Raw genomic sequence first — 57,671 nt, 5'->3', positions numbered from 1 at the left:
CTGTAGCGGCGTAAATTGTCTGACCGTTAACAACCGGCAGGTAGTCCCAAACGATAACGGTCAATGCGCCTGTCGCCATACCCGCAATAGCTCCTGCGAGGTTTGAACGCTTCCAGAACAGCGCGAGCAGTACAACCGGACCGAATGCCGAGCCAAAGCCTGCCCATGCGTCGGAAACAAGTCCCATAATGCTCGAGTTCGGATCAAGCGCGATAAGGAAAGCGATAACCGCTACAACAACAACCGCGATTTTACCAACCCAAAGCGAGGTTTTTTCCGACGCGTTCTTCTTGATAACGCCCTTGAACATATCCTCGGAAACCGCCGACGCGGTAACAAGGAGCTGGCTGTCCGCGGTGGACATAATTGCCGCCAAAATACCGCAGAGGAAGATACCGCCTACAAAAATCAATACGCCGTTTCCTGAGAATACCTGCTGAATCAGGCGGATAAACGCTGTCTCGCTGTTTGAAGCGTCAAGCTGGTGAGTGAGGAACGCTCTCGCGATAAGTCCGATAAGGCAAGCCGCCGCAAGCGAGATAATAACCCAAACAATGGCGATTTTTCTTGACTTTTTAACCTCAGCCTCATTCTTGATAGCCATAAAGCGGATAATGATGTGGGGCATACCGAAGTAACCAAGTCCCCAAGCGAGGTTTGAAATAATCGAAACAGCAGAAACGTTAGAGCCGTCGTCGTTCTTCATAAAGTTCAGGAAGTTTTCCGGATTGCTTACGCCCTTTGCGCTGAGTGCTGTGGCAAAGCCCTGATCCCAAGTGAGTATTGTATATGCTACAATCGGAACCGCGAGAATCGCCACGAGCATCAAAAGTCCCTGGATAAGGTCAGTGGTGCATACCGCGCCGAAGCCGCCGAGGAAGGTGTAAATAAGAATTACAACCGATGCGATAATCAAGCCGATAAAGTACGCTGTCTGGTCGAGCTGACCGTTTTCTCCGTGACCGAAGAGAGTAGCAAACAGCTTTGCGCCCGAGCTGAACGCCGAAGCGGTGTAAACCGCAAAGAAAATCGCGATGATAATAGCGGACACAATCTTGATTACGCCGCGGTTATCACGGTAGCGGTTCTGGAAAAAGCTCGGGATCGTCAGCGAGTTGCCCGATACAATGGTGTACTTTCTAAGTCTTGACGATACGATAAACCAGTTGAGGATTGTACCGATAAGCAAACCAATCGCAATCCACACCTCACCCGTACCGGCAAGGTAAATTGAACCGGGAAGTCCCATCAGCAGCCAGCCGCTCATATCGGAAGCCTGAGCAGACATCGCCGCGGTCCATCCGCCGAGGTTACGGCCGCCGAGGAAGTAGTCCTCGTTGTTCTTCGTTTTTCTGGAGTACACTACGCCGATGGCAATCATAATTACCATATACACGGCAAATGCACTCAGAATTATTATGTTTTCTGATGTCAAAATTTTCCCTCCTGTTTTATAAACCGCAAAATGTGCGGTATTCTTCAAAATTTCGCACAAAGATATTTTAGCACATTAAAGCAGGAAAATCAAGGTATAATGCAATATTATTGATATTTTTAGCTCAAATTCAGCATATTATTTATTTAATGGGAATTAAACACGCCCTAACGGTTGATTTAATCGCGGAAAAGTAATATAATATCTATATATGATTAGTTTTAATATTCTAATACAGAATTATCATTCCATCGCCAAAGGGGTTTAATTATGGAGTTTGTAAAAAGAACATGGGCGGAGATTTCTCTCGACGCCGTTATTCATAATTTTAAGGAGATAAAGAGCAAAACCGGCAACGCCAAAATCTGCTGTGTAGTCAAGGCTGACGGCTACGGCCACGGCGCGGTTATGCTATCTCAGGTTTACGAAAAGCTCGGCGCGGATTTCTTCGCGGTTTCAAATATCGACGAGGGAATTGAGCTCAGAGACGCAGGCTGTACGCTGCCTATTCTCATTTTGGGCTACACCCCCGTGACCGACGCTTCGCGCCTTGCGCAGTACAATATCTCGCAGGCGGTTTTTTCGCTCGGCTATGCTCAGGCGCTGTCGGACGAATGTACCAAGGCAGGAGTAAGCGTAAAAATCCACATCAAGGCTGACACGGGTATGAGCCGAATCGGCTTTATGTGTCAGCAATTTCCGCGTGATGATAATTCTATTAAAGAAATTTGCGAAGCCTGCGCACTGCCAAACCTTATTCCCGAAGGCTTGTTCACTCATTTCTGCGTTTCAGATGAAGGGGACGAGGGCAGGGGATTTACCCAAAAACAGTACGATAACTTTACATATGTCCGAAAAGCTCTTGAAAGCGAAGGGCTGAATATTGAAATCTGCCACTGCTCAAACAGCGGAGCAATCGAGGATTACGGCGATACATACTGCGATATGGTCAGGGCGGGTATTATCCTTTACGGTCTCGCTCCGTCGCCAAAGCTTTTCGGCAAGCTCAACCTAAGGCCTGCCATGACGCTCAAAACCTCGGTCGCGTATGTTAAGGAGCTTAAAAAAGGCGCTGATATTTCCTACGGAAGAACCTTTACCGCGCCTAAGGATATGAAAATCGCGACGGTTCCAATCGGCTACGCCGACGGTTTTGTCCGCTCAAACGCCGAAAACGGCTATATGCTCGTTAACGGTCAAAAGGCGAAGATTGTCGGCAGAATTTGTATGGATCAGACCATGCTCGACGTCACCGATATCGACTACGTTGAGCAGGGCGACGAGGTTGTTGTGTTCGGCACGGGCGAGCACGGCGAGCCTACCGCGGATTTAATCGCGAAAAATACCGATACAATAAACTACGAGGTCGTTTGCCTTGTCGGCAAGCGCGTACCGCGAATTTACTACAAAGACGGTGTAATTACGGAAGTGATGTATAAGCTATGAGGATTTTGGTTGTTGACGGAAACAGCATTGTAAACCGTGCGTTTTACGGAATAAGACCGCTCACAAACAAGGACGGTCAGTTTACCCACGCAATTTACGGCTTTTTGACAATGCTCAATAAAATTCAAAATGAAGAAAATCCCGACGCGGTGGCAATCGCGTTCGACCTGAAAGCTCCGACCTTCAGGCACAAGGCGTATTCGCTCTACAAGGCGAACCGCAAGGGTATGCCGCCCGAGCTCGCCTCGCAAATGCCTCCGCTAAAGGAGCTTTTGGGATTATTAGGTTATAAAATCGTCACCTGCGAGGGTTACGAGGCTGACGATATCCTCGGCACCTTCGCTTCCGCTTGCGATAAAAGCGGCGACGAGTGTGTAATCGCTACAGGAGACCGCGACAGCTTACAGCTCGCGTCCGATAAAACCACAATCCACCTCTGCACCAACAAGCAGGATATCCGCTACACTCCCGAAAAAATTATGGAGGATTACGGCGTTACGCCCTTGGAGCTTATCGAAATCAAGGCGATTCAGGGCGATACCTCCGACAATATCCCCGGAGTTGCAGGAATCGGCCCTAAGGGCGCAGGCGATTTAATTCAAAAATACCACAGCGTTCAGTATATTTACGACCACCTCGACGAGCTCGACATAAAGGACGGCGTGCGCAAAAAGCTGACTGCTTCAAAGGAAAACGCGATTATGAGCCGTATGCTCGGTGAAATCTGCCGCACCGCGCCGATTGATACCGACATTACCGCCTATACCGTTGAGATTAAGGACAAGCAGGCTTGCGCCGATTATATGGCTAAGCTCGAACTTTTTTCTTTAATGGAAAAATACGGCTTGACCGATATTCCGCAGACCGAAGTCAAAGCGGAAGAAGCGCAGAAGCTTGAAGTTGTGGAAAATGAAGCTAATATTCCGATAAAGAATAATGATAAATTATATCTTAGCTTTGAAATTTCCGATAAAGAATTAAAAGCCTTTGCGGTTTTAATCAACGGCAAGGTTTACACAAGCCGTGATGCGGATTTGTTTGACGATATTCTCAAAAACCCCGAGCTGAAAAAATACACGCGCGGCAGTAAGGCGCTCTTTGCCTATGCCGACAAAAAGGGCTTTGAAGCCGCGGCAATCGAGTTCGACACCGAGCTTGCCGCGTATCTCCTCAATCCGTCCGAAAAGGACTATTCCGACGAGCATTTGTGTATGATTTACGACGTTGCTCTGCCCGTAACTGATGACGAGGACAAAAAGCAGTACAGAGCTCTTGCGGTTTACGACAAGCTTTGCGAAAAGCTCGAAAACGAGATTAAGGCGAACGAACAGCAAAAGCTCCTTGAAGAAATCGAAATTCCTCTCGCAAAGGTTCTCGCAAAGATGGAGAACGTCGGTTTTGCCGTGGACAGGCAGGGTATAGCCGACTACGGCTCTATGCTGTCACAGCAGATTGACGAGCTTGAAAAAACAATTTACGGGCAGGCTGGCGGTCAGTTCAACATAAATTCCCCAAAACAGCTCGGCAAGGTGCTGTTTGAGGACTTGGGACTGCCGGTTAAGAAAAAGACAAAAAGCGGCTACAGCACAAACGCCGAGGTGCTCGAAAGCCTGCGATACGATAACCCGATTGTTGACAACGTGCTCCGATACCGCGCACTCGCAAAGCTCAACTCGACCTACTGCGAGGGCTTGTTAAAGGTAATCGCGGACGATGGCAGAATTCACTCCAGCTTTAACCAGACCGAGACAAGGACAGGCAGAATAAGCTCAACCGAGCCGAATTTGCAGAATATCCCTGTCCGCACCGAGCTCGGCAGAGAAATGCGCAAGTTCTTCTGCGCCAAGGACGGCTGGATTTTGGTTGACGCCGACTATTCGCAGATTGAGCTCAGAGTTCTGGCGCATATCTCGGGCGATGAAAATATGATTGAGGCGTTCAAAAATAACGACGATATCCACGCCATCACCGCCTCGCAGGTGTTTAATATGCCGCTCGAAATGGTAACTCCGCTTATGAGGAGCCGCGCAAAGGCGGTAAACTTCGGTATCGTCTACGGAATCGGCGCGTTCTCGCTCGGCAAGGACATCGGCGTTTCAATGCGCGAGGCTTCGCAGTATATCAAAAATTATCTCGCCCACTACAGCGGCGTTGACGAATATATGAAGCGCGTTGTCGAGCGCGCAAAGCTCGACGGCTATGTTGAGACGATGTTCGGCAGAAGGCGTTACCTGCCCGAGCTGAGCACAGGCAAGGCGATGATGAGAGCATTCGGAGAGCGCGTGGCGCGTAATATGCCGATTCAGGGCACTGCCGCCGACATTATCAAAGTCGCGATGGTCAGGGTTGACGAAAGGCTAAAGCGCGAAAATATGCAGGCAAGGCTTATTTTGCAGGTTCACGATGAGCTGATTGTCGAAGCTCCCGAGGCCGAAAGCGAAAAAGCCGCAAAAATCCTGCAGGAAGAAATGGAAAATGCCGTTGCGCTCAGCGTTCCGCTGACAGCCGACGCGGCGATAGGAAAGACGTGGTACGATGCAAAAGGATAGATATGTGGCGTTTGTCTGCACAGGCAACACCTGCCGCAGCCCGATGGCAGAGGCGATTTTTAATAAATTATCGGACGAAAAGGGCTTGAACATCGGCGCGGTCAGCTTCGGCATGGCGGCGGCAAACGGCGTTCCTGCTTCGTTCAACGCTCAAAAGGCGTGCGAGGAAATCGGAATTGACCTCAGCCAAAAGAAGGCGAATTTTGTTTTTAACTACAACATCGCCCAGTTTGAGCGCTTTTACTGTATGACCGACGAGCACGCGATGATGCTCAGGGATTTTTGCAGTATTCCCGAGGAAAAAATTACGGTTATGAATATCTCAGACCCGTTCGGCGGAAATCTCGACGTGTACAGAGCGTGCAGGGATGAAATTTATAATTCTGTAAAAGAAATAATAAAAGAATATGAATCTGAAAAGAATGACTGAGGAGCACCTTGAAACTGTGCTCAAAATAGAAAACGAGTGTTTTTCGCACCCTTGGTCGCGCGAAAGCCTGCTCTCGGAGCTGAATAACCCGAATTCCGTGTTTATCGCGGCGCTCGAAAATGATGAAGTAATCGGCTACATCGGTATGAGCGCGGTTATCGACGAGGGATATATCTTCAACGTCGCCGTGACCGAGAGCGAAAGGGGAAGGGGAGTGGGCTCCGCGCTTATCCGCGAGCTTGTCACCCACTGCAAAAAGAACAGCTTTGCGTTTGTAACCTTGGAGGTTCGCGAAAGCAACGCAACCGCAATCTCGCTTTACTCAAACTTCGGCTTTATCAAGGTGGGCGAGAGGAAGAATTATTACCGCGACCCGGAGGAAAACGCTGTTTTGATGACAAAATACTTCTAATAAAGAAAAAAGGAAGAATATCAATGCGAATTTTAGCAATAGAATCATCCTGCGACGAGACTGCCGCGGCTGTGGTTGAGGACGGCAGAAACGTCTTGTCCTCGGTAGTCGCCTCACAGGTAGAGGAGCACAGGCTGTACGGCGGTGTTGTGCCCGAGATAGCATCGCGCCGTCATGCCGAGGCGATAACTCCTGTCGTAACTCAGGCGCTCGAGCAGGCAAAGCTTACCCTTGAAGAAATCGACGCTCTCGCGGTTACATACGCGCCGGGACTAATCGGCGCACTGCTCGTCGGCGTAAACTTCGCCAAGGGCTTGTCGCTTTCCACAGGACTGCCTTTAATCCCAACCCACCACCTTCGTTCGCACATAGCGTCGAATTATATTTCTAATTTGGAACTAAAGCCGCCGTTTCTCTGCCTTGTTGTGTCGGGCGGACACAGCCACATAGTTATGGTAGAGGATTATACCAAGATGAAAATTATCGGCAGAACGCGCGACGACGCCGCAGGCGAAGCCTTTGACAAGGCGGCAAGGACAATGGGAATGCCCTACCCCGGCGGAATCGAGCTTGACAAGGTCGCAGAGGACGGCAATCCGCTCGCGTTCAAGCTTCCTCGCCCTGTTGTAAATGACGCGCCGTACGATTTCAGCTTTTCGGGACTGAAAACTGCGGTTATCAATCTGCTCCATAACTCAGCCCAGAAGGGAATTGAGCTCAATAAAGCCGACGTCTGCGCCTCGTTCAGATACGCCGTTGTAGACTGTCTTGTTACAAACTTCTTAAAAGCGGCTGAGGATTTGGGCGTAAAACGGCTTGTAATCGCAGGCGGAGTATCGGCAAACCGCCTTTTGCGCAAAACTCTTGAAGAAGAATGCAAAAACCGCGGCTATGAATTCTATATGCCCGACAAAAGCCTTTGCGGAGACAACGCCGCAATGGTCGGCTCTCAGGCTTATTACGAGTACCTGAGCGGCAACACCGCAGGAACGGATTTAAATGCTTATGCCACAATGAGCATAGAATAACAAAATATTAATAATACGCCAAATTTATTGACAAAATAAACGCCATGGCGTATAATTAACGTGTAAAAAAACAAGGAGGTTACCTGATATGGATAACAACAATAATAATGTGAACCCCAACCCTAACGGCTATCCCCAGCAGCCTGAGCAGCCCGATTATGCCGCACAGTATAATCAGCAGCAGCCTGAGCAGCCTGACTACGCAGCACAGTATAATCAGCAGCAGCCTGTTCAGCCTGACTACAATCAGCAGTACAACCAGCAGCCTGTTCAGCCTGACTACAATCAACAGTACAACCAGCAGCCTGTTCAGCCTGATTACACTCAGCAGTACAATCAGCAGCCTATTCAGCCCGATTACACTCAGCAGTATAATCAGCAGAATGACTATGCACAGCAGTTTAACCAGTACAATCAGGCAAACGGCACCGATTATTCACAGCAGCCTTATCAGCCCCAGCCTATGGGCGGCGGCTATGCTCCCGATAACGGCGAGGTTCTCGCAGGTCCTGCAAAGGTATTCAGCATTATCTCGTTTGTATGCGGTATCGTTTCAATGATTTCATGTTGTTGGGGCGGTTTCCTCACAGGTATCGCCGCAATTGTTTTCTCTATTCTGGCTAAGAAAAAGTTCACAGGCAAAAACACCTTTGCAACACTCGGCCTGGTTTTTGGTATTATCGGCTTAGTTTTGGCAACAATTTTCGCGATTATCTTTGGATGCTCTGCTGCTATGAGCAGTGGTCGCTCAGGTCGTATATACTATTAAAAATTTGCAAATAGTCAATAGGTCGGGCAGGGGCGTTCCCTGCCCGATTTAATTAAAGGGGTGAGGGGTTGCACTATAAAACATATCACAAGGTATTGGTGTTTGTTATTCCTGCCGTATCGTTGGCAGTATTAGGCGCGGCTGCCGTGTTTATTTTATCAAATTTTGAATTATGGCAGTGCCCGTTCCTTTCAATTTTCCATGTTTACTGCGCAGGCTGCGGAGCAACAAGAGCCGCAACTGCCCTTTTGCACGGCGATATTCTCTTATCCCTGCGCCAAAACGCTGTCATAATAGCGGCGATTATACTCGCGCTTATGTGGTACATAGAGCTCGTGCTCAGAGTTTTCGGAAAAAACGTCAGGTTTCCGCTCATCCACAACGCTAAATTTTACTATATTTTATTGGCAGTTTGGCTTGCATATGCCGTACTCCGCAACTTTATACCCGAAATCGCGCCGGTCGGCACACGTGCAGGACTCGGAATAAACTATAATTAAAAGGATGATTAAAATGTCAAATCCAATCGTAACATTCACACTTCAAAACGGAAAGCAAATCAAAGCCGAGCTTTATCCCGAAATCGCCCCGAACACCGTCAATAACTTTTTAAGCCTTGTCAAGAGCGGCTTTTACGACGGACTTACCTTTCACCGTGTAATTTACGGCTTTATGATTCAGGGCGGATGTCCCGAAGGCACCGGAATGGGCGGTCCGGGATATCAGATTAAGGGCGAATTTTCTGCCAACGGCTTCAAAAACGACCTCAAGCACACCGAAGGCGTGCTCTCAATGGCTCGTTCGATGATGCCCGACAGCGCAGGCTCGCAGTTCTTCATTATGCACAAAACCTCTCCTCACCTCGACGGCCAGTATGCCGCCTTCGGCAAGGTAATCGAGGGAATGGACGCGGTAAATGAGATTGCCGAGTGCGATACCGACTTTTCGGACAGACCGCTTGACGATCAGGTGATTGTAAAGGCAGAGGCTGAAACCTTCGGAGTTGACTATCCCGACCCCGAAAAAGCGTAAAATTCCGTATACTATTTAAAAAGGGATTTTTCAGACAGTTTAAAATGACAGGAAAGGACAAAAAATGAACGTATTACTTGCAGGCGGCGCAGGCTATATCGGAAGCCATACTTGCGTCGAGCTTATCAATACAGGACACAGCGTAATAATTGCCGATAACTTCTCAAACTCCTGCCCCGAGGCTGTTAAGAGGGTTGAGAAGCTCACAAATACTCAAATTCCGCTTTACGAGGCGGATGTTTGCGACAAAGAAGCGGTAGAAAAAATCTTTTCTGAAAACAAAATCGACGCCGTAATTCACTTTGCAGGACTTAAGGCGGTCGGTGAGAGCGTCGAAAAGCCCATGCTCTACTACCGCAACAACATCGATTCAACCCTTACCCTGCTCGAAACCATGAGTAAGTACAAGGTCAATAACTTCATTTTCAGCTCGTCGGCTACGGTTTACGGAACTCCCAAGACCGTTCCGCTCGTAGAGACAATGCCCACCGGCAGTCCGACCAACCCATACGGCTGGACAAAGCTGATGATGGAGCAAATTCTCAGCGACACCGCACACGCAAATCCCGACTTTTCGGTTGTTCTTCTCCGCTACTTCAATCCGATCGGCGCTCACGAGAGCGGAACAATCGGAGAGAATCCAAACGGAATTCCCAACAACCTTATGCCGTACATCACACAGGTAGCCGCAGGCAGACTTGAGCAGCTCGGCGTATTCGGTGACGATTACCCGACTCACGACGGCACAGGAGTGCGCGACTATATCCACGTTGTCGATTTGGCAAAGGGACATGTTAAGGCTATTGAGTACGCCGCCGTAAATACCGGCTGCGAGGTGTTCAACCTCGGAACGGGAACAGGCTACAGCGTGCTCGACATCGTAAAGGCGTTTGAAAAGGTTAACGGCGTTAAAATTCCTTATGTAATTAAACCCAGACGCGCAGGCGACGTTGCCGAATGCTTTGCCAATGCTGACAAGGCTGAGAAGATTTTGGGCTGGAAGGCAGAAAAAAATCTTGACGATATGTGTTACGACTCGTGGAACTGGCAATCTCATAATATAAACGGTTACAAGTAACACGATTTTATCATTTTTTGGTGAATTATTTGTAAATGTTATTACGTTAAACCGCGGCTTATTTAAAAATAAGCCGCTTTTTTCTGTGCATTCCTACAAATTTCAGCTTGATAATTCAGCAAATCAAACAAAATATACGAAATCATGAAAAAAACCGTTTCCAATTTCTAAAATTTATTGACTTTTGGACGGCGTTTGTATTATAATATTATTGCTTATAGAAGCATTACTACATAAGGAGGAGAAGAAATGTTCAAAAAAGCATTAAGCATTCTGCTTGCTATTATGCTCGTTGTTTCGTCCGCTTCTATCACAGCAATCAGCGTTGCTGCCGCAGATGGCGAAGAAACAGTGACATACACCGTTGCAGGATCAGACGCTGCTGTTTTTAACGGCTCCGCTTGGGACGCCACAAATGTAGCAAACGATATGACCCTCGACGAAGCATCAGGTAATTATGTTATTACATATACCGATGTACAGCCGGCAGATGCAATCCAACTCAAGGTCGTTAAAGACCACTCATGGGATGAATCCTATCCCCAGCAGAACGTTGCATTCAACGTTAAAACTGCTTGCGACGTTACCGTAACATTCAATCCTGATACTAAGGATGTAACAGTTACCGGCGACGGTGTTGCAGTGGATGAAGACCTCGTGGTTAAAAGCGTAATTGCAGTTGGTAACGGTGAGGATACTTACCTCAATGGCGCAAACTGGGATCCCTGCGACCCCGCAAACGCATTGACTGAGGATCCTGAGAACCCCGGTGTTTGGAAGATGACAATGGAGGGCATCTATGCCTTCGAGAACTACCAGATTAAGTTTGCCATCAACTCGGTAGACGAGGAAGGCAACCCCACATCCAACCCCTGGGCTCACAACTTCGGTTCAGAAGAAGAGAAGATGTATGACGTTAACACAGATCTCGACGCTTTCTATAACGGCCAAAACTGCATCTTCGAGGTAGAGGAAGACGGCTCAACTGTAGAGCTTACTCTTGACCTCAGAAACTTTGACTTTGCAACCAAGTCAGGCGCTAAGATGAGAGTTGACGTTACTGCACCCGAAGAGGCTACAACAGAAGCTCCTGCAGAGGAGACAACAGCTGCTCCCGTAGAGGAGACAACAGCTGCTCCTGCTACTCAGCCTGCTCCCTCAGGTGACGGTCTTACTGTAAACACTACATCAAACCTGTTCGGAGATAGTTCACAGCATTATGCTGAAACTCCCGATACAGTAACAGTAACCTACTACATGAACGTAGACAAGGCACTCCAGCTCCAGGCTATCCAGTTTGGTATTTTCTACGATCCCGAATACCTCACATTCGATCCCGACAAGAACGGCTTCTATGATGAGGACATCGAGGAATACAACTACAATCAGATGTTCCCCGTAGCAGGTGAGCTTGGTGACGTTAACCCGATCACCAGTGAGAACAGAATCATGTTCGCTATCGCTAAGTGGGATGGTCTTAAGCTCAGAAAGAACGGCGAGTTGGTACCTATTGCAACAGCAACATTCGACGTTGTTGACGGCGCTAAGGGTGAGACAACTGTTAACTGCAAGGTTGCAGCTGCTTCACTTACTAACCCCAAGACTGAGGAAGACTACATCATCTACAATGTAAACGGTCTCCAGCAGGAAGCTTATGACTTTGTAACAGGCGGAGATCCTACAGCACTCAACACTGCTCTCGCTGCCGAAGGAGCAGAGCCCGTTGTTGAGACAACAGTTGTTGATACAACAGCAGCTCCCGAGACAGAGCCTGCTACAACAGTTGCTCCCGAGACAGAGCCCGCTACAACAGTTGCTCCCGAGACAGAGCCCGAGCCTACAACAGAGCCTACTCCTATTACAGACGCTGTTTACACAGTAGCAGGTTCATCAGCCGCTATCTTCAACGGCACAGCTTGGGACGCTTCAAACGAAGCTAACGACATGACCTTTAACGAGGCAACAGGTCTTTACGAGATCACATATCCTAATGTACAACCCGCAAAGGCAGTTCAGCTCAAGGTTGTTAAGGATCACGGCTGGGATGAGTCTTATCCCGAGCAGAACGTTTCGTTCAACGTAGACACAGCTTGCGATGTTAAAGTTACCTACAACCCTGTAACCAACGAAGTTAAGGTTGAGGGCGACGGCGTAGTATTTGACGAAGACCTTATTGTTAAGAGCGTAATCGCAGTTGGTAACGGTGAGGATACATACCTCAACGGCGCAAACTGGGATCCCTGCGACCCTGCAAACGCAATGACAGAAGTTGCAGACGGCGTTTGGGAAATGACAATGGAAGACATCTATGCCTTCGAGAACTACAACATCAAGTTTGCTGTTAACTCAGTAGACGAAGAGGGTAACCCCACTTCTAACCCCTGGGCGCACAACTTTGGTTCAGAGGAAGAGACACAGTATCCCGTTAACACAGAGCTCGACGCTTTCTATAACGGCGAGAACTGCATCTTCGAGGTAGAGGAAGACGGCTCAACAGTTAAGCTTCAGCTCGACCTCAGAAACTTCGACTTCAAGACCAAGACAGGCGCTAAGATGACTGTTACAGTTACAGCTCCCGAGCCCGGGCCCACAGAAGAGCCCACAACTGAGCCCGTAGTAACAGAAGAGCCCACAACTGAGCCCGTAGTAACAGAAGAGCCCACAACTGAGCCCGTAGTTACTGAAGAGCCTACAACAGAGCCCGTAGTTACTGAAGAGCCCACAACTGAGCCCGCGCCTACTTCTATTAACCCGAACCTCAATGTTGAGGCAGTTTCCAACATGTTCGCTACTCAGACTAAGGACGCTAAGTTTAGCGACACTGTTGAAATCGCATTCAACCTTGATAAGGCTTACACAGTAGACAGCTTCCAGTGGAAGATGACTTACGACGATACAAAGCTCAAGCTCAATGAGGTTACCACACCCGGCGTTGACATCACTGTATTCAACATTGAGGATGGTAAGGTAAGAGCTGCAGCTTCGAACGCTGTTGATCCGTTCGAGTATGCTGAAGGCGATACATTCGTACTTGTTAAGTTCGAGGTAATCGGCGTCGGCGACACAACAGTTGACCTCAATGTTCAGGTATTTGAGGATCATGAGCCCGAAGAGCCCACAACTGAGCCCATCGTTACTGAAGAGCCCACAACTGAGCCTGTAGTTACTGAGGAGCCCACAACTGAGCCCGTAGTAACAGAAGAGCCCACAACTGAGCCTGTAGTTACTGAAGAGCCCACAACTGTTCCCGAGCCTACAGAAGCTCCTACAACTGAGCCCGTAGTAACAGAAGAGACCACAGCTGCTCCCGAAGAGACCACAGTTGCTCCTGAGGAAACAACAGTTGCTCCCGAAGAGACCACAGCTGCTACCGACGCTCCCTCTGCTACAGGTGATACAACACCTTCAGGTGCAAACGGCAATGGCAGCAGCTCGTCAACATCAGACAGCGCAAGCGGTTCATCTTCAAGCGGTGCAGTACAGACCGGTAGTGCATCTATGGCAATTATCATCCTCCTCGTACTCGTATCCGCGACAGCTGGTATCTACTTTACCCGCAAGAGAAGAGAAGATAAATAATTTGCACTGATGTTCGCAAATAAATAAAAAATAGTTTTTCACCCTCCGGTTTTCCGGAGGGTGTTTTTTTGCATAATTCAAAATTCTGTATTTTTCCGCATATTTAGACGAAATTCCATTAATTTTTATCTAAAAATCACACAAATTACATTGAAATTATTTTCTAAATGATATATAATGTTATTATCAATGTAAAAGGACTGTAGATATGAAACATTACATCGCAAAAATTAGTTCAATCCTTATAGCCGCAATTATTATCCTCACCACGGCTACCACCGCTTTTGCAGAGGATAGTCTAAAAATCAACGGCGCTGATAAAACCGTTAATAAGGGCGATACTATTAAATTCACCTTAAATCTCGCAGATACCCGCGAGGACGTTATCGGTTTTGAGGTTCGCGTATTTTACGATTCCGAAAAGCTTGAGCTTGTTAAGGGCTCTGTAACTTCCGAAACCTTTGACAACCTTTTCTATAACGAAGAAATCAAGGGTAAAATTCCGCTTAACTGGACTGATTTTAACAATCCTGTAAACTGTGCAAATAAAACACCGTTCTTTTCCTGCAATTTCAAGGTTCTTGACGGCGGCGAGGCAAAGTTTACTTACTTTGTAACCGAGCTTTACGGCAACGATATGACATATCTTAAGTCTTACACTTGGTCATACGACGTTACAGACGGTAATGACGCAATAATCACAGACGGCGTTCTTCCCATCACTGACGACGAGGAAACGCTGAACAACCGCCAGTCGCATTTTATTAACTATGTTGACGGCAAGGGAGAGGAAAACTCACCCAATAAGGATAACCACGAATCCGTTGTGGGCAAGCAGCGCTCAACCCAAATCCAGCAGGATGTAGTAGAGGTTACCCGTTACGAGGACGTTCAAAACGGCGGTTCGGGAAGCAAAAACTCCGGCGTTTCTCCGATGTTATTTATCTTCATCGGTATTCCCGTACTGGTTGTCCTGATTATCGTCGCGATTGTTCTTGCGAACAAGAAGAATAAGAAAGCTGCCGACGGTTCCGACTATGACGGCGGAGAGCCGAAATTCGACATTTCTGCCGAGCAGCAGGCGATGGAAGAAGCCGGAGAAACCGACGACGAGTAATAAAATCTCTAATATTTGACCTTTTTACTAAAAAACAGCTAAATATTTGTAAGAAGTTCCAAAAATATATTTGTAATATAATATTGCAATTTAAAATATTATGTTATATAATTAGTATAACCGAATATAATCGGAAATGAATTGGAGGAATAAACTAATGAAAAAGAGAATTTTAGGCGTTGCTCTTGCAGGCGCACTTGCTTTTTCGGCAATCGCAGGCAGCATTGCTACTGTATCTGCAGCAGACGTCCCACCGGATACTAATCGTCTTCCTGAGTATACACCCTCTGCAGGTGTAGAGACTCGTACAGTTATGTTTGCTATGCCTGGTTCATGGATAGGTGAAGAGAAATCTACTACCCGTGAGACATGGGAAAAATACGGCAGTGCTGCCGGTTTGTACTGGTGGGGCGGCGATGATGATCCCAATGATTACCCTGCTGCAAACGGTCATGGTTGGCCCGGCTGGAAGATGAAGAAGGTTTCTGAGGGAGATATCGCTAACCTTTACAGCACTCTTGCTTCTAAGACAGCTCCCAACATGATTTTCAGCAACTTCATCGATGGCGGTATGGATACTTCATATCCAGAGTATACTGCAGCTCAGCAGACAAAGGATCTCCAGGTTGAATACTTTGGTCAGGGTGACTCTGACTACTTCCCGAAGGAGTTCTGGGATTATATGTATGATACTTACTATGATAGATTCGTAGAAGAAGCTGAAAAGCAAAAAGAAGCCGAAGAGAAAAAAGATGAACCAGATTATAAACCTTATACACCTGACTACTCAATTCCCGAGTTCGGCGATTATGCTAATAACTTCTTCTTCGTATTGGACGATGACAGCATTTATCATTATCCGGATAATATGATTTTCGTTACAGATTATCATGAAGAAAGAGCTCAGAAATCTGATTTGTCAGGAAAGCTTGGCTTGGATGGCGCGTTCTACTTCTACTATGGCAACGGCGAGTTCGGTATCTGGCCCACAAGAGAGATGTGCATCGAGAAGGAAGGCCTTACTGTAGACGCAGACAATAAAATTGTTTACGAGGGCACCAAGAAGAACGCTGAAACAGGCGAAGACGAAGCTTTCAAAGAGACTGTTGACGAAAAGACAGGCTTTGTTCTCAGAGAGCACACCGACGCTTATGATAAAACAACAAAGAGAAACTTTGTTGTATTCGGTAACATTTCCGGCAAGTACTGGAGCGATACAACTCCTCCGCCGGCTCCTGCTCCCGAGACAACTGTTGCTCCCGAGACAACTGTTCCCGCAGCTGACAACAACGACGCTACATCCGCACAGGGTGAGAAGTCAAGCTCAGGCACAGGCAGCAACGACTCCAACGGTTCAATCGCTACAGGCGACTACTCTGCAGCAGCAATCTTCGGAGTATTTGCAATTGCAGGTCTTGGCGTATTCTACTTTGTACGCAAGAGACGCAGCAGCAAATAATTTTACTTAACTAATAAAACACTTTCGGCAGAAATGCCGGAAGTGTTTTTTTATTCAAAGCGATTGCTATATGACAGTATTGTTAAATTCTTGATTTTTTGTGTGTATTGTAGTATAATTAGTTAAATATACAAAACTTTGGAGGTGAGAATAATGAATAAAGCTGTTTTGCACAGAGCTTTTGCAATTGTTCTCACTGTTTTTTTACTCACAGTTTCCGTAATTTCGGCTTACGCGGACGAGTCTGATAATACTCAGCCGTCAGCTGTTTCCTCGGAGCCCTCAGAAGCTTTAGGAGCGACAGAGGCTTCAACGGAAATCCCCACAACCGAGCCGATAATCCCTGCAAAGTTCCCTGCGCTGACATTAAACGCAATCTCAAACTTTTTCCCAAAGTCAAGCGCGGAATACAACGCCAATACCAAGGAAATTACTGTTACCTACTGGCTTCGCTCTACAAAGAACATTTTGAGCGTCAACTGGTGTCTTGAGTACGATACCGAGTCGCTCAGCTTTAACCTTGCGAAAAATCCCTCGCAGAATATCTGTCCGTCTATCGGAGAGAATTCCGTAATGTCGTTCCCTGCAAAGGATAAAATCAGCTACTGTGCTTCAAATATGAGCCTGTTTGACTTTTCAAGTCAGGACAAGCCCTTTGTGCAGATTGTCTTTGATGTTATCAATATCAACCCCGACGAGCCGATTTTGTCCAAGGTCGATTTGACCGTGGACAACCTGATTGTCTCCGAAATCGACGCGGCAACGGGCTATTCGGACTCCAAAAATGAGATAACCGTGGTTGAAAATTCAATTGAAAATCCTGCAATCGATCCGATTTTTGAGAGAATAACCAAGATGACAACGCTCACGCCCTCAAACTTTATTCAGGCGACTGAGCCTGTCTCGCAGTCCGAGACCGTGCTTGTCACCGACCAAAACGGTGCTGTAGTCGCGGTGGAAACCGTTGTGCCTCAAACCACCTCGGCTACTCAGCCTACAACATTGTCCACTCAGCCGACAGGCCCGACAAGTCCTACGGTCAACACTGAGGAAACAAAGCCTAAACCGGTTGAGTACGGAAGCGTTGATACCGGACAACCGCTGTTCGCGTGGATTTGCCTCGGAGTAATTACCGTCTCGGCGCTTATCCTTTTCATAATGCGTAAAAAGGAAATAATGTTTTAACTACAAAAAACAAAACACTGCCGGTCTAAAAGCTTTAGATTGACAGTGTTTTTTATTTGCAAAAATAAAGGGAACAGCGTTTGCCGTTCCCTTAGATGTAAAATTTAGTTAGCTCTTGTTACCTTACCTGAACGCAAGCAACGGGTGCAAGCATATACACGCTTGGGCGAACCGTCAACGATAGCTTTAACACGCTGAACGTTGGGCTTCCATGTTCTGTTTGAACGTCTATGTGAGTGAGAAACCTTGATGCCGAACTTTACATCCTTACCGCAGAATTCACATTTTGCCATGCGTCTGCACCTCCTTAATCAAATCAAATTCTATTCCTAACTTTGTTATAATACCAGAAAATTTAAGAAAATGCAAGTGTTTTTTCAAAATTTATTAACTTGTTTTAAAGACTTGTAATTTTTGTTAAAGTATTGTATAATTTAATATGTATATTTTTGACTAATAATTCTTTTGATTAAGATGCTTTAACGCAATAGATTTTAAAGAGTTTTATTTGATAGTATAAATAGGAGGGCGCAATGCTTTCGCAGCTTTTAAGCGGAAATTTCACACTTCAAAACATAATCGCGCAAATTCTCGCGGTTTTGGTTATTATATTTTTGATTTTGCCGTTCCACGAGTGGGCGCACGCATTTACCGCGTCACTGCTCGGGGATAAGGGAATAAAGCAGAGGGGCAGACTCTCGCTAAATCCCCTCAGCCACATCGACCCCATGGGCGCGCTGTGTATGATTTTGTTCGGCTTCGGCTGGGCAAGACCTGTACCCGTGGATTCGCGGTACTTCAAAAATCCCAAGGTAGGCATGGCGATTACCGCGCTGATGGGCCCCGTCGCGAACTTAGTCGCAGGCTTTGTCGGACTTATAATCTATAACGTGCTTTACACCGCTTTTCCTCAGTTTATGTACACAAACGGTTTCGGCCAATTTTTAACGATGTTTATGTCGTTCTACATCAGAGTAAACGTAAACCTCGCGGTGTTCAACCTGCTGCCGATTCCGCCCCTGGACGGCTCAAAAATTCTGTTTACTTTCCTGCCTGACAAGGCGGTTGAGTTTTGCTACAGATACCAGATGATTTTCTTTTTCGCTCTTTTCGCGTTAATTTCATTCGGCCCGTTAAGCGGCTTGCTGAGCTATCTGTCAAACGGATTGATGCAGGGAATGGTTTGGCTTGCGGCGCTGCCGTTCAATATGTTCCGCTGAGGTTGGCACTATGGAAACGACCTTACAGTACAAGCTGCCTGTTTTTGAAGGGCCGCTTGACCTGCTTTTAACATTAATCTCAAAAAATAAAATAGATATTTACGATATTCAAATCTCCGACCTGCTCGACCAGTATATGGAGCAAATCAACCTTATGCAGGAAAATCAAATGGATATCGCCTCTGAGTTTTTGACAATGGCGTCAAGGCTTGTGTATATCAAGTCGGTTATGCTGCTGCCGAAGTACGAGGAAGAGGCTGAGGAGCTCAAAAAGGAGCTCTCTGGACAGCTGCTTGAATACGCTGTATGCCGCGAAATCGCTGCAAAGCTCGGCGTAAGCTACGACTTCGACACGTTTTTCAGAGCGCCGTCACCTGTAGAATTCGATTTGACGTATAACCGTGTTCACCCGAGCGAGGATATCGCAAAGGCTTATGTCAGCGCGGTCGGCAGGGGAAAGCGGAAGCTGCCGCCGTCCGAGCAGGCGTTCTCGGGAATTGTCGCGCATAAGATTGTGTCGGTAAACGGAAAAATCATCCACCTTATGCGCAGGCTCAGACACGGCAAAAAGCTTGAATATCACGAAATTTTTGAAATCTGCGAGGGTAAAAGCGACCTTGTCGCGACGTTTTTGGCTACGCTTGAGCTTGTAAAGGGCAAGCGAATCCGCATTGAAGGCAGCGGAGAAAACGCCGTTGTAAGAATGATTGAGTAAGCGCAGATTGTTGAGGATAAATAATGGAAGAAATTAACATAACCGCCGCTATAGAAGCAATTTTGTTTTCTAACGGCGACTCTGTAGAAAAATCAAGAATTGCCCAGGCGCTTGAAATCCCCGAAAAGCTCGTGGACGAGAGCGTGGACAAGCTCATTGATGATTACAAAGCCCGGGATAGGGGCATAACTATAATAAAGCTCGACTCGGCGTACCAGATGACAGCTGTTAAGCAGTACGCTGAACAAATCCGCACGGTGATGGACTTGCGCAGAAATACTCCGCTGTCGCAGGCGGCACTTGAGGTGCTGGCGGTCGTCGCGTACAACCAGCCGGTTACAAAGGCGTTTGTCGAGCAGGTCAGAGGCGTTGACTGCTCAGGCGTAATCGGAAGCCTTACAACCAAAGGCTTGATTGAGGAAAAGGGAAGGCTTGAGCTTCCCGGCAGGCCGTTGCTTTACGGCACAACAGAGCATTTTTTGCGGTGCTTTAATATTTCTAATCTTGAAGAGCTTCCGCCCTTGCCCGAGGATGATAAAAAGGAAGAGAACGAGGGACAGGAGGAAACCCCTCAGCCCGAAGCTCCTCAGGATGAACAGATGTCGGTGTTCGACGAATAAACGCTTGATTAAGGCGGTAGGAGGGATTGTTCATGATTGGCTGGTACATTTTAATCGGAATAATCCTGTTTATCACGCTGATTTTGATAATTCCTGTCGGCGTTGACGTGTCGTTTGACAAGGAGCTGAAGGTAAATCTCAGAATAGCCTTCCTGTCAATTCAAATCTTACCGGCAAAGCCCGAAAAAGAGAAAAAGCCTAAAAAAGAGAAGAAAAAGAAAAAAGAAGAAGAGCCCAAGGAAGAAGAGCCGAAGGAGAAAAAGCCCAATATAATTAAAGAAAAGGGCATTTCATGGCTTATGGACGTAATCCGCCAGGTTGCGGCAATCGCAGGCGGAATGTTAAAGAGCTTCTTTAAGCACCTTGTGCTGAAAAAGTTTTTCATCAGCATTACCTACGCAGGCGAAAACGCCGAGGACACCGCCGTAAAATACGGATACTTTTGTTCGTCGATATATCCCGCCTTCAGCGTTTTGGTAAGAGTTGCCAAGTGCAAAAAATACGCGATAGATATTTCACCGAACTTTACAAACGGTGAGCAATCCGTTTTTGATATTGATATCTCGCTGAGAATCAGAATTTTTTGGATAGTAGCTCTCGTGTTCAAACACGGCTTCAAGGCGATAAAGCTTTTGCTGAGCTTGCGCAGAGGCAAAAAATCAGAAGTAGAAAAAATTATGTCCGAGATTAATCCGGACTTTAAAGAAGGAGATTATAGTATGGACCATCCTATCGGTAACTTAATGAACGTAACAATGGACAAAATCAAAGAGATGGTTGACGTCAACACTATTGTAGGCGAGCCCATCACTTCATCCGACGGAACGCTGATTATTCCCGTGTCAAAGGTAAGCTACGGCTTTGCTTCCGGCGGCTCCGACCTTCCCACAAAGAAGGAGAGCAAGGACTGCTTCGGCGGCGGTAGCGGTGCAGGCGTTACAATTCAGCCTGTCGCCTTCCTCACTGTTTATCAGGGCGACGTGCGCCTGATTAACGTTGACGGCAACAACACCGGTATCGACCAGATTATCAGCATGGTTCCCGACGTAGTCGGCAAGGTTAAGGGCATAATTGAAAACCGCAAGACCAAAAAGGCTCAGAAATCCGGCAACGACTTTGCCGAGATTACCTCAGACGACGTAGACGTTTGATTAGTTGAATACCATAACCACCCCTGACATATAATTAATGGGGTGTGTTTATGAAAAAATTAATATGCGTTTTAATCTGCGCCGCATTTATCCTGTGCGTGTCAATACCGGTGTATGCCGAGACCGATAACAGCAAAACGGTCGAAACCTCAGCGGTGGCTTTTGTGCTGTACTGTCCGCAGAACGGCAGTATAATTCTTTCAAAGAATGAAAACGAACATAAAAAGCCTGCCAGCACAACAAAGCTTTTGACCTCGCTCATCACGCTTGAACAGGCGGCAAGGGGCAACAGCACCGTGACCTTTACCGATAAAATGACTGCCGAGGGCAGTTCGATGTACCTCGAGTACGGCGACACGGTAAAGCTGAGCGACCTCGCGGCAGGTATGATGATGTGCTCGGGCAACGACGCCGCCAACGCAGCGGCAATCGCAATTTCGGGAAGTTATGAGAAGTTTTCCGGGGTTATGAATTCACGCGCCCAAAGCATAGGGATGAAGAGCTCTCACTTTGTCACCCCGAGCGGACTTGACGACGACAACCACTACACCACCGCGCACGATATGGCTCTGCTTATGGCGGAGGTTCTCAGAAACAAACAGCTTGCGGAGCTAATCTCGCAAAAAAGCGCCACGGTCGATTTTATCAAGCCCGAAAAGCATATGACCTACACCAACCATAACAGGCTGTTGTCGATGTACAGTTACTGCATAGGCGGCAAGACCGGCTATACCGACGCGGCAGGCAGGTGCCTTGTCACGGCTTCAAGGCGCGATAACCTCACGCTGATTTGCGTTACGCTCGACGATAAAAACGACTGGAAAGACCATACGGCGCTTTACGAGTACGGCTTTTCCAAGCTCGGCTGTTACATGGATAATGAGTTTACAGCGGAAATCCCCGTCGCAGGCGGCGAGGATGACTTTGTAACCGTCAGCGCGGACAGCTCCTGCGAGCTTGTCGTAAACAAGGGCGTGGAGAGCAAAATAAAACGCATGGTTAAGCTCGACAGCTTCCTGTTCGCTCCTGTTATGCAGGGCGAAGCGGTGGGCGAAATCGAATACAGCCTGAACGGTAAAACGCTGAAAAAGGCCAGGCTTAAGGCGCAAAACGGCGCGGAAATCAAGAGCGGCAAAAAGGGACTGCTCGAAAAAATAAAGGAACTATTTTTTAATGGATAAAAAAGAACCGATAAGACTTCAAAAATTCATATCCCAGTGCGGAGTTGCTTCTCGCAGAAAAGCCGAGGAGCTGATTTTGCAGGGAAAGGTAAAAATAAACGGAAAAACCGCGATCCTCGGTGACAAGGTAACCGATAAGGACAAGGTTTTTGTCAACGGAAAAAGGATTGTCATTCCGCGCAAGAGCTTCAGGTACATAATGCTCAACAAGCCGCGCGGATTTATCACCACAATGAACGACGAACGCGGCAGAAAATGCGTTGCAGAGCTCGTCAGCGGAGTGGGCGAGAGGGTGTATCCTATCGGCAGGCTCGATAAGGACTCCGAGGGTATGCTCGTTTTTACCAACGACGGCGAGTTTGCAAACAAGCTTATGCATCCGCGCAACAGCGTGTATAAGTTTTACCGCGTGACCGTCCGCCCCGATATCAACGAGGAACAGCTCATTAAGCTTGAAACAGGCGTTGAGCTCGACGGAAAAAAGACCGCGCCTGCAATCGTCCATGTCGTGCACAAAGAGCCCGGCAGAGTTGTGCTCGAGATGATACTTCACGAGGGCAAAAACCGCGAAATCCGCAGAATGTGCGACGCTGTCGGCTTAGAGGTCGCAAGGCTCAAGCGCACTCAAATAGGCGGTGTAAAGATGGGAATGTTAAAGCAGGGCGACTGGCGCGACCTGACTGAAAAGGAGATTAAGAACCTTACGGCAAACCCCATTGTCAACGGCAGAACAATATAAAAGCAATTTATTAACAACAATTCGCAAGGCGCGGCTTTTACCGCGCTTTTTTTGTTTGAACTTAGCGATAAATTTCAAAATAAGACCTTGTACTTTGACATATTTTGAGTTATAATATACATTAGATTAAAATGTATTATGAGAAGTTTGGCTTTTAAGCGAATCTTTGAAGCACATAAGAATCGGAGGAATCAAAATGAGTATTGAAAAAATCAATGCCGCAAAGGAGCAAATCGCCTCAACTTCCGCTTACAAAACTCTCACCGAGTTTTTTGACGAGGGAAGCTTTTGCGAGCTCGACGCTTTTGTAAAATCGGGCGACGGTCTTGCGGAGGTAACCGCAGGCAGCGGAACAGTAGAGGGTATGCCCGTTTACGCTTTCGCGCAGAACAGCGACATTTCGGGCGGAGCGCTCAGCTCTGCACAGAGCAAAAAGCTCAAAAAGCTCTATTCGCTCGCGCTCAAAACAGGCGCGCCGGTGTTCGGCTTTTACAGCAGTATCGGCGGCAGACTTAAGGAAGGCACAGACCTTCTCGGCGGCTGCGGCGAGGTGCTTAAGCTCGCTTCAAAGGCTTCGGGCGTAGTTTCGCAGGTGTCGGTTGTAATCGGTGACTGCCTCGGCACAAACGCTCTCAGCGCAGTCAGCGCGGATTTTGTAATTATGAGCGAAAAGGCACAGCTCAGCCTTGACGTTACCGGTAAGAACGCCGGTTTGGACTTTAACTTTTCACACGGCAACGTTGCAATAAAGGCAGAGGACAGCGCAGACGCTGTCGCTCAGGCGCGTATCCTTGTACCTTACCTGCCTTCAAATAACCTTGTTCCCGCCGCTGAGGCAGAGGCAAACGAGCCCGACGGACTTTCGGGCAAGTGCATTGTCAGCAAGCTCGTTGACGGCGGCACAAAGCTCAGACTTTTCGAGGGCTTTGGCGACAACGCGCGCGTAAGGCTTGCAAGGCTCAACGGTCAGGTTGTAGGCGTTGTCCGCACAACAGGCGGCATGCTCGACTGCAAGTCGGCTCAGAAGGCGGCAAAGTTTGTACGCTTCTGCGACGCATTCTCAATCCCCGTAATCACCTTTGCGGACTGCGAGGGCTTCGAGTGTCTTAAGGGCGCTTCAAAGCTTACAGCGGCATACGCCGAGGCTACTACGATTAAAATTTCGGTGATCGTAGGCAAGGCTATCGGTTCGGCTTACATAGCGCTTGCAGGAACAGGCGCAAACGCAGACGTTGTTTACGCTCTGCCCGACGCGGTTGTTTCTCCCGTAAATACCGAGGCGGCGGCGTTCATTATGTCGCCCGAGACCATGAACGTTCCCTTTTCCGAGCAAAAGGCGGCTGCCGATAAGTTCGCAGGGGAAAACCTTTCAGCTTTCAACGCCGCTCAGAACGGCTATATTGACGGTATTTTTGCCGAGGAGGAGCTCAGAGACGCGCTTGTTTCAGCGCTCGATATGCTTGCAGGCAAGAGGGTTCCCACCGTCGCTAAAAAACACAGTACAATTTGAGATTAAATAAAGGGGTAATTAGCTATGAAGAATTTAAGAATTACAGTAAACGGCACAGCCTATGACGTACAGGTTGAGGAGCTCGGAGAATCCGCTGCTCCGGCGGCTGCAGCTGCTCCCGCGGCAAAGCCCGCGCCTGCCGCAAAGCCTGCCGCTCCCGCAGGCGCAAAGGGCAGTGTTGAGATTAAAGCTCCTATGCCCGGCACGGTTGTAAACGTTGTTGTAAGCGCCGGCCAGGCTGTTAAGTCAGGCGACGACCTCGTGTTTATCGAGGCTATGAAGATGGAAACTCCCGTTAAAGCTCCGCAGGACGGCACCGTTGCTACCGTAGAGGTTGCCAAGGGCGAGGCTGTTGATTCGGGCAAGGTGCTCGTAACACTTAATTAAGGGGATACTGCAATGGCAAAAAAGATAAAAATTACAGAGACCGCTCTGCGCGATGCACATCAGTCGCTTATCGCAACAAGAATGACGACGGAGGATATGCTTCCGATTCTCGACAAGCTCGATAAAATCGGCTACTATTCGCTGGAGTGCTGGGGCGGAGCGACATATGACGCCTGCCTGCGCTTCCTTAACGAGGACCCGTGGCAGAGATTAAGAACTATCAAGGAGCACTGCCCCAACACAAAGCTTCAAATGCTTTTCAGGGGACAGAATATGCTCGGCTACCGTCACTACGCAGACGACTGCGTTGAGTATCTGGTACAGCGTTCAATCGCAAACGGCATTGACATTATAAGAATTTTCGACGCGCTTAACGATATTAAAAACCTTAAAACCGCAATAAACGCCGCCAATAAAGAGGGCGGCCACGCTCAGGTTGCAATCAGCTACACCACAGGTCCTGTTTTCACCGACGAGTACTATGTGGAGTACGCAAAGAGAATTGCCGACGCAGGCGCGGATTCAATCTGCATTAAGGATATGGCTGCGCTGCTCACCCCGAGCAGAACCGAAAGCCTTGTAAAGGCGATCAAAACCGCTCTGCCCGAAATGCCCCTGCAGCTTCACACCCACTACACCTCTGGACTTGCCTCTATGTGCCTGTTAAAGGCGGTCGAGGCAGGCGCAGACGCAATCGACACCGCAATCAGTCCGCTCGCTCTCGGCACATCGCACGCACCTACCGAGTCAATGGTAGCGGCTCTTGAGGGTACCGAGTATGACACTGGGCTGAGCATCCGCGAGCTTGCGGAAATCCGCGCATACTTTATGACTCTGCGCGAAAAATATATCAAGAGCGGTCTGCTCGACCCCAAAATGCTCGCGACCGACGCAAAGGCGCTTATCTACCAGGTTCCCGGCGGAATGCTCTCAAACCTGCTTTCTCAGCTTAAACAGGCAGGCAAGGAGGATAAGCTCAACGAGGTGCTCGAGGAAGTACCGCGCGTCCGCGAGGACTCAGGTTATCCGCCGCTCGTAACTCCCACATCGCAGATTGTCGGCACTCAGGCTGTATTCAACGTAATCACAGGCGAGCGTTACAGTATGTGCACACGCGAGTTCAAGGGTATGGTAGCAGGCGAGTACGGCACAACTCCTATGCCGATTGACCCCGAATTTCAGAAGAAAATCTGCGGCGATATGGAGATTATCCACGGCAGACCTGCCGACAGGCTCGAGCCCGAGCTCGATAAGCTCAGAGGCGAAATTTCAGAGTGGATTGAGCAGGAGGAGGACGTATTGTCCTACGCTCAGTTCCCCAAGGTTGCGCTCGACTTTTTTGAAAAAAGGCGAAATTCAAGGGTAGGAATCAACGGCGAAAAGCTTGATAAAGAGAAAATGATTCACCCGATGTAATTGTTCTGTAAAAAACGGGCTGACTCTAACTCGAAAGGAGCGCGGAGTCAGCCCTTGTTATTTGCTTTTTAGGAGAGGTTATTTATGGAGAGGGAAGGTTTCAAATCCCGTCTCGGATTCATACTGGTAAGCGCAGGCTGCGCTATCGGTATCGGAAACGTGTGGAAGTTTCCGTATGTCGCCGGACAAAACGGCGGCGGACTGTTCGTGCTTGTGTACCTGCTGTTTTTGGCAATTATGGGAATTCCGATCCTTACAATGGAGCTGTCGCTCGGCCGCGCAAGCCGAAAAAGTATAGTTCAGGCTTACAAAAAGCTCGAGCCCAAGGGCAGCAGATGGCACATTCACGGCTGGTTTTCCCTTGCCGGAAACTACCTTTTGATGATGTTCTACACCTCGGTTTCGGGCTGGATGGTCGACTACGGCTGGAAGTTCGCGACAGGCGGCTTTTCGGGAGTCAGCGCAGAGGGCGCGGATAAGGTATTATCCGATATGCTCTCAAATCCCATAGAGCTGACAATTTTTATGGCTATCACCGTTATTCTCGGCTTTGCGGTCTGCGCCGGAGGAGTTAAAAACGGCTTGGAGCGCGTGTCAAAGTGGATGATGATTGCACTGCTCCTGCTCATCGTGGTGCTCGCGGTCAACAGCGTGTTCCTCGAAAATTCGGTTGAGGGCTTGAGGTTCTACCTAATGCCCGACTTTAGCTCGATAGAAAAGGTCGGACTGTTCAACATTGTCAGCGCCGCTATGAGCCAGGCGTTCTTTACGCTGAGCTTAGGTATAGGAAGTATGCAGGTTTTCGGCAGCTATATGTCAAAGGACAACACGCTTGCGGGCGAGGCGATCCGCATTACCGTGCTCGACACCTTCGTTGCGATAATGAGCGGACTGATTATCTTCCCGGCATGCTTCAGCTTCGGCGTTGAGCCCACACAGGGGCCGTCGCTGATTTTTGTAACGCTCCCGAAAATCTTTATAAATATGCCTGCAGGCAGATTGTGGGGAACGCTGTTCTTCCTGTTTATGAGCTTTGCAAGCTTTTCAACGCTGACCGCGGTGTTTGAAAACATTATTTCGAGCTGTATGGATAACTTCGGCTGGAGCAGAAAAAAGTCCACGCTGATTAACTGCGTATTTATGCTCGTAATGAGTATGCCCTGTCTGCTCGGCTTTAACGTTCTGTCCGGCGTTCAACTGTTCGGATTGGATATCCTCGGAATGGAGGACTTCATAGTGAGCAAGCTTCTCCTGCCTCTCGGCTCGCTGATAATCCTGCTGTTCTGCTCATTCCGCTTTGGATGGGGCTTTGACAATTATCTAAAAGAGGCAAACACGGGCAGCGGAATGAAACTCCCCAAGGCGTTGGCTCCGTATTTCAAATACGTCCTGCCGCTGCTCTTGCTTTTCGTCTTTGTAACAGGCTTTATTCAACAGTAATATAAGAACTATATAATCAGAAAACCGCTGTACAAAAATGTACGGCGGATTTATTTTTTATATTGAATAATTAATTATTATATGATACAATAAAGTTGCCAAATAACTCAAATTCAATATATCATTTCAGTTTATGTTTTTTCATGTAAAAAGCATAAGCTCTTTTCTGCATAACTGAAATGGTATGTTGAGTTGTTTGGCGACAATACGGAGCTGTATGTTTTTTGTGCGTACAACTTCGCGTTGTGCGCATTTTTTAGTTTAGGAGGAAAGATTAAATGAAATGTAAAAAATGTGGAGCAGAAATAAACGATAGTGTTAAATTCTGCACAAACTGCGGCGCAGAAGTTTCAAATAAAACTCAAACTGTTAAACAACAAGCGCAGAACGTTACACGTGCATTTGAAACGCCTGTTAATCAAGCAGTTGGCAATCAGACTGCAAACGGAAATCAAGCTCCGATAAGCGAAAAACCAAGGAAACCATGGTATAAAAGATGGTGGGTATGGCTGTTGATGGGACTTGGTACAATTATTCTAATGTTTAATATGACCTGTACGTGCGCTATGTTTATGCCGAGTTCTTCAACTAACTCAAATACATCTATTTCAAAAGCGACGGAATCAGATAAAGCTGTAACACCAACAGAAAAAACAAATGAAAAGCCTACTGAGAAAGTTACAGAAAAACCAACGGAGATTTCAAAAACAAATGAAAATATAGAAAGAGATTTTAAGTCAAGCTGTAAAAGTATTGATTTTGAAACTCTTTCAAGGAATCCCGACAAATATAAAGGTAATAATTTTGTATTAACCGGCGAGGTTATTCAGGTTACAGAATCATCGTGGCTTAATAAAACTGTTTCTTTAAGGATAAATATTACAAAGAACGAATATGAGTATATAGAATCTGATCCGTATTATACGGATACTATATACGCTGAAGTCGAAATACCAGATGGAGCGGATAGAATACTTGAGGATGATATTATTACATTTTGGGGTACTTGTGATGGTATGTATTCATATACAAGTGTTATGGGTTCAAAAGTATCATTACCCAAAATAGATATTAAATATTTTCAGATTGAAAAAAAATAAAAACAACCGGCTCAAATTAACGAGCCGGTTTTTACGTGCGTAAATATTTAATTAGCAGTTCTTATACAAATATTCCATAGCGTAGTCTGCCGCCTCGTCAAGCTCCTTGCTGCCGAAGCCGTGACCTGCGCCGTTAATCAGCTTCATCTCGCAGTTGGGGATAAGCTTTGCCGCCTGCTCGGTTACGGAAGGGAGCACAATGTTGTCCTCAGTGCCCTGAATAATAATCACGGGCTTTGTAAATTCGGAAAGGTGCTCGCGGACGTCATAATTCCACAAATCCTTGCCGAACGCTTCACCGATTACCATATCGTTTACAATCTCCATCGTTCCCGAAATGCTCTCGTAGGACGGATAGGCGCGGTGTACAAAGTCATACATTCCAAACGCCGGATAAAGCAAAATCATACCCGCGATTTTGTCCTTAAGACGAACGCCCGTAATCGCGCTGACAAGTCCGCCCTGACTTCCGCCTTGGAAGAAAATTCTGCTTGTATCGACAAAATCCCAAGTTTGAGCGGTGTTGAATACCGCTTCAAGGTCGGCGGATTCCGTCATAACCGACATATCCGTACTCTTGCCGTCGCTTTTGTTGGTGTCGCTGCTTTTCGTACCTCCGCAAAAGTCAAAGGTGTATGCCGCAACGCCGATTTTCGCGTAATGCTCGGCGTAGCCGATACCTGCCTCGTGATTGGTTCCGAGACCGTGGCAGGTGATGACGAGCGGACATTTTTTGTTTGTGTCGGGGATATAGGCGATACCGTAGATTTTATTGCCGTTGTTCTCGCACCAAATCTCCTTTGTCTTAAAGGTGTAGGTCGTGCCCTTTTCAAGCGCGAGGGCTTCTTTTTCTTTAACTGTTGAAGAAGCTTCCGCCGGGCCGCTTTGCGGCTTGCTTTCTTCGGATGAACATCCGCACAAAAGCGACGTACAAATAAACAGCGCGGATAAAATAATTGCTGTTGTTTTTTTCATTTTTCACCTCAAAAAATCATACCGGCTCGCGCCCCAAATCGGAGCGAGCCGGCTTGTTGTTGCTTTACGGAATATTACCGCGATGCTTAGTTTGTCGATTGAATTTTCAGGAACTGCTCCTGCATATAAGCGTAAACCTCGGGGTCAACGTCGCTGAAGGTGTAGCACTTGTTGACGTACTCGTCGCTCGGGAAGGTGAGCTCGCTGTTTTTAATATCATCGTCAAGATATTCAAGCGCACCGTCGTTGGGAGTACCGTAGAGCAGATACTTGCAGTTTTCAGCGGCGATCTCGGGCTTGTGCATAAAGTTGATGAACGCCTCGGCGTTTTCCTTGTTCTTGCAGGTTTTCGGAATGCAGAACGAGTCGTAGAAAAGGTTAGAGCCGCTCTCGGGGAAGGCGTAGTCGAGGTTTTTGTTATTCTCCATAATTACGGAGATGTCTCCTGCATAGTAGGGAGCGATAGCAGCCTGGCTGCCCTCCATCTCGGTGAACACCTGATCCATAACGTACTTTTTAACAAGCGGCTTTTGCTCTCTGAGCTTTGCTGCAGCCTTGTCAACATCTTCTTTTGTAAAGTTCGAGGGGTTGATTCCGCAAAGCTGCATCGCGATACCCATAGCGTCGCGGCTGTTGTTGATCATAAGGATCTGTCCCTTAAGCTTAGGATTCCAAAGAGCTTCCCATGAAGTGGGCTTCTTATCAACCTTGGTTTTGTCGTAAATCATCGCGGTTACACCCCAGTCGTAGCAAACAGTGTATTTGCCCTCGGGGTCGCAGGGGAGTTTTTTGAAGCGTTCGTTGATGTATTTGTAGTTCGGAATGTTATCGAAGTTAAGCTCCATAAGCATATCCTCGCTCTTGAGCTTTGTCACCATATACTCCGACGGAACAATAACGTCATACTCGGCGTTGCTGTTCTTGAGCATATTGTAAAGCTCCTCGTTGGTATCGTAGGTAGTGTAGTTTACCTTGATGCCTGTTTCTTTTTCAAACTCAGCCACAACATCTTTAAGTCCGTCCATACCGTTGGCAACATAGTCGCCCCAGTTGTAAACGTTTACTTCTCCCTTGTTCTCGGAAGAACCCGAACCTGAACCGGAACCGCAGCCGGCAAACAGCGCGGCAGAGGTGCAGACCATTACGGCACAAAGAACAAAGCTGATAATTTTTTTCATTTCCCAATCCTCCAGTTAATATAATTTATAATAAAGGGTATTTGCAGATTATTTCATTTTGCCCTTGACCTTTTCCTCGCGGCGGTCGCGCAGGTTAATGATAACCATAATGATGATAATCGCCAAGAAAAGCAGGGCGGACAGCGCGTTTACCTTAGGCGGAATCTCGCGCTTAAGCATAGCGTAAATCTCGGTGGACAAATTCTGGAACTTCGTACCCTGAGTAAAGTGGGTGATGATAAAATCGTCCAGCGAGTATGTAAAGCTGATTAAAAATCCCGAGGCAATTCCGGGCATCAGCTCGTGAATAACAACCTTAAAGAATGCCTGCCGTTGGTTGCAGCCGAGGTCAAGAGCCGCGTCGTAAATGTTCGGATCCATCCGTTTAATCCTCGGCATTACGTTTAGCACCACAAACGGCACGCAAAAGCTGATGTGCGACAGCAGAACCGTGACAAAGCCCATCTGAAAATTAAAGATAACTCCCAAAAACGTAAAGAGTAGCATAAGCGACATACCCATTACGATATCGGGGCTGATGATGGAGATGTTCGAGATGTTCTGAATAATCGCGCGTTTTTTGCCCTTGAAGTTGCTTATTCCAATCGCCGCGGCTGTTCCCAAAATCGTCGCGAACAGCGACGCGAGCACCGCAATCAAAAGCGTGTTGACAAGCGCGCCCATCAGGCGGTTGTCGTTGAACAGCGCCTCGTACCATTTGAGCGAAAATCCCTTCCATACAATGGTTCTTCCGTTGTTAAAGGAAAAGAAAATCATAACGCCGATCGGCGCGTAAAGGAAAAACATTATAAGCGCAAGATAGATTTTTGAGAGGAAGCCGTTTTTTCTGCCGTTCATTACGCAATCGCCTCCTCATCGCCAAACAGGTTCATTATGACTAAGAACACAAATATAAATACCATCAGCACAAGCGACAGCGCCGACGCCATATTCTGGTCGGTCATAAAGTAGCTTTCGATGACGTCGCCTATCATTTTGTCATCGTTACCGCCGAGGTACTGAGCCACAAGGAAGGTACTCGCGCTCGGCACAAATACCATCGTAATTCCCGAGATAATTCCCGGAATACTCAGCGGAAATACAATCCTGCGAAAAACGTCAAAGCCGTTTGAGCCCAAATCCTGAGCGGCTTCAATCAGTCCGCCGTCAATTTTGCTCATAACCGTGTAAATCGGGAGCACCATAAACGGCAGGTACTCGTAAACCATTCCGACAATTACCGCGCCGGTGTTGTTGATGTACTTTCCGTGAATTCCGAAAAACGACATCACCTGGTCGACCGGACCGTTGTCCTGAAGCAGAATAATCCATGCGTAAATTCTGAGCAAGAAGTTCATCCACATCGGAATCATCAGCAGCATAATCACCGTCCGCTGGGATGAGGGCTTCATTTTGGTAATCATATACGCCAAGGGGTATGAGAGCACAAGGCAAATCAAAGTGGAGATAAACGCAATCCAAAGCGATTTGGTAAATACTCCGGTGTGCTCAAACGCCTTTTGGAACGGCTCGAGCGAAAAACTGCCGTATTTGTTCGTGAAAGCGCTGATACAAATCATCACCAGCGGTATCATCGTGAATACGAGCATCCAAATGATGTAGGGGATAGAGAGCTTTTTTGATTTCATACTCAGCCCTCCGCGTCCTGTAAAACTTCAAACTTCGCCTTGTCAAAGTCAAAGTTCAGCGGAACATAGGTTGCAACCTGCTCGTCAACGTCGCTGAGCATAAGCCACTTGCGCTCATCGGATTCAAGAATAATCTCGTTGTGCTCGCCCTTGTAAACGACGGATTCAATATAAACGTCGGTCAAATCGCCGTCGCCGTCACCTGCAAGCGAAAGCGCGTCGGGCGGCAGGGTGATTTTAAGCTTCGTGCCCTGCGGATAGTAACGGTTTTCAACCGTTACGGTCTCGCCCTCAAGCTCAAATTCAAATGTATTCGAGCTTTCGTCGGCGTAGCTGACTTCGGTTTCTATTATATTATCGTAAAACGGCAGCAACTTATTCATAATCTGAATATTAAACGGAACAACGCACATTCCCACCTCGCTGCCGATTTCGGCGCTTCTGGTGGACTGAACGATAATTTCGCATTTGCCGCAGCGTATGCTCATCTCGTAGTGGACGCCCTTAAAGGTCGTGCTCTCGACAATTCCCGTAAGCTGTCCCTTTTCGGGCGGAGTGATGATGATGTCCTCGGGGCGGATAACAACGTCAACGGGGGTGTTCCTGCCGAAGCCCTTGTCAACGCACTCAAGCTCCTTGCCGAGAATTCTGATACGGCAGTCGTCAATCATCGTGCCGTTTAGTATGTTCGCCTCACCGATAAAGTCAGCGACAAAGGCATTGACAGGCTCGTTATAGATATCCTCCGGAGTGCCGACCTGCTCGATAACGCCGTTGTTCATTACAACAACCGTGTCGCTCATCGTCAGCGCTTCTTCCTGGTCGTGAGTTACATATATAAAGGTTTTCTCGGTCTGGCGCTGAATTTCCTTGAGCTCAATCTGCATGCTTTTTCTAAGCTTCAGGTCAAGCGCTCCTAAGGGCTCGTCAAGCAAGATTACATCGGGATCGCACACAAGCGCTCTCGCAATTGCTACTCTCTGCTGCTGACCGCCCGAAAGCTTGGTGACAGGGCGTTTTTCGTAGCCCTTAAGGTCAACCGTCGCGAGCATTTTTGTAACCTTTTTCTTAATCTCAGCCTTCGGAAGCTTTTTAAGCTTCAAGCCGAACGCCACGTTGTCAAAGACATTGAGGTGCGGAAAGAGCGAATACTTCTGAAAAACCGTATTAACATTCCTTTTGTTAGGCGGAGTGCCGTTGATTTTGCTGCCGTCAAAGATTACGTCGCCGCTCTCGGGCTCAACAAAACCGCCGATAATCCTGAGCGTGGTGGTTTTTCCGCAGCCGCTCGGACCTAAAATAGTTACAAACTCTTTTTCGTGAATATCAAGGTTTATGTGGTTGAGTATAACCTCGCCGTCAAACCTTACGAAAATATCCTTTAAGGATACAATTACCTTTTTCTGATTGTTTTCCATCTATGCACCCCTGTTCAAATGGTGTGCTTTGAGACTATTTTATATTTAGTCTACAAAACCATTATAGATTATATTCTAATAAAACGCAAAAGTCAATCACTTTATAATTACATTTAAATTGTATACCGTTTTTTCGGGCGTAAAATTGACAAAATTTTATCAATGTTTCGGGATATTAAAATTCTCAAATGCAATAAATTTTTAAAAACAAACTGTCTATTTAGTACAAATTGCAAAAATGCACAAAAATTCTGTTATTAATTTGTAATATAAAATATGTACATTTGCAAATCAATTTGTTATAATAATAATGAATTAAAATGAAAGGATGGTTTTTTGATGAAAATGTTCAGAAAACTTGTAAGTGTAGTTGCTGCTGCAACAGTACTTACATCTTCTCTCGCGTTCACATTTTCTTCAGGAGCGGCTAACATCGCTCCCGAGGAGGACGCTGCTGTCGCAAGCTCTCCAAACCTGCAGACGAACCCTCAGAACGGTGTAATTCTGCACGCCTTCAACTGGTCTTATAACTCAATCAAAGACAACCTGCCTGCTATCAAAGCGGCGGGCTACAGTACCGTTCAGACATCTCCGGTACAGCAGCCTAAGGACTATGGTGCAGCAGCATCGGTCGGCAGCGAGTGGTGGAAGCCCTACCAGCCCGTAAGCCACCAGATTGCTCAGAAATCATGGTACGGCACAAAGGCAGACCTTACGGCTCTTTGCGCGGAGGCAGAAAACTACGGAATCAAGATTATCTGCGATATCGTATCAAACCACGTTGGTAACAACGACTCGGATACCGTTAAGGATCCCTTCGCTGTAAGCCCGCAGGTTAAGACTTATCAGCCTAACATCTACGCGGCAAGCGCTAAAAGCAGCCAGTTCTACCACAATGTTTCGGGCGATGTTTCCGACGGCGACGTAAAACAGTGCGTTCAGGGACATCTTACAGCTTGTCCTGACCTTAACACTGCAAACTCAACCGTACAGAACAACATCGTTAATCTTCTTAAAGAATGTATTGACTGCGGTGTTGACGGATTCCGTTTCGACGGCGCTAAGCACATCGAGACTCCTTCCGACGGCTCTTACGCTTCTAATTACTGGCCTACAGTAACAAGTGCGGCTAAGACCTACTACAAGAATAAGACCGGCGGCGATCTCTACATCTACGGCGAGATTCTTAACAACTGCGGTCCTTCTTCAAGAAAGTACACACACTACACTCCTTACATCAACGTAACAGATAACCGCACAGGTGACGCTATCACAGCGGCTGTTAACAGCAAGAATGCAGGCAACGCTACAAAGTCCAACTACACTGCTATCAGCGGTCAGAACGGTGACACAAACCTTAAGGCTTCAAACATCGTTCTCTGGTCAGAGTCTCACGATACATACGAGGGCAGCGCAGGTTCGGCAGGTATCTCAAATACCTCTAACCTCACTGACGACGTTATCACAAAGTCATGGGCTCTTGTAGCTGCAAGAAAAGACTCAACAGCTCTGTTCTTTGCACGTCCTGCTGCTAAGATGGGCCAGGCTTCTTCAAACACCACCTATAAGAGCGCTGCTGTTTCCGAGGTTAACAAGTTCAAGAACGCCTTTGTAGGCCAGAGCGAGTATCTCGGTTCTTCGGGTTCTGTTTCTTACGTAAGAAGAGGTACAACAGGTATCGTTCTTTCTAACGTAGGCGGTACTGCAGGCGCTACCGCTAACGTTAACATCAGCGGAACAGGTATGGCTAACGGCAGCTATGTTGATACCGTAACAGGCAACACCTTTACTGTATCAAACGGCACACTTTCCGGTACAATCGGCAAGTCAGGCGTTGCTGTTGTTTACAAGTCAACCTCTACTCCCAAGGCTACAAGCTCAAAAGAGTCCGGCGCTTTCGAGGGCGAGACTCTCACAGTTAAGCTCGGCCTTGAGAACGCTGTATCGGGTACATATGCTCTTGAGGACAGCGCTCCTGTAACATTCACAGGCACTCCCACAATCCGCATTGGCTCCGACTATAGCTACGGCGACACAATCACTCTCAACCTCACAGCTACAGACGCTGCAGGTCAGACAGAGAGCTATGTTTATAAGTATAAAAAGACCGAGCACTCAGGCTCAGGCGTTTATGTATTCTTCAACGCGGCTCAGAAGACAACTTGGAAGGGCCCGTTCAGCGCGTACATCTACGATGAGGTAACACACGCTACTCAAAATGCAACCTACTCCAACGCAGCAGGCTGGCCCGGCGAGGAAATGCAGTATGACGAGGCTTCAGGTTACTATTATGTAGAAGTTCCGTCAAAGGCATATAAGACCACAAAGAAATCCGACGGTACATCAACCGTATCTTCAGAGCTTGTTGATTTCAACCTTGGTACTTCTTCAAACACATACGTAATCATCTGCGGCTACTTGAAGAGCACCGGCGCAGAGACTCAGAGTTCTTCACAGAAGGGCCGGAAGCTCAACATGACAAGCCAGGTTTACGGCACAAAATGGGCAACAACAACTCTTGTTCCCGGCGGAAACGTTGAGGCTACAAACGTAACAAAGGGTGCCCCCGCTCCCACAACAGTTGCTCCCCAGCCCACAACAGCAGCTCCCCAGCCTACAACTGAAGTTCCCGAGCCCACAACCAATCCCATCAAGCCTACAGATCCCCAGCCCACAACTCCCGATCCCGGTAAGAAGTATTACTACGGCGACGTAAACGGCGACGGTATCTGCGACATTATGGACGCTACTATCATTCAGAAGTACGCTGCAGCAAAGACAACTCTCGACGCTCTCCAGCTCATCCTCGGTGATGTAAACAGCGACGGCATAGTTGATATTATGGACGCTACACTTATCCAGAAGTACGCTGCTGAGAGACCCAGCACAAAGAAGTGCGGTCAGGAGTACATTTCTCCCGACGTTCCCACTCAGCCGACAGAGGTACAGCCCACCGCTTCCGGCGAGGGTCTCACCGTAACAGCTAAGTCAACCTGCCTCTTCGACACAAGAGTAGAGTCATTCCCTGCTGATACAAAGCAGATTACAGTTTCATTCTATGTAAAGAGCTCAGAGCTCATGGTTAACGACCAGTGGAAGATCACTTGGGATCCCTCAGTTCTTAAGTACAACGAGGACGAAGGCGTTAACAAGAAGGATCTCGTATTTGACGGCGAGGTTCTCGGCACAACCTACTACAACACACCTATCACAGACCAGTCCATTATCAACGGCGCTAAGGTTGCTCAGGGACAGCTTATCGGTAACGTTTCCAACGCCGGTACATACTATCCCATGCGCGACACCGACGGCGACAAGATTGGCCTGCTCACAGTTACATTTGACGTTATCGGTTCAGGCTCAACCGAGGTTAACCTCGATATGGTAGAGCTCCAGACCAAGAACGGCCAGGTAATTATGTACAGCAAGTTCGTTGACGGTCAGACCTTCAACGGCACAACCCAGACATCAATTTACGCTGGCAAGTACAATCCCGATTTTGTAAATCCGGATACTCCCCAGCCTATCACTGATCCGCAGCCTGTAACAGACCCCGAGCCCACCGAGACCGATCCCGTTCCTACCGAATATGAGGAGAAGACCTTCCTTCTCACCGATAACTTCGGATGGGGCAGCGCATATGTATACGCTTGGGATGCTGACGGCAACGCAATCAACGGCGAGTGGCCCGGCGCAGCTCAGGCAGAAACAACAACAAACGACTACGGCGAGACACAGTTCATCTGCTGCGTTCCCGACGGAGCAGTCGGCGTTATCCTTAACAACGGCAGCGGCGCTCAGACAGAAGATATTACAGATTTTAGCCACGCAGGTTACTGGATGGACGGTTCTAAGAACGACCTCGGTCACTACCTCGTAACAGCTTGGGACTAATTGCTTAATATCAGCTGAATAATCAAATAATACTTCCCCCGTCTTTATGGCGGGGGATACTTTTTGCCAAAAATTCGAAAAACCGAGATTTACAGCGATTTTTCCTCTTTTTTTCTAAAAACCACTTTACTTTGTTAACGTGGTAATGTATAATAATGCTTGGTTCGTACAGAACGTATATATTATTTATAAACGGAGGACAACACTATGAAAAAAATAATCGCGCTTTTATTGGCAGTTTTAATGACTGTCGCGGTATTTGCAGGTTGCGGCGGCAACGGCAATGCTGGCAGTTCAAGTAATTCCGACAAGACAGATAACTCAAGCTCAGAGCAGAAGGCAGACGCTAACAGTGACTGGGGCTTTATCCAGAACAAGGGCAGCCTTAAAATCGGTATCACTTACTTTGAACCCATGAACTATATGAAGGACGGCAAGCTCACAGGCTTCGAGACTGAATTTGCCGAGGCAGTTTGCGCAGAGCTCGGCGTAAAGGCAGAGTTCCAGGAGATTGAGTGGGATTCAAAAGAGGTAGAGCTTAACTCCAAAACCATCGACTGCATTTGGAACGGTCTTACAATCACAGACGAGAGAAAAAATAATATGGACATCTCAACTCCTTACATGGCTAACAAGCAGGTTATGATTGTTAAGGCTGAGAACGCCGAGAAGTACGCTACAGCAGAAGGCGTTAAGGGCGCTAAGGTAATTGCCGAGGCAGGCTCCGCAGGCGAGGAAGTTGCAAAGGGCGATGAGTTCTTTAAGGAAGCAAAGTATACTCCTGCCGATTCTCAGGCAAAGGCGCTTCTCGAGGTTAAGTCAGGCACATCAGACATCGCAATCATCGACTATGTAATGTCAATCGGCACACTCAAGGCAGGCTCAGACTACGCTGACCTCAAGATTATCGAGTCAAAGAGCTTCTCACCCGAGGAGTACGGCATTGCGTTCAGAAAGAACAGCCCCCAGACTCTTGAAAAGGTAAACGCAGCAATCGCAACCCTCGCACAGAACGGCAAGCTTGCAGAAATCGCTGACAAGTACAGCCTCAAAGAGCAGATTATCGCAAAATAATTTATAATGGAACAATTCTTAAACGTAACCCACGAGCTCCTTTTGGGCTTTGCCCAAAACTGTGAGATTTTCGGACTGACCTTGCTTTTGGCAATTCCGCTCGGTCTGATAATCTCGATGGGCTCAATGTCAAAATTTTTACCCTTAAAGGGACTTGTAAGAGTAATAGTATGGATAATCCGCGGAACACCGCTCATGCTGCAGCTTTTTGTGGTGTTCTACATTCCCTCGCTCGTTTGGGGAATCTCGTTTGACCGTATGACTGCGGCGATTATCGCGTTTGTTATCAACTACGCGGCGTATTTTTCCGAGATTTTCCGCGGCGGAATCGAGTCAATTCCAAAGGGACAGTACGAAGCCGGTCAGGTGCTCGGCATGAGCAAGTCACAAATCTTCTTCAAGATTGTGCTTATGCAGGTTGTCAAGCGCATTACCGCGCCTATGAGCAACGAGATTATCACCCTCGTAAAGGACACCTCGCTTGCGCGTGTAATTATGGTGCCCGAAATGCTCAAGGCGGCTGAGCGCTTCACAATGACCGGACTTATCTGGCCGCTGTTCTACACCGGAGTTTTCTTCCTTATTTTCAGCGGACTTCTCACCCTTCTATTCGGATTTATCGAGAAAAAGCTCGATTATTATAAGATTTAGGGGGGATAGGTATGCCGTTTTTAAATGTAGAAAATATTCAAAAAAGCTTTGGCAGAACCGAGGTATTAAAGGATATCAGCTTTTCGCTTGAAAAGGGCGAGGTGCTGGCGATTATCGGTTCATCGGGCTCGGGCAAAACAACTCTTTTGCGCTGCCTGAACTTCCTTGAAACCCCTCAGCAGGGCAAGATTACCGTTGACGGCAACTTGCTTTTTGACGGAGATGACGATTCAAAGAAAAGCGAGTCGGCTATTCGCAAAAACAGACTGCACTTTGGAATGGTGTTCCAAAACTTCAACCTGTTTCCGCAGTATAAGGTTATCGAAAACCTAACCCTCGCACCCAAGCTTAAGGCAAAGGAGCAAATCCACCAGAGCGGAGAGTATATGGGCGTTACAAACATCAAGCAGGCAAATAAGCTTATTGACGAAGAGGCGGAAATGCTGCTCAAAAAGGTCGGACTATACGAAAAGCGCGGCTATTACCCCTGCAATCTCAGCGGCGGACAGCAGCAGCGAGTTGCAATCGCACGGGCGCTTGCGCTCCATCCCGACATTCTTTGCTTTGACGAGCCGACATCCGCGCTCGATCCCGAGCTCACCGGAGAGGTTCTCAACGTAATCAGGGGACTGAAAAGCTCCGACAGCACAATGATTGTTGTAACTCACGAAATCGGCTTTGCCCACGACGTTGCCGACAAAATTATCTTTATGGATAACGGCTTCATCGAGGAGGAGGGTACGCCCGGTCAGGTTATTGACAATCCGTCAAGCGAGCGCACAAAAGAATTTTTGGCTCGATTTAATCAATTTGGAGACTGATAAAACAGGAGATAACGGAAATTGCTTCCGTTATCTCTTTTTTATTTGATAGTAAATTACAACAAATTGTATAAATATAAAAGCAATTTAATTTCTACAAGCAGAAATATAAATAAAACTCTATCAAATAAAAAATTTGTATTGCCCGCTCAGTTGCGCACTGCGTGCGCACGAGCGATGGCTAAAAAAAGCATACGCACATCTGCGTACGCTTTTTTTGATTATCTATTGAAAAAAGCGTTGAAAAATGATATAATAAATCTAATTATGTAGTATAATTACTATAAATGCGTAAATTTGCAATTTTTGAGCAATATTAATTAATTCAGGAGGTAATTTTATGGCGGTAAAAGTAACCTTGCTCGCGCACACTCCCAACCCCGAGCAAACCGTGGCAATGGCGGCAAAGCTGTGCTATTCTCCGTCGGATATCGAAAATATCCGCGACGGCTTGACAGAGGAAAAGACAACCTCATTTTTGGATATGCTCACTGATTTAGGCCACGCCAGTCCTACCGAGCACGCTTCGTTCACCTTTGGAATTGAGGGAATTTCACGCGCCTGCTCGCATCAGCTCGTTCGCCACAGAATCGCCTCATACTCGCAGCAGAGCCAGAGGTATGTTGACGGCACGAAGTTCGACTTTGTAACTCCGCCCGAAATTCAAAACAATCCAAAGGCTCTCGCGGCTTACGAAAAGGCGCTTGAAGTTGAAGCGAAGGCTTATAAAGAAATCCGCGACAGCCTTGTTGCGGGATATATCGCAGGTTTTCTCGGAGAGGCTCAGCAGGGCAGTGATGAGGAAATTATGGAGAGCTTCAAGCAGAGCAACAAAAAGCAGTACTCCGCGTTCATCAAAAAAGCGAACGAGGACGCGAGGTTTATTCTCCCGAACGCCTCGACTACAAAAATTGTCTGCACCTTTAACGCGCGCAGTCTGCACAACTTCTTTGCGCACCGCTGCTGTAACCGCGCACAGTGGGAAATCCGCGAGGTAGCCGAGAAAATGCTCCTCGAATGTCTAAAGGTCGCGCCCACGCTGTTCAAAAACTGCGGGCCGGGATGTCTGTTCGGACCTTGTCCCGAGGGCAATTTGTGCTGCGGCAGACAGAAGGAAATGAGAGAAAAATACGGCAGACAGCCCTAAGAGGTAGTTATGAAAAGCAAGATTATTGTTATTGAAGGGCTTGACGGAAGCGGAAAGGCTACCCAGACCGCGCTCCTTGCAGAAAAGCTCGGCAAAAAAGGCTTAAAGGTTCGCAGGCTTGAATATCCCGATTACGACAGCCCTGCGTCAGCGCTTGTAAAGATGTACCTCGGCGGAGAATTCGGCAGCAAGCCCGAGGACGTTAACGCCTATTGCGCGTCGGCTTTTTATGCCGTTGACCGCGCCGCAAGCTTCTTAAAGGACTGGAAGGACGACTATAAAGACGGCACGCTCTTTTTGTGCGACCGCTACAGCACCTCAAATATAATCTACCAAATGGCAAAGGTTGACGACAGCGACCGCGACGTGTTCATCGACTGGCAGGATGATTTTGAGTACGTAAAGCTTGGACTGCCAAAGCCCGACAGGGTAATTTACCTCGACGTATCTCCCGACGTTTCGCAAAGGCTGATGGAAAAGCGCTACGGCGGAGATTTAAGCAAGAAGGATTTGCACGAAAGCAACCTCAGTTTTCTGCTAACCTGCCGCAAAAGTGCGCTTTATGCCGCGGAAAAATGCGGTTGGACGGTAATTGACTGCTGCGAAAACGGCGAAATCAAGCCGATAGAAAAAATATCTGAGGAAATAGTAAAGGCTGTCAGCGATATTTTATGTTAAATTTTAAGCAAATCGAAAAATCCGATATAAAAAAATACAGAGCGTTTTACTCGGACGATGAAATCGGCTGCGAGGCAAATATGGTCAGCGCCTACCTGTGGAAACACGAGTATCCTATTAAGTTCGCCGTGTTCGACGATACTTTAATCAAGGCGTATTTCCGTTCCGACGGCAGGCTGTGGGGCTACTGTCTTCCGCACGGCAAAAATGTTAAAGGCGCGTTAAAGGCGATTGCGGACGACGCAAAGGAAAATGACCGCCAGCCTTATATGGGCTATATGTCGCGCAAAGAACGCGAGGAGTTCGAAAGGCTCTGCACGGGTAAGTGCATTTTTGAGCCGAGCACAACAACTCAGGACTATATTTACCTGACCGAAATGCTCGCTGAGCTTCCCGGCAAAAAGTACCATGCCAAGCGCAACCACATCTCAAAATTCAACCGCACCTTTCCCGACAGCAAAACCGAGCCTGTAACGGCGGAAAACGCCGCCGACGCGCTGAAGGTCGCGGAGCTTTGGTGCTTGGAAAATGGGCTTACCCCAAACGAGCACGCCGAATACGCGGTTATAAAAGAGGCGCTGGAGAACTTAAACGAGTTCGAAATGCGCGGATTGATTTTGTATGTTAATCAAACGCCCGTCGCTATGACTTTGGGCTCGGAGATTTCACCGCTCTGCTTCGACGTTAACTTTGAAAAAGCGCTCAGGGACTACGAGGGCAGCTATGCGGTTATCAATAACGAGTTTGCGAAAACCCTTACAAATTACAAATACCTCAACCGCGAGGAGGATATGGGGCTCGAGGGACTGAAAAAATCCAAGCTGTCCTATCATCCCGAGATTATTTACGAAAGATTTGACGGTATTCCAAAATGAATACAGAGCTGAAAATAGCCGGAAAAGAAGATATAAACGAGCTTAAAGCCCTGTGGCTGAATTGCTTTGACGATTCGCCCGAGGCGGCAGATTTATTCTTTGAAAGAAATAAAAACACATACCACGCTTACGCCGCGACTGAAAACGGCAAAATTGTCTCTGCACTGTACCTGATTGACTGCACACTCGGCGGAGCGCAGGCTCACTACCTCTGCGGAGCGGCAACCCTGCCGGATTTTAGAAACCGCGGAATAATGGGCAAGCTGATAGAATATTCATTAAATGACGCGAAAAACAGGGGAGACCTCTTTTCGGTACTCCTGCCTGCAAGCGGAAAGCTCTACCGCTTTTACGGCAAGCACGGCTACCGCGCCTGCTGTTCGGTAAGGGGAGCGATGGTTCACCGAAACGAGCTCGAACGCGGCTGTGCCGACAGCATACTCGTTGGCGACACCGCGGACTTTGAGTATATTCAATACGGATTTAAAAGAGGAAATTTTCTTTTATGGAATAATGATTATGTCCGCTTCGCTATTGAATATTACGCCTGCTACGGAATAAAAACCGCTTTCAGCAAAAACGCCATGGCGATTTTTGAGGAAGAAAACGGCGTTTGCAAGGTTTTTTACTGTGCATATAATGACTTAAAAGAATTAAAAACGCTTTTGCTTAACAGCTCCGACTCAGTCAGGTTTGTTGTTTACGGCAAATGCGGCGAGGAATTCTTTGATATTTCTAAAAAAGAAAAATACGGAATGGCAAAGGCGCTGTCAACAACGCCTCTGCCGAAGGACATATACATCGGAATCACACTATCCTAAAATCAGGAGGAAATTATGTTTTATTTGTTTTTAGCCGAAGGCTTTGAAGAGACCGAAGCGCTCGCGTGTCTTGACGTAATGCGCAGAGCAAAGCTCAGGGTTCAGACCGCAGGAGTTACCGGCGAGTTCGTAATCAGCTCGCACGGCGTATGCGTTAAGTCGGACGTCTCCGCGGACGATATCGACTACGGCGAAATCGAGGGAGTGATCCTTCCCGGCGGAATGCCCGGAACGGTTAACCTTGAAAACGACGAAAGAGTTATTAATTGTGTTAAGCGCTGCTATGATGAGGGCAAAATTGTTGCCGCAATCTGCGCCGCACCTTCAATTTTAGGCCATCTCGGATTTTTAGACGGCAAAAAAGCCACCTGCTTCCCCGGCTTTGAAAAGGAGCTCAAGGGCGCAGAGTACACCGCCGCCCACACCGAGACCGACGGCAACGTAATCACCGCAAAGGGCGCAGGCTGCGCGGTAGAATTCGGCCACGCGATTGTCACAAAGGCGCTTTCGAAGGACGTTGCGGATAAGGTTACCGAGGATATGCAATGCCTCTGATAAACGTCAGACAGCGCAAGCGCGAGCTCAGGGCAAAGTACCGCCGCATAAGGCAGTCAATGCCGCCGCAGCTCAAATCATCGCTTGACAGCAGGCTGACAGAGCAAATCTTACAGCTTGATGAATATAAGTCCTGCCAAACGCTGTTTGCGTTTGTGTCGGGAGAAATCGAGTGCGACACCTCGGCGGTAATCGACGACGCGCTTAAAAACGGCAAGCGCGTAGCCGTACCTAAGTGCGGAGAAGTCAGCGGAGAGATGGATTTTTACTACATAAATTCACGCTCCGACTTATCGCGCGGAAAGTTCGGCATATTAGAGCCGGTGCCCGAAAAATGCGAAAGGGCAGAGGACTATTCCTCAGGGCTTTGCCTTGTCCCGGGGCTGTGCTTTGACTACCAGGGCTACAGAATCGGCTTCGGAAAAGGCTACTACGATAGGTTTTTGCAGAGCTTCGGCGGAACAACCGCCGGAATCTGTTACTATAAATGCACACAAAATACCCTCCCAAAGGGAGTATACGACAGACCGGTTGATATCCTCGTAACCGAGAGGTTTGTCAACCGCAATCCGGTAAAGGAATGAGTATATGAGTACAGACAATAATAACCACGGACTTGAAGAACAGCGCCGCAGAAAGGCGGAGAGCTTTAAGCTCAATATCCGCGACAATTACGACGACGACGGCACGTCTTACGGCTCGTCGGAGCCCGAGGAAATCAGCTCCTACAGCGGAGAAGAGGTTAAAGACCAAATTGCGCGCGAGTCTAAAAGGTCGCTCAAAAAGCGTCAAAGGCAAGAAAAGCGCGAGCTCAAGGCGCGTAACAAGCGTAACCGCAGAATTTTCAGAATTGCATGGATAGTTTCGGTGCTGATTATCGCGGCGGCTCTCGGAGCGTTTTTAATCACGGGAATGAACGACCTGCTTGCAATTAACCGCAAGGACGATTCCACCGTAACCGTTCAGGTTCCCAAGGACGCGGACATCGGCACGGTTACCGACGCTCTCAAAAACAGCGGAGTAATCGGTGAGCCCACATATTTTAAGCTCTACGCTATGGTGACTAAGAACAACACCTTCTCGCAGGGCACATATGAGCTCAAAAAGAATATGGACTATCAGGCGATTATTACCAACCTGCAGGGAACTTCAAACCGTACCGATACCATTGAGGTAACAATCATCGAGGGACAAAGCGTCCTCGAGATTGCGGACAAGCTTGAAGAGGGCGGAGCGCTCGGCAACAAGGCGGAGTTTTTACAGCTCTGCAATTCTTCAAAGTTCGACAACGATTTCGACTTCTTAAAGAACATCAAAAACCCCGGCGAGCGTTATTACAAGCTCGAAGGCTACCTCTATCCTGATAAATACGAGTTCTATGTAAACGAGGATCCCGCAAGCATTATTTATAAAATTCTCAATAACTACGAGAAGCGTATGGCTGAAAAGCAGGCGTTCGACGGTTATGAAAAGCTCACATCAGTCAATAAAATGCTCGAAAAATCCGACGACGGCTACACGCTCGACGAGATTATGACAATAGCCTCAATCATCCAGGCAGAGGCGGCGGATTCGGACGATATGTACTATATCTCCTCAATCCTTCACAACCGCCTTAACGCCGACAGCAGCGAGGGCGTATCGTCCCTCGGACTTGACTCGACAAAGTACTACCCCTACCGCAGTAAGGACAAGCTTCCTGCCGAGATTGCGGCGAATTATAAGAGCCGTTACGATACCTACGACAACACCGGACTTCCGCCCGGACCGATTTGTAACCCCGGTATGGAGGCAATCAAGGCGGCGCTCAATCCGTATGATTCAAGCTATTACTACTTCTGCCACGACAGCAACGGCAAGGCGTACTACGCTTCCACTATCGGTGAGCACGAGGCTAATTTGGAGTATATTAAGTGATGAATAAGCCTGAAATTTTATCTCCCGCAGGCGATTTTGAATGTCTGCAAGCCGCGCTTGATTTCGGCGCGGACGCGGTGTTCCTTGCGGGTAAGATGTTCGGAATGAGGTCGTCGTCAAAGAATTTTGACAGGGACGACCTGAAAAAAGCGTGTGATTTAGCCCACTCAATGGGCAAAAAAATCCACGTGACCTGCAATATTCTCCCGAAGAACAGCGAGCTCGAAGCTCTGCCGTCCTTCCTCGAATTTGCTCAGGATATCGGCGTTGACGCGCTGATTATAGCCGACCCCGGCGTGCTCGAAATGGCAAAGCGCTACGCGCCGAAGGTTGCAATCCATATTTCAACACAGGCAGGTGTAACAAACTACGCAACGGCCAACGCACTCTATAATTTGGGCGCGTCAAGGGTGGTAATGGCAAGGGAGGTTCCGCTTTCCGATATCGCGGAAATCCGAGCAAAAACCCCCAAGGAGCTCGAGATCGAGTGCTTTGTTCACGGCGCGATGTGCGTGTCATTCTCCGGCAGATGCCTGATATCGAGCTACCTTACGGGCAGGGACGCCAACCACGGCGACTGCGCCCAGCCGTGCCGCTGGAAGTATCATCTTTATGAAGAAAAGCGCGAGGGGCAGTTCTTTCCGGTAGAGGAATTCGACGGCGGAACTTACCTCTATAACTCGCGCGATATGTGTATGATAGAGCATATCCCCGAGCTTGTCGCGGCAGGCGTGTCGAGCTTCAAAATCGAGGGCAGGGCAAAGTCGTCCTACTACACGGCGGTTACGACCAACGCCTACCGCCACGCGGTCGATGATTTTTACGCCGAGGGCGAGAACTTTAAGCTAAAGCCGTGGATTAAAGAGGAGCTTGAAAAAATCAGCCACCGCGAGTACAGCACAGGCTTTTACTTCGGCTACGAGCCCGGGCAGACCACCGATAACGGCGGCTATATCCGACACTATGACGCCGCGGCGTTCTGCGAGAAGAGCATTGACGACACAACCTCGGTAATCTCCCAGCGCAACAAATTCTGCGTAGGCGACACGCTCGACATTCTTCCGCCGGGCGGAGTACCGTACAACGTAAAATGTATTTCGCTGACAAACGAGGACGGCGAGCAGGTTGAAAGCGCGCCTCATCCCAAGCAGATACTCACAATGAAATCCGACCTTCCCGTTCCGGCAGGCTCGGTTTTAAGACGCAAACGCGAACAATAAACCCTTTTCGTACGGAAAAATAATATACAAAACATTATAATCATATACTAAGGAGTAATCAAAATGCAATGGACAGGACTAAACGAGCTTAGAGAAAAATTCCTCGAGTTCTTCGAGTCAAAGGGCTGTCTCAGACTGCCCAGCTTTTCGCTCGTTCCAAAGGACGACAACAGCCTTCTGCTTATCAACAGCGGTATGGCTCCCATGAAAAAGTACTTCACAGGCGAGGTAACTCCTCCGCGCAAGCGCGTTACCACCTGCCAAAAGTGTATCAGAACGCCCGATATCGAGCGCGTAGGCATCACCGCGCGTCACGGCACATTCTTTGAAATGCTCGGCAACTTCTCGTTCGGAGATTATTTTAAGCGCGAGGCTACCGCATGGGCGTGGGAATTCTTCACCAAGGTTCTCGAAATGCCCGAGGACAAGCTCTACGTTTCAATCTATCAGGACGACGACGAAGCCTTTGATATTTGGACAAAGGAAGTCGGCGTCGATCCGTCGCATATGGTTCGCCTCGGCAAAGAGGACAACTTCTGGGAACACGGCTCAGGTCCGTGCGGTCCATGCTCCGAAATTTACTTTGACCGCGGTCCCGAAAAAGGCTGCGGCAAGCCCGACTGCCACGTTGGCTGCGAGTGCGACCGCTTCGTTGAGGTCTGGAACCTCGTATTTACCCAGTTCGACAACGACGGCAAGGGCAACTACACTCCGCTTGAACATCCCAATATCGACACAGGTATGGGACTTGAGCGCTTGGCGTGTGTAATTCAGGGCGTAGATAACCTATTCCTTGTAGACACCGTACAGAACATTATGAAGCACATCAGCAAAATTACCGGCGTTAACTACGGCGACGGCGAAAAAAGCGACGTTTCGCTGCGCGTAATCACCGACCATATCCGCAGCACAACCTTTATGATTGGCGACGGCGTTATGCCTTCAAACGAGGGCAAGGGCTACGTTCTGCGCAGACTTCTCAGACGCGCGGCGCGTCACGGCAGACTTCTCGGCTATCATGAGCCGTTCCTCTATAAGGTTTGCGATACCGTAATCAACGAAAACCTCAAAGCGTATCCCGAGCTTGACGAAAAGCGCGAGTTTATCACAAAGGTTATCCGCGTTGAGGAGGAAAGCTTCGCAAAGACCATCGACCAGGGCTTTAAGATGCTCCGGAACATCATGGAGCAGAGCGAGATAAAGACAATCAGCGGCGAGGATGCGTTCAAGCTCAACGACACCTACGGCTTCCCGATTGACTTGACAAGAGAAATCTTGGCTGAAAAGGGAATCAAGGTAGACGTAGAGCGTTTTCAGGAGCTCCTTAAGGAGCAGAAAAAGCGTTCGCGCGACGCCCGTAAAAACGCAGGCGCAGACGCTTGGATCAGCGATTCAACCGACCTTTCGGATGTCGAAAAGACCGAATTTGTCGGCTATACCGACCTCGAGTGCGAGGCTAAGATTGCCGCGATCGTCAAGGACGGCGAGCGTGTAGAAACCGCAGGCGAGGGCGAGAGCGTAGTTCTCGTGCTCGACAAAACTCCGTTCTACGCCGAGAGCGGCGGACAGGTGGGAGATACAGGTGTAATCACCGCCGACAGCGCTCAGATTGAGGTTGACAACACCACCAAGGACGCCTCGGGCAATATCTATATTCATTCCTGCCTTGTTAAGGACGGCGGAATTACCGTTGGCGAGACCGTAAAAGCGGCGGTTGACAAGAAAAGGCGCGAGAACATTATGCGCAATCACACCGCGGCTCACCTTCTGCAGAGCGCGCTCCGTCAGGTTCTCGGCAACCACGTTCAGCAGGCAGGTCAGCTCGTAACAGACAACTATGTTCGTTTTGACTTCACTCACTTTGAAGCTCTGACAGCCAAGGAGCTTATTGAGGTTCAAGACCTTGTAAATGAAAAAATCTTAGAGGGTATCGAGGTTACAACGCGCGAAATGCCCATTGAAGAGGCAAAAAAGCTCGGCGCAATGGCGCTGTTCGGTGAAAAGTACGGCGACGTTGTCCGCGTAGTAAGCGCAGGCGACTTTTCGGTTGAATTCTGCGGCGGTACTCACGTTAAGAACACCTCAAACCTCGGACTGTTCAGAATTCGTCAGGAAGGCTCGGTAGCCGCAGGCGTAAGAAGAATTGAGGCTCTCACCGGTTACGGCGTGCTCGATTATATCAACAAGCTCAGCGCGGCGCTTATGGGCGCTTCGGGAGCGCTTAAGCTCACAAATCCCAAGGCGATTGTTGAGGGCGCGGCAAAGGCGGCTCAGCTTATCAAGGAGCAGCAGCGCGAGATTGCCGACCTCAACTCAAAGCTCGCGGCATATCAGCTCGACGGAATTCTCGAAAACGCCGAGGAAGCCGGTGGCGTAAAAATCGTAACCGGCAGCGTAAAGGGCGCAACAGCCGACGTGCTCCGCGATATGTGCGAAAAGGCGAGGGATAAAGACAGTTCAACGGTAATCGTCCTCGCGGCGGCAAACGAAGGCAAGGTAACCTTTGCGGCGGCTTGCGGCAAGGAGGCAGTAGCCAAAGGCGTGCTCGCAGGCAAGGTTGTAAAGGCGGTAGCTCAGGCTGCGGGCGGCAACGGCGGCGGCAAGCCCGATATGGCAATGGCAGGCGCAAAGGACGTCACAAAAATTTCCGACGCCCTTGCGGTTGTCAAAGAAACCGTACTCGGATTGTTTAAGTAAAACGGTAATAATATCTTGACAGCAGGGGTGGACAAACACATCCGCCCCTGTTTTGGCAGAAAATTAGTCATATATTGTAAAAAACAACCAAAATGACTAATAATTTCTTGTATAAGAAAACGGAAAAATATTTCGCAAAAGTATTGAAGTTTTGTAATATTTATTGTATAATATTTTTACTGAGATATTATGTTTTCTCGGATAAAGGAACAATTTTAGGAGGAGATTAAAAAATGTTCAAGAAAATAGTTAGCATTGCAATCGCTGCTATGATGGTTGCAAGCACAGCTGCTATTGCTGCTTCCGCGGCTGAGACCGACAGCGCTGCTGTTGCTGCTGCTGAGGATTCTGCTGCAGTTGCTGCTCCCGACGGCGATTCATCTGTAGGCGCTGATGACAGCGGCAGCGCTGCTGTAGGCGGTAACTCAATCAGCTTCCAGGTTGACAGAAACATCTGGAAGGGTTTTAAGAAGGTTTATTGTTATCTTTACGAGCACGGCGCCGGTGAGATTATCACATGGGGTTCTAACAAGGGTGCTATGACTGAAGCAGGTAACGATATATTTACGTTTGACTTAGATAAAAAAGGTATTACATTGGAAAGCGGCAAGCAGTACGGCGTTATCTTCTCAGGCGACTGGAGCGTTCAGACTTGTGACCTTATTTTTGATTCCAGTATCGTGGGCGACACAGCTTACCTCACAGGCGATCAGGTAGAGAACAACGTTAACTCTGAGAAGAAGAGCTACTATGTAAAGTGGAAGAACGCTGACGCTTCTAAGTACGCACCTCCGCTCTGCATTACATCAATCGGTAACGTAATCGGTGAGGCTCTCTGGGCAGGCACAACAAGATACGATATGCTCGTTAACTTCATTAAGTCAAGCGGCACAGACGGTCTTTCAAACGCTCTTAAGTTCAACGGTAAGTCTGTTCAGCAGACTCTTGATGATACAGCTAAAGCTCTCAAGCTTGGATCAGATGATATTGAGAAAGCCATCAAAGATGCTGGTAAAGATGCGTCTAAACTTGGAGAAGATGTATTTACAGACCCTGCGGATAAAGATAAAATAGGTTGGGATAAATCCAAGTCTTCACTTGCCGCAACCGGTGAAAGTTCCGGAGACAGCTCAAGCTCAAGCGGTGACTCTTCAAGCAACAGCGGCTCAAGCTCAAGCAGCTCAAGCGGCTCAAGCTCAAGCTCAGGCGGTTCTTCATCTTCTTCAGGCTCAAGCTCAGTTAGCTCAGGCCAGGAGACAACCATCTTCTTCGTATTCGGCGGTGTAATGCTCGCAGCTGCAGGCGTTATCTTCCTCGCAAGAAAGAGAAGAGATTTCTAATTAAAGCCTAAACGCTTAAATAAAAAATCAAGGGACGGTTAATCCGTCCCTTTCTTATTGCAGAAAAAGTCCAAACGCGATTTGTTCAGGACAACATTTGACATAATCGTAGGGGCGCACCCGCGTGAAATTCCCCTGTCAGGGGAAATGTCGCGTAGCGACAAAAGGGTTGCCGTCCGGCTACGGACGCCCACGGGACAGGAAGTCTTATATTATTGAACTATTATTAGCTGTAATGCGAAAGCAGATAAATGCAATACTGATTCATACTGATTCCTTCCTGCTTGGAACGCTCGGCAAGGAGCTTATGCAGGGACTTGGGCATTCTCAGGCGGAACTGACCGGAGTATTCCTCCGCGTCAAACGGTTTCGGCACTTCCATACCGTTTTCCAATGTTGCGATAATCCACTCGCGGCGAGCGTCCTCGCCGTTTTTTACAGCTTCCTCAATCGTTTCACCTGACGACATACAGCCGATTAAATCGGGGTACGAGATAACATAACCGCCCTCGGCTTCGTCTTCCGTCAGTTCAAATCTGTATTTTAATTTCATATATTCCTCTGCTTTTTTTAAAATATCATTTTTTGTCATCAATCTCAGCCTCCACAATCTCTTTAACCTTTTGAACATATACTTTCTTAATCGGTTCGTGCTTTGGAATGGTTATCGGATAACAACCGCTTTTGCGGAATGTATAGTGACTGCTGCCACCGCGCGGAGCATCCATAACATAACCGTAGTATTCAAGAACCTTGCGCAATTCATCAAACCGCAAATCCTTTGACAGTGAAAGTATTTCTTTTAGTAGTTTATCAAATCTGGACATAATATAACCACATCCTCTATATAAACATTATATATGATACCGTATATGGTGTCAATACTTTTTGAAAAATAAAAAGTCCGCAGGACTGTTTTTACCTTCGCTTCGTCGCTTACGCTTGAAGCTCGGCACGGTCGCCTTCAAGTCTTGTCATCCCGACCAAATAGAGCAGTTTTCGGACTGCTCTTTTTCTTTTGCCAGCTTTACTCAAAACACCTAAAATCGGCTTGAACAGTGACTTACTGAGCATTATTAAAGTTAAGTTAAGATGTTTTGAAAATTGTTAAATTAAGATAGATTGCAGTCAAAATCGCAGTCAATATTGCTGTCAATCATCTTAAAAAACACAGTAAAGATCACATTTCTAAAAACGACAGAAATTTGAAAATGCTGTCAATTAATCGAAAATAGCCTAAAATCGCTGAATCGTGTATCTGATCAATAAGAATATTTCATTATTTTTCGGAGGTTAAAGCTATGACAAACACAAACATTACTTACACACAGCAGGGCGACTATCTTATTCCCGATTTGAAACTGCCTGAACAGCCGAAGGTCGAAATCGGAATTATCGGAAAGCGGCGTCTTCGCTATTTGGAGCGTAACCGCAAAATCCTCTACACGAATTTGTTGACTAAAGGCAAGCTGACCGCTTATCTCGCCGATATTGACGAGCAGGCGGAGAATATGTTTGATCGGTTGGTAAGGCAGCTTGCGGAGCGTGAAGATGTAACGAAACAGCTTAAAGCTAACAATCAAATGCTGTGGGTTAAGAAGATGAATTCTATCCGCAACCGAGCAGAGGAAATCGTTAATCACGAGCTCATTTACAGCTAAAAGCAAAGCCGCCGAGTTGAATAAGCTTGGCGGCTAAAAAATTCTATTTTGAACCAGATTAAACTTGACACACCCTATTATATAGGGTATAATGAGATTGAAAGAAGTGACGGTATGACAATGGAATTTATAATGCTTCCGGAGTTTGACCGAAAGTGGGCTGAGATGGGGCTTACTGATAAGGAACTCAAAGCCTTGCAGGAGGAACTGACGATCAATCCCACAAAGGGAGATGTTATGCAAGGCACCGGAGGTCTGCGGAAAATCCGAATTGCCTTTGAGGGCAGAGGAAAAAGCGGTAGCGCAAGAGTTTGCTATGTGGACTTTGCGGTTTATGAGCGTATTTATCTGATCACCGCATATGCTAAAGACGAGAAAGATAATCTATCCAAATCGGAGCGGAATGAAGTTAAGAAGCTGATCAAAATTTTGGAAGCTACTATCAGGAGATGATTTTATGAGCGTTTATGAAAGCATTTTAAAAGGATTGAATGAAGCGATCGAATATGAAAAAGGCAATGTTCAGGCACGAACGGCGAAATGCACGGTAAGCCCTGTTCCTGATTTCAGTTCGGAAGAAATCAAGGACATCCGTCTCGGCTTTGGAATGACGCAGCTCACGTTTGCCGAAGTAATGGGCGTGTCGGTCAAGACAGTTGAAGCGTGGGAAGCCGGCACCAACAAACCGATCGGAGCGGCAAGACGGTTCCTCAGCGTACTGAAAGCCGACCCGAAGCTGCTCGTCAAAAACAATATTATCAGTGCATAAAAGAATCCGGCGCCCCTTGATAGGCAAATCGCTTATCAAGGGGCGTTTCACTTTGGATTTACAAAAAATCAGTGCACCAAAAACACACCATCTTGCGGTGTATTATTATTGCAGAATGAATTTCAATATGATATGATAGAGATAAGAGGTGGTATGATGTTCGCTAAATCTCCGAAGAAACTGATTATTATGAATATTTTGGATATTCTAAAACGATATACTGATGAAAATCACCGACTGAGCCAGAAGGAGATCCAGGATATTCTTGAGCGTGAATATGATATGACGGTTGAACGCAAGGCTGTCAAGCGCAATTTGATGAACCTGATCGAGTTCGGCTATAACATCAATTACAGCGAGAGCGTGCGCATATTCAAAGACAAGGACGGCAAAGAACAGGAGAATGTAATCCTTTCCGACTTTTATCTGGAACGTGAATTTACCGACAGTGAGCTACGGCTGCTGATTGACAGCGTTCTGTTCTCGAATCATATCCCCTATAAGCAGGATAAGGAGCTGGTCGATAAGTTAGCTTCTCTGTCCAATATCTATTTCAAAAAACGAGTGAACCATATCGCCCGTATGCCGGAGGATAAGACGGATAACAAGCAGCTTTTCTACAATGTTGAGCTGTTAGACGAGGCAATCGACAAAAAACGCAAAGTGTGCTTTCACTATCTTGAATATCACACTGATAAGAAGCTGCATAAGCGGCGAAATAAAAACGGCAAGGTAAGAGAATACATCATCAATGAAGGAGCCACGTTTCAGCTCTTTCTCAAAAGCGCAGGGAGTTTTGACAAAGCAAAGGACAGTGAGCGTGATACCCTTATCTGCGACGAAAAGGGATACGCAAAATCAAAGAAGCTGCCTTATGGCACCTACACCGTCCATCAGACCTACGGCTGGGAAGGCAGACACTATGTTGACGACTTCGATGTATTCGTCTGCGACAACTCTAAGCCGTACAGCTTCATCATTAATAAATTAATGTGGCACGTACGACAAGCAGATTTTATGCGGACTTGTTGGGAATCCAAAGGTCAGGTTGAGAGAGTTGTTTATACATACGGATTGGCGGTATAATGTACGAATAACGTCATCAATAAGCCTTTAATATCCTTACAAATAGATATCGCTCAGGGGAAAGGAACGCAAGACTGTCCCCCTGAGTTTTTAGCGAGCTGTTCAATTCTTTTTTCATAGAAGATGAAAAAATCCTATATTGTCATATTTCTTAAATTATTTATCTCAAATGTATTAAACGCTTTATCTCAGATATCTTAAATTAATTTAGTAGAATATATTAAAATATCTTTACAAGGATAGTATAAAGCGTTATAATGGATATGATATTAACCATGGAGGATGCTATGGATAAAAAGGATTATAAAAAGAGAATCGTAGACAGTCTTCTTGATCTCAAGCTGGAGTCATTCGGCGCAACACTGATCAAAGGACCCAAAGGCTGCGGCAAGACGACTTCTGCCAAGCAAAAAGCAAAAAGCTTTGTCGAATTTCAGGACGAAGAGGTGCGTGATAATCTTTTAGCAGTCGCACAGGCTGCTCCCAAAAAGCTGCTGATTGGGGAGAAGCCCCGCCTTTTTGATGAATGGCAGGATGCTCCAAAGCTATGGGGAACCATTCGAAAAGATATTGATGACACCGGGCTTAACGGTCAGTATATACTGACCGGTTCCTCATCGCGTGACATTCAAACCGCACATACCGGGACGCTTCGTATCAGCCAGCTTCAAATGTACCCCATGAGTTTGTATGAGAGCGAAGAATCCAACGGAACCGTCTCGCTGATGGAGTTGTTCAATCATCCCAAAACGTTTGACGGTTGTGAGTCGCAGATGACAATCGATGATATCATCTTTGCAATATGCCGGGGCGGCTGGCCTCAGGCGCTGATGAACAAGACGGTTCGTTCCAAGTTAGAGATAGCAAAGGATCTGTATCGACAGACCTACTCGGTTGATATTTCCAATATAGACGGAACGAAGAGAAACGCCAACTGGGCGAGGGCAATCCTGCAATCATACAGCAGAAACATTTGTACGCTCGCTGAATCCAAAACCGTTTTCGGTGATGTTAAAGCCAACTATGATATCAGCAATCCAACCATTTATGATTATATCCATGCGCTTGAAAAGCTGTTCATCATCGATGATATCAGTGCGTGGTGTCCCGCTATCCGTTCAAAAACGGTCATTCGTTCTTCCAAGAAAAGAAATTTGATAGATCCTTCTATTGCTGTTGCAGCGATGGGTTTATCTCCGGATTACTTTAATACAGATTTCAAAACGCTTGGTTTCCTGTTTGAGTCATTGTGCATCAGGGATTTGAAAATATACTCTTCCTCTATGTACGGCGAGATGTCATATTACCATGATCGGTACGGCTTGGAGGCGGACGGCGTTCTTCATTTGGATGACGGGCGCTACGCCCTGTTAGAGTTTAAACTCGGTTCAAATGAAATCGAAAAAGGCGCCGAGCATTTGGTCGAAATTGAGAATCTGATTAACGTTTATAACGAACGGGAAAAACAGTGCCCTCTCAGATTACCTGATCTGAAAATCGTCATAACCGGCACGCAGTACGGATACAAACGAGGAGACGGAGTATTTGTTATTCCGATTGGGTGCTTAAAGGATTAAGAGGGGTGAAATCAGATGACCGAAATCGAAACCATTGCCAGAGCGCAGATGTATTTGGAAAAGCTCGCCAACGGCGTCAATCCGCTGACCAATGAAGAAGTCGCTGAGAATGATGTCGTTAATAATGTTAGAATATCAAGGTGTTTGTTTTATACATCGGGTATCCTGAAACAAATTGTTGACAACAAAGGCAAATTCAAGGTGGAGATGCCGGATAGGGCGGAGTTCGGCATTACTGTTGAACAGCTTGCAAATTATGAATACTCGGAAAGACCGATTTCAATTACCGAAGTAACAAAGCGTATTAATGCCCTGATAAATACGCTGTATGTAAAAGAGATCAAAAGCAAGGAAATCACCGAATGGCTGGTGGAAATCGGTATGTTGACCAATATCGTTGTAAACAACAATGCGAGAAAGCGTCCAACAAGCGAAGGTCAAAACCTTGGAATTACCACCGAGGAAAGAGTGAATCAGTACGGCACACCTTACAAGGGTGTATTCTATAACCTCAACGCCCAGCATTTTATCATTGACAACATCGATACGATTATTGAACGGAACCGTCAAAAGTTATCTAAGTAAGGAATAGCTATGAACGAAAAAGCTATCATTAACGGAAAAGAATATCGCTTTATCAAAACCGAAACAGATATGATAACCAACAGGA

At 47.4% G+C, this 57,671-nt stretch carries 54 protein-coding genes (2 of these 54 cut by a window edge); 45 read left to right on the top strand and 9 right to left on the bottom strand.

What is annotated here, in order from left to right:
• Positions 1-1,435: the 5' portion of a sodium/proline symporter PutP gene (gene putP / locus AB1I50_RS04115; RefSeq protein WP_407724982.1), read on the bottom strand. 128 nt of this gene lie to the left of the window's left edge; only the first 1,435 of its 1,563 coding nucleotides appear in the window; it begins with the start codon at positions 1,433-1,435; the stop codon falls past the left edge of the window.
• A 270-nt stretch (positions 1,436-1,705) separates the two neighbouring features.
• On the opposite strand from putP, the gene alr reads away from it, so the two are divergent.
• From alr to AB1I50_RS04050, 13 genes are all read left to right on the top strand, one after another.
• Positions 1,706-2,881, top strand: a complete 1,176-nt coding sequence (gene alr, locus AB1I50_RS04110) for an alanine racemase (protein WP_407724981.1) — start codon at positions 1,706-1,708, stop codon at positions 2,879-2,881.
• Positions 2,878-5,430, top strand: a complete 2,553-nt coding sequence (gene polA, locus AB1I50_RS04105) for a DNA polymerase I (protein WP_407724980.1) — start codon at positions 2,878-2,880, stop codon at positions 5,428-5,430. Before alr ends, polA begins: the two co-directional genes overlap by 4 nt.
• Positions 5,417-5,860 carry an arsenate reductase/protein-tyrosine-phosphatase family protein gene (locus tag AB1I50_RS04100; RefSeq protein ID WP_407724979.1) on the top strand — a complete coding sequence of 148 codons (444 nt, stop codon included), beginning with the start codon at positions 5,417-5,419 and terminating at the stop codon, positions 5,858-5,860. Before polA ends, AB1I50_RS04100 begins: the two co-directional genes overlap by 14 nt.
• Positions 5,838-6,272 (top strand): ribosomal protein S18-alanine N-acetyltransferase, encoded by a 435-nt coding sequence (rimI, locus tag AB1I50_RS04095; protein WP_407724978.1) that lies wholly within the window; start codon positions 5,838-5,840, stop codon positions 6,270-6,272. Before AB1I50_RS04100 ends, rimI begins: the two co-directional genes overlap by 23 nt.
• A 23-nt stretch (positions 6,273-6,295) precedes the next feature.
• Positions 6,296-7,300 (top strand): tRNA (adenosine(37)-N6)-threonylcarbamoyltransferase complex transferase subunit TsaD, encoded by a 1,005-nt coding sequence (tsaD, locus tag AB1I50_RS04090; protein WP_407724977.1) that lies wholly within the window; start codon positions 6,296-6,298, stop codon positions 7,298-7,300.
• 88 nt (positions 7,301-7,388) lie between these two features.
• The gene (locus tag AB1I50_RS04085) at positions 7,389-8,069 is read left to right on the top strand and encodes a DUF4190 domain-containing protein (RefSeq protein WP_407724976.1); all 681 of its coding nucleotides are present in this window, start codon (positions 7,389-7,391) and stop codon (positions 8,067-8,069) included.
• 68 nt (positions 8,070-8,137) lie between these two features.
• Positions 8,138-8,569: a DUF2752 domain-containing protein gene (locus tag AB1I50_RS04080; RefSeq protein ID WP_407724975.1), complete on the top strand. Its 432-nt coding sequence runs from the start codon at positions 8,138-8,140 to the stop codon at positions 8,567-8,569.
• A gap of 13 nt (positions 8,570-8,582) precedes the next feature.
• On the top strand, positions 8,583-9,101 hold the full coding sequence (locus tag AB1I50_RS04075; RefSeq protein WP_407724974.1) for a peptidylprolyl isomerase: 519 nt from the start codon (positions 8,583-8,585) through the stop codon (positions 9,099-9,101).
• A 64-nt stretch (positions 9,102-9,165) separates the two neighbouring features.
• Complete coding sequence (gene galE / locus AB1I50_RS04070; RefSeq protein ID WP_407724973.1) at positions 9,166-10,179, top strand: UDP-glucose 4-epimerase GalE; 1,014 nt, start codon at positions 9,166-9,168, stop codon at positions 10,177-10,179.
• Positions 10,180-10,428: 249 nt separating this feature from the next.
• Entirely contained in the window at positions 10,429-13,758 is a 3,330-nt protein-coding gene (locus tag AB1I50_RS04065; RefSeq protein ID WP_407724972.1) for a pullulanase X25 domain-containing protein, read from the top strand.
• Between the two features lie 208 nt (positions 13,759-13,966).
• Positions 13,967-14,875, top strand: a complete 909-nt coding sequence (locus AB1I50_RS04060; protein WP_407724971.1) for a cohesin domain-containing protein — start codon at positions 13,967-13,969, stop codon at positions 14,873-14,875.
• A gap of 157 nt (positions 14,876-15,032) precedes the next feature.
• Complete coding sequence (locus AB1I50_RS04055) at positions 15,033-16,334, top strand: hypothetical protein (RefSeq protein ID WP_407724970.1); 1,302 nt, start codon at positions 15,033-15,035, stop codon at positions 16,332-16,334.
• A gap of 153 nt (positions 16,335-16,487) precedes the next feature.
• Positions 16,488-17,519 carry a hypothetical protein gene (locus AB1I50_RS04050; RefSeq protein WP_407724969.1) on the top strand — a complete coding sequence of 344 codons (1,032 nt, stop codon included), beginning with the start codon at positions 16,488-16,490 and terminating at the stop codon, positions 17,517-17,519.
• A gap of 104 nt (positions 17,520-17,623) precedes the next feature.
• Here the strand turns inward: AB1I50_RS04050 and rpmB are convergent, their stop codons facing one another.
• Entirely contained in the window at positions 17,624-17,812 is a 189-nt protein-coding gene (rpmB, locus tag AB1I50_RS04045; protein ID WP_015523414.1) for a 50S ribosomal protein L28, read from the bottom strand.
• A 240-nt stretch (positions 17,813-18,052) separates the two neighbouring features.
• Between rpmB and AB1I50_RS04040 the strand changes: the two genes are divergently transcribed.
• The 11 genes from AB1I50_RS04040 to AB1I50_RS03990 all read left to right on the top strand — a co-directional run bounded on the left by AB1I50_RS04040 (position 18,053) and on the right by AB1I50_RS03990 (position 28,998).
• On the top strand, positions 18,053-18,739 hold the full coding sequence (locus AB1I50_RS04040) for a site-2 protease family protein (protein ID WP_407724968.1): 687 nt from the start codon (positions 18,053-18,055) through the stop codon (positions 18,737-18,739).
• 10 nt (positions 18,740-18,749) lie between these two features.
• Positions 18,750-19,454: a segregation and condensation protein A gene (locus AB1I50_RS04035; RefSeq protein WP_407724967.1), complete on the top strand. Its 705-nt coding sequence runs from the start codon at positions 18,750-18,752 to the stop codon at positions 19,452-19,454.
• Positions 19,455-19,477: 23 nt separating this feature from the next.
• Positions 19,478-20,074 carry an SMC-Scp complex subunit ScpB gene (gene scpB, locus AB1I50_RS04030; RefSeq protein WP_407724966.1) on the top strand — a complete coding sequence of 199 codons (597 nt, stop codon included), beginning with the start codon at positions 19,478-19,480 and terminating at the stop codon, positions 20,072-20,074.
• Between the two features lie 32 nt (positions 20,075-20,106).
• Complete coding sequence (gene ytfJ / locus AB1I50_RS04025; protein WP_407724965.1) at positions 20,107-21,225, top strand: GerW family sporulation protein; 1,119 nt, start codon at positions 20,107-20,109, stop codon at positions 21,223-21,225.
• A gap of 50 nt (positions 21,226-21,275) precedes the next feature.
• Positions 21,276-22,406 (top strand): D-alanyl-D-alanine carboxypeptidase family protein, encoded by a 1,131-nt coding sequence (locus AB1I50_RS04020; RefSeq protein WP_407724964.1) that lies wholly within the window; start codon positions 21,276-21,278, stop codon positions 22,404-22,406.
• Positions 22,399-23,145 (top strand): pseudouridine synthase, encoded by a 747-nt coding sequence (locus tag AB1I50_RS04015; RefSeq protein WP_407724963.1) that lies wholly within the window; start codon positions 22,399-22,401, stop codon positions 23,143-23,145. The genes AB1I50_RS04020 and AB1I50_RS04015 overlap by 8 nt, the downstream gene beginning before the upstream one ends.
• Positions 23,146-23,341: 196 nt before the next feature.
• Positions 23,342-24,655, top strand: a complete 1,314-nt coding sequence (locus tag AB1I50_RS04010) for a carboxyl transferase domain-containing protein (protein WP_407724962.1) — start codon at positions 23,342-23,344, stop codon at positions 24,653-24,655.
• A 24-nt stretch (positions 24,656-24,679) separates the two neighbouring features.
• Positions 24,680-25,042 (top strand): biotin/lipoyl-containing protein, encoded by a 363-nt coding sequence (locus AB1I50_RS04005; RefSeq protein WP_407724961.1) that lies wholly within the window; start codon positions 24,680-24,682, stop codon positions 25,040-25,042.
• Positions 25,043-25,054: 12 nt separating this feature from the next.
• The gene (locus AB1I50_RS04000; protein WP_407724960.1) at positions 25,055-26,458 is read left to right on the top strand and encodes an oxaloacetate decarboxylase subunit alpha; all 1,404 of its coding nucleotides are present in this window, start codon (positions 25,055-25,057) and stop codon (positions 26,456-26,458) included.
• Between the two features lie 84 nt (positions 26,459-26,542).
• Entirely contained in the window at positions 26,543-27,898 is a 1,356-nt protein-coding gene (locus AB1I50_RS03995) for a sodium-dependent transporter (protein ID WP_407724959.1), read from the top strand.
• Positions 27,899-28,176: 278 nt separating this feature from the next.
• Positions 28,177-28,998, top strand: coding sequence for a zinc ribbon domain-containing protein (locus AB1I50_RS03990; RefSeq protein ID WP_407724958.1), 822 nt, complete (start codon positions 28,177-28,179; stop codon positions 28,996-28,998).
• 51 nt (positions 28,999-29,049) lie between these two features.
• Here the strand turns inward: AB1I50_RS03990 and AB1I50_RS03985 are convergent, their stop codons facing one another.
• The 5 genes from AB1I50_RS03985 to AB1I50_RS03965 all read right to left on the bottom strand — a co-directional run bounded on the left by AB1I50_RS03985 (position 29,050) and on the right by AB1I50_RS03965 (position 34,218).
• Complete coding sequence (locus tag AB1I50_RS03985) at positions 29,050-29,973, bottom strand: alpha/beta hydrolase family protein (protein WP_407724957.1); 924 nt, start codon at positions 29,971-29,973, stop codon at positions 29,050-29,052.
• Between the two features lie 86 nt (positions 29,974-30,059).
• Positions 30,060-31,151: an ABC transporter substrate-binding protein gene (locus AB1I50_RS03980; RefSeq protein WP_407724956.1), complete on the bottom strand. Its 1,092-nt coding sequence runs from the start codon at positions 31,149-31,151 to the stop codon at positions 30,060-30,062.
• Between the two features lie 48 nt (positions 31,152-31,199).
• Positions 31,200-32,009, bottom strand: a complete 810-nt coding sequence (locus AB1I50_RS03975; RefSeq protein ID WP_407724955.1) for an ABC transporter permease — start codon at positions 32,007-32,009, stop codon at positions 31,200-31,202.
• On the bottom strand, positions 32,009-32,800 hold the full coding sequence (locus tag AB1I50_RS03970) for an ABC transporter permease (RefSeq protein ID WP_407724954.1): 792 nt from the start codon (positions 32,798-32,800) through the stop codon (positions 32,009-32,011). Before AB1I50_RS03970 ends, AB1I50_RS03975 begins: the two co-directional genes overlap by 1 nt.
• Positions 32,801-32,802: 2 nt before the next feature.
• On the bottom strand, positions 32,803-34,218 hold the full coding sequence (locus tag AB1I50_RS03965; protein WP_407724953.1) for an ABC transporter ATP-binding protein: 1,416 nt from the start codon (positions 34,216-34,218) through the stop codon (positions 32,803-32,805).
• Positions 34,219-34,557: 339 nt separating this feature from the next.
• Here AB1I50_RS03965 and AB1I50_RS03960 point away from each other — a divergent pair, with 339 nt between their 5' ends.
• From AB1I50_RS03960 to AB1I50_RS03895, 14 genes are all read left to right on the top strand, one after another.
• On the top strand, positions 34,558-38,112 hold the full coding sequence (locus AB1I50_RS03960; protein WP_407724952.1) for an alpha-amylase family glycosyl hydrolase: 3,555 nt from the start codon (positions 34,558-34,560) through the stop codon (positions 38,110-38,112).
• A gap of 207 nt (positions 38,113-38,319) precedes the next feature.
• Positions 38,320-39,186, top strand: a complete 867-nt coding sequence (locus AB1I50_RS03955; RefSeq protein ID WP_407724951.1) for a transporter substrate-binding domain-containing protein — start codon at positions 38,320-38,322, stop codon at positions 39,184-39,186.
• 6 nt (positions 39,187-39,192) lie between these two features.
• Positions 39,193-39,837 carry an amino acid ABC transporter permease gene (locus tag AB1I50_RS03950; RefSeq protein ID WP_407724950.1) on the top strand — a complete coding sequence of 215 codons (645 nt, stop codon included), beginning with the start codon at positions 39,193-39,195 and terminating at the stop codon, positions 39,835-39,837.
• 11 nt (positions 39,838-39,848) lie between these two features.
• A complete protein-coding gene (locus AB1I50_RS03945; protein WP_407724949.1) occupies positions 39,849-40,658 on the top strand; it encodes an amino acid ABC transporter ATP-binding protein in 810 nt (269 codons plus the stop codon).
• A gap of 340 nt (positions 40,659-40,998) precedes the next feature.
• On the top strand, positions 40,999-41,805 hold the full coding sequence (gene thyX / locus AB1I50_RS03940) for an FAD-dependent thymidylate synthase (RefSeq protein ID WP_407724948.1): 807 nt from the start codon (positions 40,999-41,001) through the stop codon (positions 41,803-41,805).
• 9 nt (positions 41,806-41,814) lie between these two features.
• Positions 41,815-42,483, top strand: a complete 669-nt coding sequence (locus AB1I50_RS03935; protein WP_407724947.1) for a dTMP kinase — start codon at positions 41,815-41,817, stop codon at positions 42,481-42,483.
• Positions 42,477-43,358 carry a DUF2156 domain-containing protein gene (locus AB1I50_RS03930; RefSeq protein WP_407724946.1) on the top strand — a complete coding sequence of 294 codons (882 nt, stop codon included), beginning with the start codon at positions 42,477-42,479 and terminating at the stop codon, positions 43,356-43,358. Before AB1I50_RS03935 ends, AB1I50_RS03930 begins: the two co-directional genes overlap by 7 nt.
• Positions 43,355-44,179, top strand: coding sequence for a GNAT family N-acetyltransferase (locus AB1I50_RS03925; protein ID WP_407724945.1), 825 nt, complete (start codon positions 43,355-43,357; stop codon positions 44,177-44,179). Before AB1I50_RS03930 ends, AB1I50_RS03925 begins: the two co-directional genes overlap by 4 nt.
• A gap of 15 nt (positions 44,180-44,194) precedes the next feature.
• Positions 44,195-44,734: a DJ-1 family glyoxalase III gene (locus AB1I50_RS03920; RefSeq protein ID WP_407724944.1), complete on the top strand. Its 540-nt coding sequence runs from the start codon at positions 44,195-44,197 to the stop codon at positions 44,732-44,734.
• Positions 44,725-45,318 (top strand): 5-formyltetrahydrofolate cyclo-ligase, encoded by a 594-nt coding sequence (locus AB1I50_RS03915; protein WP_407724943.1) that lies wholly within the window; start codon positions 44,725-44,727, stop codon positions 45,316-45,318. Before AB1I50_RS03920 ends, AB1I50_RS03915 begins: the two co-directional genes overlap by 10 nt.
• A 4-nt stretch (positions 45,319-45,322) precedes the next feature.
• Entirely contained in the window at positions 45,323-46,651 is a 1,329-nt protein-coding gene (mltG, locus tag AB1I50_RS03910; RefSeq protein WP_407724942.1) for an endolytic transglycosylase MltG, read from the top strand.
• A complete protein-coding gene (locus AB1I50_RS03905) occupies positions 46,651-47,871 on the top strand; it encodes a peptidase U32 family protein (RefSeq protein WP_407725317.1) in 1,221 nt (406 codons plus the stop codon). The genes mltG and AB1I50_RS03905 overlap by 1 nt, the downstream gene beginning before the upstream one ends.
• A gap of 63 nt (positions 47,872-47,934) precedes the next feature.
• On the top strand, positions 47,935-50,568 hold the full coding sequence (gene alaS / locus AB1I50_RS03900) for an alanine--tRNA ligase (protein ID WP_407724941.1): 2,634 nt from the start codon (positions 47,935-47,937) through the stop codon (positions 50,566-50,568).
• A gap of 233 nt (positions 50,569-50,801) precedes the next feature.
• On the top strand, positions 50,802-51,908 hold the full coding sequence (locus AB1I50_RS03895) for an LPXTG cell wall anchor domain-containing protein (RefSeq protein WP_407724940.1): 1,107 nt from the start codon (positions 50,802-50,804) through the stop codon (positions 51,906-51,908).
• A gap of 226 nt (positions 51,909-52,134) precedes the next feature.
• Here AB1I50_RS03895 and AB1I50_RS03890 read toward each other — a convergent pair whose 3' ends face one another.
• Both AB1I50_RS03890 and AB1I50_RS03885 read right to left on the bottom strand, forming a co-directional pair.
• A complete protein-coding gene (locus AB1I50_RS03890; protein WP_407724939.1) occupies positions 52,135-52,500 on the bottom strand; it encodes a type II toxin-antitoxin system HicB family antitoxin in 366 nt (121 codons plus the stop codon).
• Complete coding sequence (locus AB1I50_RS03885; RefSeq protein WP_407724938.1) at positions 52,487-52,735, bottom strand: toxin HicA; 249 nt, start codon at positions 52,733-52,735, stop codon at positions 52,487-52,489. Before AB1I50_RS03885 ends, AB1I50_RS03890 begins: the two co-directional genes overlap by 14 nt.
• A gap of 474 nt (positions 52,736-53,209) precedes the next feature.
• Between AB1I50_RS03885 and AB1I50_RS03880 the strand changes: the two genes are divergently transcribed.
• The 7 genes from AB1I50_RS03880 to AB1I50_RS03850 form a co-directional block, all read left to right on the top strand.
• The gene (locus AB1I50_RS03880) at positions 53,210-53,569 is read left to right on the top strand and encodes a TnpV protein (RefSeq protein WP_407724937.1); all 360 of its coding nucleotides are present in this window, start codon (positions 53,210-53,212) and stop codon (positions 53,567-53,569) included.
• Positions 53,570-53,617: 48 nt separating this feature from the next.
• Positions 53,618-54,022 carry a type II toxin-antitoxin system RelE/ParE family toxin gene (locus tag AB1I50_RS03875; protein ID WP_407724936.1) on the top strand — a complete coding sequence of 135 codons (405 nt, stop codon included), beginning with the start codon at positions 53,618-53,620 and terminating at the stop codon, positions 54,020-54,022.
• A gap of 4 nt (positions 54,023-54,026) precedes the next feature.
• Positions 54,027-54,338, top strand: coding sequence for a helix-turn-helix domain-containing protein (locus AB1I50_RS03870; RefSeq protein WP_407724935.1), 312 nt, complete (start codon positions 54,027-54,029; stop codon positions 54,336-54,338).
• A 132-nt stretch (positions 54,339-54,470) separates the two neighbouring features.
• Positions 54,471-55,424: a SpaA isopeptide-forming pilin-related protein gene (locus AB1I50_RS03865; protein WP_407724934.1), complete on the top strand. Its 954-nt coding sequence runs from the start codon at positions 54,471-54,473 to the stop codon at positions 55,422-55,424.
• A 287-nt stretch (positions 55,425-55,711) separates the two neighbouring features.
• The gene (locus AB1I50_RS03860) at positions 55,712-57,001 is read left to right on the top strand and encodes an ATP-binding protein (RefSeq protein WP_407724933.1); all 1,290 of its coding nucleotides are present in this window, start codon (positions 55,712-55,714) and stop codon (positions 56,999-57,001) included.
• Between the two features lie 15 nt (positions 57,002-57,016).
• Positions 57,017-57,586, top strand: coding sequence for a hypothetical protein (locus AB1I50_RS03855; RefSeq protein WP_407724932.1), 570 nt, complete (start codon positions 57,017-57,019; stop codon positions 57,584-57,586).
• A gap of 9 nt (positions 57,587-57,595) precedes the next feature.
• A protein-coding gene (locus tag AB1I50_RS03850; RefSeq protein WP_407724931.1) for a hypothetical protein crosses the window boundary here: on the top strand, positions 57,596-57,671 show its start. 215 nt of this gene lie beyond the right edge of the window; the window shows 76 of its 291 coding nt (coding positions 1-76); the start codon lies at positions 57,596-57,598; its stop codon lies off the right edge, out of view.

The sequence above is a fragment of the Ruminococcus sp. NATIVEDY161 genome, from assembly GCF_045819895.1.
Taxonomy (GTDB): domain Bacteria; phylum Bacillota; class Clostridia; order Oscillospirales; family Acutalibacteraceae; genus Ruminococcoides.
The sequence above is the reverse complement of the archived record's forward strand: the minus strand, read 5'-3'. Positions and strand labels throughout refer to the sequence as shown.

Bases quoted from the DNA above. Each gene is read 5' to 3' on its own strand.
- AB1I50_RS04040 (WP_407724968.1), top strand. From the start codon at position 18,053: ATGCTTTCGCAGCTTTTAAGCGGAAATTTCACACTTCAAAACATAATC.
- AB1I50_RS03925 (WP_407724945.1), top strand. From the start codon at position 43,355: ATGAATACAGAGCTGAAAATAGCCGGAAAAGAAGATATAAACGAGCTT.
- AB1I50_RS03935 (WP_407724947.1), top strand. From the start codon at position 41,815: ATGAAAAGCAAGATTATTGTTATTGAAGGGCTTGACGGAAGCGGAAAG.
- AB1I50_RS03930 (WP_407724946.1), top strand. From the start codon at position 42,477: ATGTTAAATTTTAAGCAAATCGAAAAATCCGATATAAAAAAATACAGA.
- AB1I50_RS04015 (WP_407724963.1), top strand. From the start codon at position 22,399: ATGGATAAAAAAGAACCGATAAGACTTCAAAAATTCATATCCCAGTGC.
- AB1I50_RS03905 (WP_407725317.1), top strand. From the start codon at position 46,651: ATGAATAAGCCTGAAATTTTATCTCCCGCAGGCGATTTTGAATGTCTG.
- polA (WP_407724980.1), top strand. From the start codon at position 2,878: ATGAGGATTTTGGTTGTTGACGGAAACAGCATTGTAAACCGTGCGTTT.
- AB1I50_RS03945 (WP_407724949.1), top strand. From the start codon at position 39,849: ATGCCGTTTTTAAATGTAGAAAATATTCAAAAAAGCTTTGGCAGAACC.
- AB1I50_RS03880 (WP_407724937.1), top strand. From the start codon at position 53,210: ATGACAAACACAAACATTACTTACACACAGCAGGGCGACTATCTTATT.
- AB1I50_RS03865 (WP_407724934.1), top strand. From the start codon at position 54,471: ATGATAGAGATAAGAGGTGGTATGATGTTCGCTAAATCTCCGAAGAAA.
- alaS (WP_407724941.1), top strand. From the start codon at position 47,935: ATGCAATGGACAGGACTAAACGAGCTTAGAGAAAAATTCCTCGAGTTC.
- rpmB (WP_015523414.1), bottom strand. From the start codon at position 17,812: ATGGCAAAATGTGAATTCTGCGGTAAGGATGTAAAGTTCGGCATCAAG.
- mltG (WP_407724942.1), top strand. From the start codon at position 45,323: ATGAGTACAGACAATAATAACCACGGACTTGAAGAACAGCGCCGCAGA.
- AB1I50_RS04020 (WP_407724964.1), top strand. From the start codon at position 21,276: ATGAAAAAATTAATATGCGTTTTAATCTGCGCCGCATTTATCCTGTGC.
- AB1I50_RS03860 (WP_407724933.1), top strand. From the start codon at position 55,712: ATGGATAAAAAGGATTATAAAAAGAGAATCGTAGACAGTCTTCTTGAT.
- AB1I50_RS04055 (WP_407724970.1), top strand. From the start codon at position 15,033: ATGAAAAAGAGAATTTTAGGCGTTGCTCTTGCAGGCGCACTTGCTTTT.
- AB1I50_RS03950 (WP_407724950.1), top strand. From the start codon at position 39,193: ATGGAACAATTCTTAAACGTAACCCACGAGCTCCTTTTGGGCTTTGCC.
- AB1I50_RS04050 (WP_407724969.1), top strand. From the start codon at position 16,488: ATGAATAAAGCTGTTTTGCACAGAGCTTTTGCAATTGTTCTCACTGTT.
- AB1I50_RS04065 (WP_407724972.1), top strand. From the start codon at position 10,429: ATGTTCAAAAAAGCATTAAGCATTCTGCTTGCTATTATGCTCGTTGTT.
- AB1I50_RS03970 (WP_407724954.1), bottom strand. From the start codon at position 32,800: ATGAAATCAAAAAAGCTCTCTATCCCCTACATCATTTGGATGCTCGTA.
- AB1I50_RS04100 (WP_407724979.1), top strand. From the start codon at position 5,417: ATGCAAAAGGATAGATATGTGGCGTTTGTCTGCACAGGCAACACCTGC.
- AB1I50_RS04005 (WP_407724961.1), top strand. From the start codon at position 24,680: ATGAAGAATTTAAGAATTACAGTAAACGGCACAGCCTATGACGTACAG.
- rimI (WP_407724978.1), top strand. From the start codon at position 5,838: ATGAATCTGAAAAGAATGACTGAGGAGCACCTTGAAACTGTGCTCAAA.
- AB1I50_RS04010 (WP_407724962.1), top strand. From the start codon at position 23,342: ATGAGTATTGAAAAAATCAATGCCGCAAAGGAGCAAATCGCCTCAACT.
- AB1I50_RS04075 (WP_407724974.1), top strand. From the start codon at position 8,583: ATGTCAAATCCAATCGTAACATTCACACTTCAAAACGGAAAGCAAATC.
- thyX (WP_407724948.1), top strand. From the start codon at position 40,999: ATGGCGGTAAAAGTAACCTTGCTCGCGCACACTCCCAACCCCGAGCAA.
- AB1I50_RS03960 (WP_407724952.1), top strand. From the start codon at position 34,558: ATGAAAATGTTCAGAAAACTTGTAAGTGTAGTTGCTGCTGCAACAGTA.
- AB1I50_RS03870 (WP_407724935.1), top strand. From the start codon at position 54,027: ATGAGCGTTTATGAAAGCATTTTAAAAGGATTGAATGAAGCGATCGAA.
- AB1I50_RS03855 (WP_407724932.1), top strand. From the start codon at position 57,017: ATGACCGAAATCGAAACCATTGCCAGAGCGCAGATGTATTTGGAAAAG.
- AB1I50_RS03890 (WP_407724939.1), bottom strand. From the start codon at position 52,500: ATGACAAAAAATGATATTTTAAAAAAAGCAGAGGAATATATGAAATTA.
- ytfJ (WP_407724965.1), top strand. From the start codon at position 20,107: ATGATTGGCTGGTACATTTTAATCGGAATAATCCTGTTTATCACGCTG.
- AB1I50_RS04060 (WP_407724971.1), top strand. From the start codon at position 13,967: ATGAAACATTACATCGCAAAAATTAGTTCAATCCTTATAGCCGCAATT.
- AB1I50_RS03895 (WP_407724940.1), top strand. From the start codon at position 50,802: ATGTTCAAGAAAATAGTTAGCATTGCAATCGCTGCTATGATGGTTGCA.
- alr (WP_407724981.1), top strand. From the start codon at position 1,706: ATGGAGTTTGTAAAAAGAACATGGGCGGAGATTTCTCTCGACGCCGTT.
- AB1I50_RS04085 (WP_407724976.1), top strand. From the start codon at position 7,389: ATGGATAACAACAATAATAATGTGAACCCCAACCCTAACGGCTATCCC.
- scpB (WP_407724966.1), top strand. From the start codon at position 19,478: ATGGAAGAAATTAACATAACCGCCGCTATAGAAGCAATTTTGTTTTCT.
- AB1I50_RS03985 (WP_407724957.1), bottom strand. From the start codon at position 29,973: ATGAAAAAAACAACAGCAATTATTTTATCCGCGCTGTTTATTTGTACG.
- AB1I50_RS03920 (WP_407724944.1), top strand. From the start codon at position 44,195: ATGTTTTATTTGTTTTTAGCCGAAGGCTTTGAAGAGACCGAAGCGCTC.
- tsaD (WP_407724977.1), top strand. From the start codon at position 6,296: ATGCGAATTTTAGCAATAGAATCATCCTGCGACGAGACTGCCGCGGCT.
- AB1I50_RS03980 (WP_407724956.1), bottom strand. From the start codon at position 31,151: ATGAAAAAAATTATCAGCTTTGTTCTTTGTGCCGTAATGGTCTGCACC.
- AB1I50_RS04035 (WP_407724967.1), top strand. From the start codon at position 18,750: ATGGAAACGACCTTACAGTACAAGCTGCCTGTTTTTGAAGGGCCGCTT.
- AB1I50_RS03885 (WP_407724938.1), bottom strand. From the start codon at position 52,735: ATGTCCAGATTTGATAAACTACTAAAAGAAATACTTTCACTGTCAAAG.
- AB1I50_RS03965 (WP_407724953.1), bottom strand. From the start codon at position 34,218: ATGGAAAACAATCAGAAAAAGGTAATTGTATCCTTAAAGGATATTTTC.
- AB1I50_RS03990 (WP_407724958.1), top strand. From the start codon at position 28,177: ATGAAATGTAAAAAATGTGGAGCAGAAATAAACGATAGTGTTAAATTC.
- AB1I50_RS03915 (WP_407724943.1), top strand. From the start codon at position 44,725: ATGCCTCTGATAAACGTCAGACAGCGCAAGCGCGAGCTCAGGGCAAAG.
- galE (WP_407724973.1), top strand. From the start codon at position 9,166: ATGAACGTATTACTTGCAGGCGGCGCAGGCTATATCGGAAGCCATACT.
- AB1I50_RS04000 (WP_407724960.1), top strand. From the start codon at position 25,055: ATGGCAAAAAAGATAAAAATTACAGAGACCGCTCTGCGCGATGCACAT.
- AB1I50_RS03955 (WP_407724951.1), top strand. From the start codon at position 38,320: ATGAAAAAAATAATCGCGCTTTTATTGGCAGTTTTAATGACTGTCGCG.
- AB1I50_RS03975 (WP_407724955.1), bottom strand. From the start codon at position 32,009: ATGAACGGCAGAAAAAACGGCTTCCTCTCAAAAATCTATCTTGCGCTT.
- AB1I50_RS03995 (WP_407724959.1), top strand. From the start codon at position 26,543: ATGGAGAGGGAAGGTTTCAAATCCCGTCTCGGATTCATACTGGTAAGC.